Genomic DNA, 57,671 nt, shown 5'->3' with positions numbered 1-57,671 from the left:
CATCCGCTCCGCCACCTCCACCCGCGTGCCGAACTTCATCCCCTCCATTCTCCGCCTCCTTCCGCCTCTTCTCCGTAGCAGGCCAGGCCCAGCCCGCCGGGCCCGGCATGAGTGGCCACCGCCGGGCCGGCCTCGGCGACGAAGATCTCCGCCGGCCGCAGCTCCTCCTGCAGCGCGCGGGCGACCGCCTCCGCCACCTCCGGGAGACGGGTGTGCATCACCCCGATGCGCAGGTCCTTCCGCCCCCGCGCGTATTCCCGGATCAGTTCCTGGAGCCGGGCCCGGGCCCGCTGGGTGGTGCGCACCCGCTCGTGGGCCTCGATCCGACCCTCGTGCAGCTTGAGGATGGGCTTGAGCTGCAGCACGTTCCCCATGAGCGCCTGGATATGGCTCACCCGCCCGCCCTTGGCCAGATACTCCAGGGTGTCCAGCACGAAGTAGAACACCGTGCGGGCCCGCATGAACTCCATCCGCCGCAGGATCTCCTGCGCCGTCGCTCCCGCTCGGGCCATGCGGGCAGCCTCCAGCACCAGGATCCCCTGGGGCACCGAGATCAGCCGGGTGTCCACCACGTGGATGTCGGCCTCGGGCAGCATCTCCCGCGCCGCGACGGCCGCCGCATAGGTCCCGCTCAGGGCCGAGGAGAGGTGCAGCGAGATGATCGTGGCGCCCTCCTCGCTCAACCGCCGGTAGACCTCGTAGAACCGGCCCACCGGCGGCTGGGACGTGGTGGGCAAGGTGGGGGAGGACCGCAGATAGTCATAGAACGTCTCCAGGTCCAGATCCTCCCCCTCGTAATACGTCCGTCCCCCCATGTTCACGACCAGAGGGACGACGGTGATCCCCAGCTCCTGGAAGAGGGCCGGGGGAAGGTGCGCGCCGCTGTCCGTGACCACGCGGATCATCCGGGCTCCTCCCTGTTCGTTCTATAGGGAAGACCGTCCGCGAATCCCGGTCGGAGCCCATGGTCCCCGAAGCCTCCGCGCCCGCCCATTCGCGGATGGTCCCCGTCCCTTCCCGACACACTCGACCGGAGATCGTTCGGCCTTCTACGCCCATCCCGGGAAAGCGGAGCGGCCGGCGTATCGGGCGGCCTCCCCCAGCTCCTCCTCGATGCGCAGCAGCCGGTTGTATTTGGCCACGCGATCGCTGCGGCACGGCGCCCCGGTCTTGATCTGCCCGGCGTTCAGCGCCACGGCCAGGTCCGCGATGAAGGTGTCCTCGGTCTCCCCGCTGCGGTGGGAGATGATCAGCCCCCAGCCGGCCCGCTGGGCCAGCCGGGCCGCCTCGATGGCCTCGGTGAGGGTGCCGATCTGGTTCACCTTGCACAGCAGCGCGTTGCAGGCCCGCTCGGCGATGGCCCGCCGGATGCGGCTCACGTTGGTCACCAGGAGATCGTCCCCCACCAGCTGGATCCGGCTCCCCAGCCGCTCCATCAGCAACCGCCAGCCCTCCCAGTCGTCCTCCGCCATCCCATCCTCAATGGAGAGGATGGGATACTCCTCGACCCAGCGGGCGTAGAGCTCAACCAGCTCCGGGGCCCGCAGGGTGCGCCCCTCCTTCCGCAGCACGTAGACGCCGTCCTGAAAGAGCTCGCTGGCCGCGGCGTCCAGGCCCAGGGCGATCTGCTCCCCCGGCGTATAGCCGGCGGCCTGGATGGCCTCCAGGATCAGCTCGATGGCCTCCTGGTTGGACTTCAGGGAGGGGGCGAAGCCCCCCTCGTCGCCCACGTTGGTGCTGTAGCCCCGCTTCTTCAGGACCTTCTTGAGGTGATGGTAGACCTCCGCTCCCCAGCGGAGGGCCTCGGCGAAGGAGGGGGCGCCCAGCGGCAGGATCAGGAACTCCTGGAGATCGGCGGAGTCGTCGGCGTGCTTGCCGCCGTTGAGGATGTTCATCATCGGCACCGGGAGCACCCGCGCCTCCACGCCGCCCAGATAGCGGTAGAGGGGGAGGCCCAGGGAGCGGGCGGCGGCGACCGCCACGGCCAGGCTGACGCCGAGGATGGCGTTGGCCCCCAGCTCCCGCTTGTTCTCCGTCCCATCCAGGCTGATCAGCGCCTCATCGATGCCGGCCTGGTCCAGAGCGTCCCATCCCACCAGCTCCTCCGCGATGCGGGAGTTGACGTTCTCCACCGCGCGCAGCACCCCCTTCCCCAGATAGCGGGCGGGGTCCTCATCGCGCAGCTCCCAGGCCTCGTGGGCGCCGGTGCTGGCCCCGGAGGGCACGGCGGCCCACCCCACCGTGCCGTCGGCCAGCCGCACCTCCACCTCCACCGTCGGGTTGCCCCGGGAGTCCAGGATCTCCCGCGCCCGCACCACCTCGATCCGTGTGGGGAAATCCAGCGTGTGCGCCATGTCGCTGCTCCTCGCCATAAAAGGTTTCGGAACTCACCGCTTTGCGCATTATCCCCCGTAAAACCATCCGGTGTCCCACATCACCAGCGGCCGGGCCTCCGGATCCCGCAGGCCGGCCTCGATGACCTCCGCGACGAACACCGTGTGGTCCCCTCGGCGCACCGCATCGGTCACCTGGGCCTCGAACCAGGCCGGCAGGTCCACCAGAAGGGGCGCGCCGGTCCGCGGGCCCCGTTCGAAGGAGTAGCCGTTCAGCTTCCCCTCGGCGACCTGGGTGGGACGGAAGAAGGCCGAGGCGATCTCCTTCTGCCCGGCCCCCAGGATGTTGACCGCGAACTTCCCCGTCCGCTCGATCAGGGCGTGCAGATGGCTGTCTTTCTTGATCCCCACCATCACGAGGGGCGGCTGGAAGGAAGCCTGGGAGAGCCAGTTGATGGTCCCCGCCGCGATCTCCTCTCCGTCCGCGGCGGTGAGCACATACAGGCCGTAGGTGATCAACCGCAGGGTGCGCTTGCGGACCTCCGGATCCATCTCCTCCCTCCTCAAAGATCGCAGAGGATTAAGGTTCGTTATCTATCATACCCAAGCAGCTGCCGGAGCACCGCATCCCCTGCTTCCAGGCTTTCCGGTTCCCGAGATGGGAGGGGCGCCTTCGATGAAGGGAGCCGGTGGATCGACGGATGGGGGCACCGAAGCGCCCTACACCCGCGCCGGAAGCCGTGGAACCATTCCGATCTCCGCGTCCAGAGCCGTTAGCGCTGGACGTCCAGGATCGCGATCGGCCACTCCTCCCCCATCGGCTGCCCCCGGAGGAAGGCCGGAAGGCGGCGGCCGTCCGGGCCGTAGAAGCCCAGGACCAGAGCGTAGCGCCCGGGAGGGAGATCCGGCGGCAGCCACACGCCGTAGCGGTCCGAGATCACCTCCCCCGGGCGCCAGGTGGGGGTCGGACGCCGCCAGCCCACCGGCTCCCGATCGGTTTGCGCCACCGGTCGGCCGTCGGGGCCGCGCACGTGCACGAACACCTTGTAGGGAACCGGGATGGGCCTGAGGGCCCGCCACTGCACCGCCAGGCCGATGACATCGCCCGGATGCGCCCGGCGGGCTGTCAGCCCATACCGCGCCACCTCAATGGCCTCCCCGAACCGAACCTCAGGGGCGGGCGATTCCTCCGGCGTCCCCAGCCCATAGACGGCGAAGCGGATCCGTCCCACCCACCGTTCCTCCGCCCGGAAGGCGTGGGCGTCCAGCCAGGCCTCCACCTGCCCGGTCGGATCCGCCTCCCGCTCCCCATACCAGAGCACGAACAGCCGGCCTCGCCCTCGCAGCGCGGGACCCAGCGTCCTCTCGATCTCCTCCGGCGCAGGCGGCCGCCCCCGGGGCGCCGACACCAGCGGGGCGTCCGGCCAGTAATAGGTGAAGACATCCACCTGGCCGGGCGCGTAGAGGAGGATCCCATCCCCGGGCCGGACCCATGCCGCCAGGGCCTGGGCCAGGCCCCGGTAATCGTCCCGGGCGAAACGGGGATCGAAATACAGGGCCCGCAGGCTGAGGCCCATCGGGAGCGCCACAAGCCCCAGGGCGAAGACGAAGGCGGCCTTCCCGGCCGGCCCCCGCAGCCTCCCCATCGCCGCCAGGCCGGCGGCCCAGAGGGCCACGAAGGCCGGGAGGGCGGCCATGAAAAACTTGAGATTGGCCTCCCGATAGGCCCCCCGCCCCAGCACCAGCGCCACCGGGGCCAGCGTCAGGGCCAGCCCGATGCCCCCGCCCCGACGTTCGGATCCGGCGAGGGCGAAGGCGATCCCCCCCAGGGGGATGACGAGGACCAGCGGAGGGACCTCCGGCGGCAGGGTGATCCCCCAGCCCAAGGCCCGCAGGATGGCCTGGAAGGCCTCGGGGAGGGGAACCGGGGCCGGTGCCGGCCACTGTCGGAGCTGAGCGAAGGCGGCGGGAGCCCAGGGCAGGAAGGCCAGCCCGATCCATGCCTGCAACCCCAGCCAGCGGATGAGACGATGCCACCGGCCCCGCGCCATCGCCTCCCCGAGCATGATCAGGCCGTGGGCGGCCGGGATGGCCGGGAACACGTAGTGGGTGTAGAGGCCGGCGGCCCCGGTGAGGAGAAGGCCCAGGGCCCGCCCGGGCCGGGGCCGTGCCCGCCAGGCCAGAAAGAAAAGGGAGTGCAGCGCCGCCCACAGGCCCAGGAGGGCATACATCCGGACCTCCTGGGCGTAGTAGACGGCCAGGGGATGCGCGGCCATCAGCAGCATGGCGAGGCCGGCGGCGCGGCGGCCGAACAGCCGCGCGGCCATGGCCCCCGTCGCCGCGATCAGCAGCACCCCGCCGAGGGCGGAGAAGGCCCGCAGGGCGAAGACCGAACGTCCGGCGACCGCGCCCCAGGCGTGAAGGAGCAGATAATAAAGCGGCGGATGGATATCCTGGGCCGCCGCCTCCACGATCCGCCGGACGGGGCTGGCGCTGAGACCGGCCGACGTTCCCTCGTCATACCACAGGCTCTGGGCGTCCAGCCGGTAGAACCGGAGCCCCATCCCCAGCAGCAACGTCATGAGCCCGACCCATCCCAGGGCCCTGCTCCGGCAGGCCCCTCCGGCCGGCCCCATCCCCGTCCCTCCTCACTCGTTGAACAGCTGGCCGACCGAGCGGCCCTCGTGGATCCGACGGATCACCTCGGCCAGCATGGGCCCCACGGAGAGGACGGTCATGTTCGGGAGTCGCTTATGGGGTGGGATGGGGATGGTGTTCGTGCAGATGATCTCCCGGATGGGCAAGGCCCGCAGGCGGTCCACGGCGGGGCCGGAGAGGACGGCGTGGGTGAAGCAGAGGTAGATCTCCGCCGCCCCCTGCTCCTTCAAGACCCGCACCGCGCCGCTGACCGAGCCCGCCGTGTCCACCTCGTCGTCCACCAGGATCACCTTCCGGCCGGCCACCTCGCCGATCACCGTCAGGGCCTCCGTCTGGGTGCCGGTGCGGCGTTTCTCCACAAAGGCGATGGGCAGATTGAGCTTGGCCGCGTAGTTGCGGGCCTTCTTGGCGAACCCCAGGTCGGCGGCCACCACCACCGCCTCGTCGGGGGAGAAGTTCTTCTCCAGCAGGTAATCGCTCAGCAGGTGGAAGGCCGTGAGCTCGTCGCCGGGGATGCTGAAGAAGCCCTGGATCTGGCTGGCGTGCAGGTCGATGGTCACCCAGCGATCCGCCCCGGCCACGGCGATGAAATCCGCCACCAGGCGCGCGGTGATGGGCACCCGGGGCTGATCTTTCTTGTCGCTGCGGGCGTAAGCCAGGTAAGGGATCACCGCTGTGATGCGGCCCGCGTTGGCCCGCTTGATGGTGTCCAGCAGGATGAACAGCTCCATCAGGTTATAGTTCACCGGCGAGGCCGTGCTCTGGATCACGAACACGTCCTGCCCGCGGACGCTGGCCAGCAGGCGGACGAAGATGTTCTCGTTCGGGAAGACGATGATCTCGCGGGGGAGAAGGGGGATCCCCAGACAGTCTGCGATCTCCTCGGCCAGTTGCGGATGGCCGGAGCCCGCCACCAGGATCAGGTCCCCATAGCGCCATGACGGCCCGGGCATTCGCGAACGACCTCCCTGTCAGGATGACGCAGCTTATTCATCATAGCCGGGATCCCCGGAATCCGAAAGAAGGGGCGTGAAAGGAGAGGCATCCGCAACGATTCCGAAAGAAGAACCGGTGGACGCGTGACGAGGCCACGTCGGAAGGGGCGACTGCGAATTCCAGCCCGAACGCACCAGCTGGGCTTCCGAAGCCCCCGGCGCACCCATGTTCGTGGACGGCCCTCCGCCACGGGACACAGAGGGGCCGTGCGCCTACAGATCGGTCAGATGGCACGTATCGTTCAGCGTCACCACGATCCAGCGGCCGTCGTGGAGGGCCAGCTCCGTGAGCGAGGCGTTGTCGAACCGGAAGGGGGAGGGCCGATCCAGGGGGAGGCCCAGCCACTGGCGGAAGAACATGCTGAAGGTCCCTCCATGGGCCACCACGGCCAGCGTCCGTTCCGGCCGCGCCATCGCCCCCTGCATCGCCGCCCACACCCGTTCGGCGAACGCCGCCCGGGGCTCCACCCCCGCGATCTCCGCCGTCGGATCCCGCTCCATCTCCCGCCAGGCCTGTTGCAGCGCGGCGACCTCCACCCCGGTGCGTCCCTCGAAGGGCCCCTGGCCCCGCTCCTTCAAGCGCTCATCGACCTCGATGGGGACCTCCCAGACGGCGGCGAGGATGCGGGCGGTTTCATAGGCCCGCCACAGCGGGCTGCAGAGGATGAGGTCCGGCGGGCGCGCCCGGAGGCGCTCCGCCAGACGCCGGGCCTGCTCCCGGCCCACGTCATCCAGCGGCACATCCGCCCATCCCTGGATCCGCCCCTCGGCGTTCCACGCCGTGCGTCCGTGCCGGATCAGGTAAAGCCGCTCCGCCATCCGTGCCCATCCGTTCCTCGGGATCTCGGCATATATGTTTCAGCTTGCACGCTCTTTAACTCGGATCCGAACGTCCCCGATCGAGGCCTGGGATCCGTCGCATGAGCCGTCTTTCCTCCGCAGAACCTCCCCCGCGGAGATCCGTCGGGCTTAGGGGAGCTCCAGCTTTCCCACCTCCACGCCATCTCCGACGGCGCCGTTGAGGCGGACGGGCCAGCGAGCTCCGGAGGCCGGGTCATACAGCCCGACCCGGAGGGTGTAGGCCCCGTGGAGCCCCCGGGGCAGGATCACCCGGGTGAAGACCGGGAAGGCGTGATCCGGCGGCCAGGTAGAGATGGGAACCAGATCGTTGGGCAGCGGCCCATCCCGCTGGGCGGCCAGGCGGCCGGAAGCATCCAGAACATGGAGGAAGACCCGGGGGGCCTGGGGCACCGGTCCCACCCGGGCCCACATCAGGGTCACCCCCAGCACATCCCCCGGCCACCGCGGCGGGCGCAGGTGAACGCCCCGCAGCTCGATCTTCCCCGCGAAATCCGCCCGCAAGGGCGTGAAGGCGAACCCGTGGAAGGGCGGCCACGTCTCATAATAGGCCACCCACAGGGATCCGAAGGGCTGCCCCCCCACCTCGAAGCCGTTCTCCAGCAGCAGCCCGTCGAACAGCCCCAGGGGGTCCACCACCTCCTGCTGCCAGCCGAAGAGCCACAGACGCCAGGGGCCATCCGCAGGGCCATAGCGGCGGCGGGCATCCTCCAGCATGGCGCGGATGGCCTCCTCGTCCCATACCGGAGACTCCGGACCCATCCACAGGGGGGCAGGGACCTTCATGCGCTCCCAGTAGTAGAGAACGGCCCAGTTGGCCCGCAGGGCGAGGGCGGCCTCCCCAGGCCGGATCTGCCGGGCCACGTGGGCTACCGCCTCCCGATACGGATCGCGGCCGCGGCCCGGATCCGCCCACCCCGTCCGCCCGGGAGCGGCCATCATCCCCCACAGGGGAAGGAGGGCCAGCGCGCCGAGCCATCCCCGGGCGGAAGGAGGGATCCCCCGGATGCGGGCGGCGAGGAGCTCGCCCAGCCGGGCGGCCCCGCCGCCGACCCCGGGGATCCACAGCGCCCAGAGGAAGATCGCGTAGCGCGGGTGGAAGACGGCGAAGCGGGCGAACAGGGTCAGCAGCACCGCCAGCATCAGCCCGAAGGTCCCCAGCGTCCCGATCGCCCATCGGCGGACGAAGGAATCCGGGCGGAGCAGGGCGGCCGCGGCGAGGAGCCCGGCGAGCCAGGCGATGCCCTCCCCACCCCAGAAGCCTCGGGCCAGCTCCTGCAGCAGGCCCTCCGCCGTCATCGGCGGCCGGATGAAGGCCTCAGGCTGGAGGAACCGCTGGTGGGCGAAGGCCAGCCAGGGCCCCACCAGGGCCAGAAGGGCCAGCATGCTCCCTCCCCATCGCCGGAGGGCCTCCGGGCGCCGCCGGCTTCCCAGGCCCAGGGCCGCGGCCATCGTCGCCACGGGGAACAACCCGTAGTAATGCGTGAGGGCTGTCCCGGCCGCGACGAGGGTCCAGACGGCGAAGCGGCGGGAGGAGGGTCGACGGCGCGCCGCCTCCGTCGCCGCCCAGAGGGCCAGGACGCCGGTGGCCAGCATCGTATACATCCGGGCTTCCTGGACGTAATAGAGCCAGAAAGGGGAAAGGGCCATTGTAAGGATCGCGAAGGCCGCGGCCGGGCGTCCCCAGCCTCGAGCCGTCAGGCGCGCGACCAGGGCGGCCGCGAGGAGGCCGAAGGCCACGGACGGCCCGCGCAGGGCGAACTCGCTCTCCCCCGCCGCCCGGATCCAGAAGTGGAGAAGCAAGTAATAGAGAAAGGGGCTACGGTCGGCCGCCGTGGCCTGTAACATCGCGGGGATCGGCATCCGGGCCAGATGCCAGGACCACCCCTCGTCGAACCAGAGGGAAGGACCGCCCAGGTGGTCCGTGTAAAGGACGGCGGCCAGGAGCAGCAGCCCCACCGAAGCCCCCAGAGTCCCCAGGCCGCGTTCCCTCCCCATTGCCTCTCCATATGGATGGACTCGGATCAAGGGGAGTGTAGCGGGAACAGCGGGAGCTCGCCACCGGTCCTTGGCGGGAGCCGATGGGGAGACTATCATCCTTTAGAAGGAAATCGAGGAGGGTGGGAATGCATCTCGTCGTTCAGATTCCGGCGTATAACGAAGCGGAGACCATCGGCGAGGTGATCCGGGAGATCCCGCGTCGGATCCCGGGGATCGATCGGGTGACGGTCCTTGTGGTGGACGATGGCTCTCGGGATGGCACAGGGGAGGTCGCCCGGGCGGCGGGAGCAGACGTGGTGATCCGGCATCGGCGCAACCGGGGGCTGGCGGCGGCCTTCCAGACCGGGATGGACGCTGCGTTACGCCTGGGGGCCGATCTCATCGTCAACCTGGATGCGGACGGCCAGTATGATCCGGCGGACATCCCCGCTCTGATCGCCCCGATCCTGCGGGGGGAGGCGGATCTCGTGGTAGGCGATCGGCAGGTGATGCGTCTCACGCACTTCCCATGGCCCAAGCGAGCCCTTTCCGCGCTGGGTTCGGCCGTCGTGCGCTGGGCTTCCGGGGTGGAGGTTCCGGATGCGCCGAGCGGCTTCCGGGCTTACACCCGGGAGGCGGCGCTGCGTCTCATCGTGCTCACGGACTTCTCATACACGGTGGAGCACCTCATCCAGGCGGGCAAGCGGCGGCTGGCCGTCGCCCACGTTCCGGTGCGCGCCCGACCCACCCCGCGGCCCTCGCGGTTGCATCACGGGGTTTGGGATTTCATCAAGCGCCAGGGGGCCACATTGGTGCGGGTCTACGCGGGCTACGAGCCGTTGAAGGCCTTTTTCTATCTTTCGCTCCCCTTCTGGCTGATCGGCCTGATCCTCTTCGCCCGGCTGGCCTGGTTCTTCGTCACCGAGGGCTTCGCCCTGCGAGGCCATTTGCAATCCCTGATCGTCGCCACCCTTTCACTCATTCTCGCCTTCCTGATCTTCCTGTTTGGCCTCCTGGCCGACCGCATCGGCGACAACCGGAGACTGCTGGAAGAAGTCATGTATCGTATGCGGAAACTGGAGGAACGTTTTTATTGATCTTCGCCTTGCCATAGTAACATCTTTTAGAATATATCCCGCCCATCACAGATAGGGAAGATGGTAGAATGCGGCCCAAATGGAGTGCAGAAGCTCTGGAAATGCGCCGGATGATCGCCGTTCGGATGCTCCAGGCCGGCCAAGGAGTCCGGGAAGGGAGTCGTCTGGTCGGCGTCTCCCCGGCCTCGGTTTCTCGCTGGAAAAAAGCGCTCCAGGAACAAGGGGTGGAAGCGCGGCGCGCCAAACCCCATCCCGGCCGTCCCCCTCGCCTGACGGCGGACCAGAAACAGCGTCTGGCGGAGATTCTCCGGCGAGGGGCCCGAGCGGCCGGATTCCCCACGGATTTGTGGACCCTTCGCCGGGTCGCCCAGGGGATCCAGCGGGAGTTTGGGGTGTCATACCATCCGGGTCGGGTCTGGTATCTGCTCCGGGAGATGGGATGGAGCCCCCAGAAGCCCCAGCGACGGGCCCGGGAGCGGGACGAAGCGGCCATCCGAACCTGGCGCGCCCAGAAGGGGGAAGAGGTGAAAATGAAATAGGACTTACGCAGTTGGCAGGAAGGGAGCCCCACATATGGCGAGTGATCGCCCAAAACGCCCCATATATGGCGGTGGGAATGACTCAGTTGGGCCCCAACTGCGTAACTCCTATGAAAAAAAGTCCCGGGAGAACGGCGGGCCGATCCTGTTTAGAGACGAGAGGGGCTATCGGCTGCAGCCATTGGTTCGCCGGACATGGGCGCCGAAAGGGCAGACCCCCGTGCCGCCCAGTGGGGATCGGCGCGACCGGCTCTCCGGGATGGCCGGGATCTGTTTTTCCCCTGTGCGGCATCGGCCTCGTCTGTTCTTTCAGATTCATCAACAGAACATACGTTTTGATGCTGTGATCGCCTTCCTGGGCCTGGTGCATCGGCATGTGAGGAAGAAATTCATCCTGGTCCTGGATCGGCACAGCGCCCATCGGAAAGCGATTCGGCTTCTCCAGGAGCAACATCCCGACGGGATGGAAGTCGTCTGGTTGCCTGCTTATGCGCCGGAGCTGAACCTGGTAGAAATGGTCTGGAATCATAGCAAATATGGCGACCTGGCCAATTTCTTGCCGGAAGGGATCGACCATCTCCGGGAAGCGGTCAGCGCTTCGCTGGAACGAATGGGAACAGAGACTGCCTTATTGCTTTCTTGCTTCCGATATGCCGGATTGGAGTGATGATTGTTGCTTTGAAAAAACGAAGGTCAATAGATCAGATTAGGAGGGTTGGGTAGTCCTCCCTTGGGGTAGTGATAATGTCTGTAGGTTAGGAATTCCTCCCAACTCCAGACGTGGTCGGTCAAACCTATCGCCATCGCCGGGCTCCTACCTCGATAACAGCGTCCGCCGGATGCGAGCGCAGCCAATTGCCCTCGAATAAGCACAAGACCACCGCGGCATCCCACGTCTGCTCCCGCTTGGCAAAGGCATGGGTCTTGCGTGTCAAACAATTCAGCCGGTCACGCAACACCCCGTTCAAGCGTTCTTCGTGAACCGCATAGGGACACGCTATCGGCTCGCCCCACACTTGGCACACCTCAATACGCACCACCCTCCCTTGACAACGATGCTTGATGGCCTGGGTCCATCCTACCCCAGGGGTAGACACCAAGCGAGGTCGGCCCCGTTTCCTCGGGCGTTGCGGGTCCCGATTCACCCGGTTGGACCTTCTGGCGATACACCTTTCGCCCGTCGCTGACCCATGGCACGCCCTGCTGAACCACTGTCCGCTGCCACGTCTGGACCACCACGCGGGAAGCCGCTTCCTCCTCCGAAGCGGCAAAGGCTCAAGCCATCACGAAGCGCGTGGGCCGATCCATCCTTTACAACATCTACATCCCCAACTACATCCCCAACGTGGGCCCATCCTTGCCGGCATGTTGCCCGAGTCTCCAGCTGGAGCATGTTTTTTTGACAAAGGACCAGAAGGCATCTACCTCCACCACCGTCAAGTGGAGATCATGGACCAAGGCATTGGTGATCTGTTCCGCCTGCGTCGCTGCGGCACGCAACCACCGCCCTATGGTCTCATACTTATGGCCCGTGACCTCTTCAGCGGCGCTCAGATTCCCCCGGCGCATCACCACCAGCAGCGTGCATGCCACCTCCATAGGGGTGTTGCGCAAGCGGTACATCGCCGTGCCTAGGGTGGGCCCAAACGAGCGCTTGCAGTTACGGCAGACCCAACAGGGCTGCCCGCCCTTGCTGCCATTCTTTACCACGTGGGTGGCCCCACAGTGAGGACAGGGGAAATTATCTGGACAAGCTTTTCGTGCCATCTTCTTCACCTATACCATTACCATATCACTATTCGATGGAGTGACCACAGGAGGTCGTGGGTAGTGGCAAATTTTGACTAATGATAGTATACTTTACCCTAAATCTGGAAGGTATATCAATCATCGCAGAAATCATTCTAAATCTAGCATGAAACAGCCGATTTTTATTCATTCATCGGCATAATTAGCAATTTTTACAATCCATTACTAGGTATTCAAAGTCATCTAATGCGTATCACTCACTTACCAAACAAGTATCAAAGAAAAACCCCACCAGCGGAACATTCATAGGCTCTCCACCATAGAACTTGCTGTCAAACTTTATAGATTCCCAAGGAGTGCCTGACAAGTTGCCTAATCCCAGCCCTATGCGATGGTTAGCTTCGAGCGGTTGATTTAACTCAAAGACAAAGCGGCCGCTCTGGTCTATATTGCCCGTGGCTAAAACAAGCCCTCCAAAAGTGATATCCACGATTATGATAGGTACTCCAGGAGGACCGCCCCCGGTGACACGCATGGTCCCTGAGCGAATTGGTTTATCCAATCGGAAAGCATATACCTGGCCAGCCGATAGTGTAGGGACTAACGGGCTATGGAGAGCACTGACTGAAGGGCTGATAGAAGGAATCTGTCTTGGACGGCAACAAGTTAAAGATACTACGATCACCAGCAAAATCAAGCCCACTTTGGAACACATTGCGTTTGCCTCCAAAAACAGGGCCACCCCCGCATGGGTGGCCCTGTTTTGATTGATATGCTAGAATTTTATGGTGTTAGATTGAAACCCTCATAGTTATTATCATCCATTGATATTCCCCAGCCCATTTCGTTAACAATTGCTACAATAGGTTGATCGCTAGTGACCGTCACAGCACAATTTGCCTGATCGCTTACAAATGGATTACTGGTTGTAAACACGTCGGGCCTAGTAGAAGGCCTAAAGAACAAATATGCAGCACCAGGCTCAATTGTTTGTGGTTTTGAAACAGCTACAAAGGATGAACCGCCTCGAGTAGTGCAATTAAAGGTGGCTACAACATTTGTGGCCCGGACTGTACCCACATTCTGGATCTGTAGACCACTCGTATTCTTATAGTAATTATCCTTAAAGAGTGGAGCACTCACTTTGGTAGTGGCGACTTTATTAGGAATTGCCGAATAGGTAATACCAGCAGGTGGATATCCAGATAGCGCCCCCTCATTGACAAGTGCTACGAAATTCCCTGTTCCCTCAATGGTCGCCGAGGCCAAGCAGGGGGAGGGTAAAGGTGTATAACCAGCAAACTGCACAAAAGTGTATGCTCCACCAGCAGGAACAGCATGACTCTCCGTATAGGTGCTTCCCCTACAAGCGCCATCCGTTCCTTTATAAGTTACGGTAACAGTTATATCAATTGTGTTAGGATTTTGCACCTGAATACCAGTAAAACGGCCATACCATTGATGTTTGATCACCGGGGCATATGCTTTGCTATCATAATCTGCGGGAGTAAAGCCCCGAGTACCTTGTAAAAGTGTCGCTGGATTCTCAACAGTTTTATGCTCCAGTGAAACACCAGCCAGGGGTTGAGCAGATGTAACAATCAGACTACCGACCCGTCCGTCTTGATTAGTGGGAGGGGTATATCCTGCATCGTAGATGCTAAAGACAACCATTTGGCCAGGTCCGATGGAGGGAGTTGTATAAGTATAAACAGCACCCGTGCGCATCTTAAAGACAGCTTGAGCTGTTGCTGCTGCATTACCAGCATTTTGGACATAGAAACTGGTAGTATGACCGTAGTAATCTCCCTTGACCAACGGGAAAAGGAGCGTGTTAGCTGTAGCGGAAGCATCAAACCCCTGATACTGAGCCGCCGCTTTACCTCCATCCTGTCCAAGCGAGCCAGCTTTTATATTTGTTACGTTCACAATAGCCCTAATTGGCTGATCAGCACTCACGATAGCCGATCCTTGAGTAGCCGAGCTACTCAACTCTGGGTCGAAGGGGGTGAATGTATAAGAAGCACCAGGAGCAATCTCCCTGTCTGCCCGCCAAGTGTTTGATGTGTTCTTATCATAGATTGTAATCGCTACTCGAGCTGTTGCAGTACCCACATTTTGCACCTGCTCGCCCGTCCACCAGCCACTGCCAGGCAAAGTGCCTTGAGCCGACGCCACATTGATTGCTAGTGCTGCAATCAGGATAGGGATCCATATCGTCAACCTTTTCATTTTTAACCTCCTGTTTTTGAGTTTAAGTAAAGATGTTTATGATTAAGTTGATGACTTTTCCGCCTGTTTACCTATAACCACCTCCTTTCTTAAATATGCTAAATAGTCGCTTAAATTATAGCCTTAAATGCTCGTCTAATCAATAATCTATAGGGGTTACATGCTCCCAAAATACTTGTCTAACCAATAATCCAAAAGGGTTACGCAGTTGGGTGGAGGACATACTGGTCCTCTCCAGGTCATTTGTCGCCTCATATGCCGCGTCCCTGTCTCAGCAGATCGTCTGAAACATCCAGATGAACCCCCTTGGAGCTAAGGGTTCGGTAGTTGCTCCCCTGAGTCGTGCTCGGTGGTATCATCGGGGCCAGATTCCGACGGAGGTGGGCCCGATGAATCGAAAGCCCCATCCCCAGAACCCTCCCTGCCCTCGCCGTGGGGCCACCTACGGGATCCAGAACGGCAGCCAGGGCGGACAGCCCCGTTGGGTGTGCCGAAACGGCGGACACTCCTTCGGCCCCACCCTGGGCACGCCGATGGATCGCTGGCGCGCCGCCCCGACGGAAGTGGCACGCACCCTGCTGGTGGGGATGCGCCGGGGGAGCCTGAGCGCCGCTGAAGCGATCACCGGCCACCCGGTGGGGACCATCCGGTGGTGGCGGCGGGCGGCGGCCCGACACGCCGAGGCCCTCACCGAGGTCCGGGTCCACGACCGGCATCGGAGCGAGGTCGAGGTGGATGCCTTCCGGTCGTTTGTCAAAGAACTCATCTCAAAATTCTCCAGGCGATGAGGAAGCCGGCGAGGAGGACGAAGGCCAGGAAGGTGGCAAGCCGCCTTTCGTGCCGAACCGTCAGCCTTCGGAACCCCCCTTTCCGCCATCCGAAGAACCGCTCCACGCTGCTTCGAGCCTTCCGATCGGCCTTCCGACGCCGGAACGCCCGCTTTCCCCCTCGGGTTCCCTTCCCCCGCCGCCGCAACCCCTCCCGAATCGCCTTCGCATCATAGGCCGCATCCGCATATATCACCTTCGGCCGCGTCCGCGCCCGCCCCCTCCCGCTCTTCTTCACCCGCAAGCCCCCCAGCACCTCCTCCAACCGACGACGATCGTGCTCATTCCCAGGCCCCACCACCACACTCAAGGGAAGCCCATCTTCATTCACCAAAACGTGCACTTTCGTCCCTTTTCGCTTCTTATGCCCATCTACTCCTACACCTTCCCCCCTTTTTTCGCCTCCACCAGCGTGGAATCAACCGCCACCGCCTCCACCTTCACCTTCCCCAGCGTATACCCCCAGTCCAGAAGGGCTTGCAGGATCTGGTGCCAGACCCCCTTTTCCTGAAGTTCCCGAAACCGCCGCCAGGCAGTCTGATAGGCGCCATATGGGCGGGGCATATCGCACCACCGGCAGCCTGTAACCAGCACATACAGGATCCCGTTGAGGACCTTGCGGTCATCCGCCCGAGGTCTTCCGGTTTTGGCCCTGGGCGGCAGGAAGGGCGCAATGAAAGCCCACTGCTCATCGGTTAGCTCCTGAAACCCCATCGGCCTTCCCCTCCCAGGCAGGTTGTCCAGAGACAGAGTATACTCCAACCGGACACCGGAGTTTTGAGATGAGTTCAAAAAAGTGTCCAGAGGCTGGAGATCCGGCCGCCTCGGCGGGCGTGGTGGCGCAGACCCGCCAGCGCACACAGGGCCAGAGAGGAGTGGTTGGGATCCACGATGGTCGGCCCGTCGATCGTCGGGCGGTTGGCCGCATCGACCGGGACGCGCAACCGACGGGAAAGCGGGGGCGTCCGCCCCGGGCGCCCACGCCCGGGGTGGGGTGGATTCAGGCCGTCCAGCGCCGTCATCGGGGCCGGATGGTGCGCGTGGAAGTGCGTCCGGTTCTGGAAGAGGCGGTGGATGGTCCCGATCCGGTGCATGAGGAACGATGGAACGGCGTGCTGCGCGATCGGTTGAACGCGCTGAGGCGTAAGACCCACGCCTTTGCGAAGACGGTAGAGACCTGGGATGCGCGGGTGATCCTCTGTGGGTTTGAGCCTAACGGGCTGCGGCCGCATCGGGCCTTGCGGGAAGCGGGGGAGGGCCTGCCGGAGGGGCGGGGTCGGCCGCGGACGCCGGCTATGGCCATCGGGTGGACCGACCCCATCTGGACCTGGGAGGAATGCTTGACCTTCCCACATCACCAATACCTTAGGGGGTGACTACCGAGGCAATGAGTTTCAGATTCTTCAAAGACGCATACCAACTATCCATCAGCACATACTCGGGTGTAAAACCCCGCTCCCGGGCTTTCCGCCGCATCGCTTGAAAGGGCTCGTTTGGGGTCTTCCTGCCCTGGGGTTGGTCCTCCACCCGAAAGTCCCAGGGAAGGAGGGCCTTCCCCTCCGTCCAGAGCAAGGTCCAAAGCGCCATCCCCTGGACCACCCGCGGATGCTGGCCGCTCCAAGGATCCGTCATCCGATCCATCTTCCGGGCATCGGGCTGGTCCAGCGGGGGTGGATTCATCGGCCTGGCCTCCCCGGGCCGGAGTGGGGTTCGACCGGCTATCATGATGGCACGGAAAGGAAGACACGGCCAACTGCGTAACTCCTACTCCATCAACCCCACCTGGACAAGGAGGTTTCTGGACGATGAGCTCAATGCCTATGAGGGCTTGTTCGCAACACAAAGATATCCTATAGTTTCATCTCTAATTTGATCTAATTTGTCTAAATAGTATAAAATAATTGGAAATATGATCTGAAAAAGCAACACTAGAAGAGCTCTGATGGGCCAATTAAGTGGTCGTTTTTTGTTATTCCTTGAGAAAATCCAATAATCAATGTTTTGCAGTTGAAAAGAAAGAAGCCAGAAATATCCCCCGATTGGCCTTATAGAACAAACGTTAAAACCCGCTTTTTCTAATAAATAGTGCAATCCGAACGATGTATAACGATAAAAATCAAAAGGCTTTTGATGTTTTGGCCAACTCTGAGGTACTGAAAGAAACAATAACCCATTTGGCTGAAGAACACGCTTAAATTCCCTCAGAACTTCCAAAGGATCCTGGATGTGCTCTAACACTTGGATACACAATATAGCATTAAACACCTCTGAAGGAAATGGTAAGTTCCTTAAGTCACAAATAGCATCAAGATTACTATAGTCCCAAGAAGGGTCACCAACAGCAAGATCAACGCCCACATAACGTGTATGCACAAAGTCTGGCTTAAACCGCCCTTGACCAGCCCCAGCATCCAACACCCAAGAACCCGGGGCAATTGACCGGGAAGCTTCTTTAACAAAGTCGTAAATTGCAAAAGTGTCTGGTTCAATCCGCCTTCTAAACCATTCAGGGATGATCAGAGGTGATCTTTCGCCACTTTTTCTTGTCAAGCGGAACCTAAAGTTCATTTCTTCCTCGCAAATACAAAAATGGTAGAACCTTTCTTCAGCCAGTTGAGCAACATGAACATGGGTTCAAACGGTAAACGCATGCCTGGTATGTTAACTAACTCTCTCAAAATATGCGCGAGATGCCGATTTTTAGACCCTATCATTCTTTCTAGACTAAGGACAAAAGAAAAGTATCCAGACACTTCACATCTCCAGTCCACAATGTGAAAGCCTGTGTGGTCAAGCAAATCGATAAGCGTCTTGCGTGTAAAGACAAAGAAGTGCCTTGGAGGATCTAGACCTTGCCAATAAGGGCCGAAGAGTCTTCGCTCCAAGCTATCCCAGTTAGGTATACTTATAGCCAACAAACCGTTACTGCGCAAAAGAACAGACGCCCTTGTCAAAGTACTTTTAGGCGAGAATGTATGTTCTAAAACATCCCAAAAAGTTATCACATCAAATGATTCTGGGATAAATGGGGCTTCTTCCAAGAAGCCATTAAAGACATTGAGGCCAAAGTGTTGACGAGCGAAATCAGCTACAAACTTAACAGGCTCTACTCCCCTTACTTCCCAGCCCGCTCTTGACATCTCATTTAAGAAAAGACCCGTTGAACAACCCACATCCAACAAGACGCCTCTTTTAAGACCGCTATAATGTTCTATAAGACGACGCCGTTTAGCTATCTTGCGCTGGCGCATCCAACGCATAATAGGGATATCCTCTCGATTGATTGGCAAAAGAAATGAATTATAGTAAGCAGGAGGATATAAAAATTCTATAGATTTTGAAGAAGGACGAGGATTAAGATAAATCAAGCCACAACCTTCACAGAGATGGAAGGTAAATTTACCAGGTATATGATATAATGTATCTTCTAAAGTATAAAAGATTATTGAATTATTGGAGCCACATAAATCGCAATTAACTACTTCTAATTGAATATTCACGGACATATTTCAGGCTCTATTATTGGAATTTACTGACTTAGTCGGGTAGTGGTCAAGAATTCAGTGATAAAGCAAACAAAACTCCCCATCTCATCCGACCCCAATCCATCATCCGGATATGCCGCCGCCGGAGTCTCGCTCAACGCAGGCAAACTCTGAACTTTTTTAATCCAAGCCATCAGAGTAGAGCAGGAGACGCTGAAAAGGTGTTGAATCGACCTTACGCAAGCTCTTTCCAGGTAAATTCGTAAGATAAGCTATTTTTGTTCTCCCGTGTAGCGCCCTTTGGTTTCAAGATCCAACGGGCGCCGCAGTCCTGGCAGCGATATTTGGGACTTTTGAAGTCATTGTATCCGTTGCAGACGATGTTCGGGCGCTGGCATCGGGCGCGGCAGTAGAGGGTTGCTTCTTCAATCAGAGCACTCACGTCCGATGATGTGTTGTGCTTCACCATCTATTTTACCACTACTTCTTAGTCTTAAAGTCTGCCTCTTGCTATATTTTTTGAAATACTATTAATAAAGAATTGCCTGAAGATGGCTTACTGAGAATCTCTAAATACCCAATCGTCACAGTAATAGGATAAGTAAGGAGCGCCCAGAGATAGCGCAAGATCGGATACTTCCAAAACAGCTGATTCAATTCAAAAGAGATTTCTCCCCAGACCCCTATTGTTTCTTCAATGTCTACAATACTTGCCTCTGCTATATCTGCTAATTCACATAAATCCTTATATCTATATCCTTCGCGCACATGACCGGATATTCTTACTTGTCGATGAGCGCCTTTGCTACGGACTATATCCAGCACATCATGGAACCGAAATGCAGGTAGGAACCGCCATTGCTCCTGACGCGGTTTAGGAACATGAAGCACTAAATACCCTCCCGATTTGAGGGCGCATATCAGGCGCTTTACTAATTTTACATCGTCTTTTATGTGTTCCAAGACATCTACAAGAATTATCAAATCATAAGAATTATTGGCCTCCAAGTTCTCTATCGAATCTTCTACAATTACAACATTAGTTATCTTCTTATCTCGTTCAATTATCCTGCGGGCACTTTCGGCCATAATGGGATCCAACTCGAACCCTACCAAATGCCAATCTGGATGACGTTTTGCCAACCCCAAGAGCACAATTCCCCGTCCAAACCCTCCTTCTAATACTTTAGCCCCAAATGGTATATCTAAGCTTTCGATTTTATTCAACACGTAAGCAGATCTTAAACGAGTATGAACGTCAGGTGTTCCAAAAAGTAGGAAAAAGGCCATCTTTGCAAGTGATCTCTGTCCGCGCCATTGGAAACTTCCCATGCGTATGAATTCACAAAAGCTGATCACGTTCAGAGCCTTGCGACTATTAACTATGAATTTTTTATTACTTTTCATCCCTTTTATTACCTCCTTTTCTTAATGACAAATACCAATCGATCGTTCTCTGTAGACCTTCCTTGAAATCTGTCTTGGCACGGAAGCCAAACAACCTTTCCGCTTTTGAAGTATCTAGCCTACGCCTTGGCTGTCCATTAGGTTTACTAGTATCCCATCGAACTCGTCCTTTGAAGCCAGTTAACTCTTTGATTATCTCTACTAGCTCCTTAATACTAATCTCAAAACCAGAGCCCAGGTTTACCGGCTCCTCACCATCATATCGTTCAGCGGCCAGCACGATTCCCTCAGCGGCATCAGCAACATATAGAAACTCTCTTGTAGGAGACCCATCTCCCCACACAACGATTTCATCAGCTCCTGCTTCTTTAGCATCAACACACTTACGGATAAGAGCAGGGATGACATGGGATGTTTCTAAATCAAATTTATCTCCAGGACCATACAAGTTTGTCGGTATCAAGTAAATGGCATTAAAACCATATTGAGCTCTATATGCTTGACCTTGCACCAACAGCATTTTTTTTGCCAGACCATAAGGAGCGTTAGTTTCCTCGGGGTAGCCATTCCACAAATCCTCCTCCCGGAAAGGAATAGGAGTAAATTTGGGGTAAGAGCAAACAGTACCAACCGTTATAAACTTTTCTACTCCCCTCTTTCGCGCCTCCTCCATTAGCAGAATCCCCATTATTAAATTGTCATAGAAAAAGGTGCCAGGACGAGCACGATTAGCCCCAATGCCTCCAACAACAGCAGCTAAGTGGAAAACCACTTCTGCCTTTGAGTCATCGAAGGCACGTTTTACACCATCTGGTGTTCGGAGGTCATACTGGGCGCTGCGAGGGATAAAAATGTCCGAACATCCCCTCGCGCGCAATTCCTGAACTACATACTGTCCCAGAAAACCCGCGCCACCAGTGACCATAATTCGTTTACGTGTTAAATCCATAGCGCCTCCTGACTTTGTTGTAAAAGAGTAGAAGCTTAGCAGCAATAAAGTCCCATGCAAATTCAGATTCAGCCAAGTATCGAGCCCTTCTGCCCATCTCCTTGCACAAACTTGGATCTTTTAATAGCCGGAAAACTGCTTTAGCCAGGTCCTCTGGATTGTCATCGACAACCAGACCAAAGTTCCCCTTTGCTACCAATTTGGCCACATCACCCACATTAGTGATCACAACAGGACGTCCAGCTGCCATATAATCGTTGAGTTTAAGGGGTGAACGTCCCCAGTTTGCTCCACTATTTCTCATCGGCAACCAACACACATCACAAGCTCCTAAATAAAGGTTAAGATCTCGATAATCAACCCATCCGGTCCGCCAAACAACTCCAGAGGCTTTCACCATAGTTTCTACAGCAATATTACAATATCCGATTATTAATAAACGAGACCTTGGCTCCATACGATGCAATATTTCAAATGATTGTGCCATAAGTTCTGCATCAGCTCGGAAAATAGTGCCAATATATCCCAAAATATAAATATCTTCTGGCCATCCCAATGTTTTTCGCGCCTCCAATTGGGACACAGGGAAAATCTCATCAATGTTACAGCCGTTAGGCAAAAGAAGAATATAATTAGGGTCAATCCTCAAATTAACAGCTCTTTGATACAAAAAACTGTTAATTACTGTCGTTCCATCAGCCCAAGCTCGGAAATATTCTTCAAAGAAAGTTTCCACAGGCCTTAGAAAGGCACGTAGTAGTTGATTAGGACGCTCTTCCACTGCCCCCCCACGTCCGAACCAATCACTCCAATCCATAACCAAGGGCACCCTTTGCCAGCGCTGCCAGAAGAGTGCAGGCAGAATGACCACCGGTCTAGACTCAAAAGCATGTACTAGGTCAACCTTGAGTCTATAAGTTTGTATAATGCGTGATAATGAATTCCACAAATCCCATCCTGATCGTAAGGGGCCTTTAAATAAATCCGGAGACTCTATAATTCTTACACCGGTTTGACTATCAAAGGAAATCCTAGTTCTGAAATGATGGTCCCGAGAAGTAGCCACAATAGTGATTTCATGCTCTCTTTTGGCCAATGCTCTTGCCAAATGTAGAGCACGCCAGTAAGTGCCTTTACCAACCACGTTGTGGACTATCATCAAGAAGTGCATTGGGAAACCCTCCGCCATACATCGATCAACCCATCTCGCAATCCCCGGCAATAAGCGAGGGCAGCATCCCATCGTTTCCGCCAGAGTAGTCGAATTAACGTCTTGATAGCACTCCCAACCCGGTAAGGCACTATGACCAGCCAACGGAGTCCTTTCACATGTTTGTAAAAGAATAAAATACTGCTGCGAGCCATCCAGTATCGTTCGTTTGGGGTATCACTCCCTCCGCTACTTAGAGCCACTTTATGCCAAACATGAGCATTGGGAACGAATAGTAGCTTGAATCCTTGGCGCCTTGCTCGTAATGATAGATCTGAGTCCTCATAGTACATAAAGAAACTTTCGTCAAACAGACCAACAGTTTCTAACAACTTGCGGGAAATTAACACCGCACATCCGACTAAATAGTCACGTTCTAAAACTTGGTTCCACTGCCCTCTGTCTATCTGACCACGAGCATCACCTATTTTCTCAAGAGTCACAGGATGACACTTACCACCTATTGACCAGATAATAGGTTGTGAAGCATGTGCATAATAAATCTTCGGAGCAGCCATACCTATACCAGGTCCCATCGCTGCGATCAAATGATCAAGTGCATCAGAAGACACCTCAGTATCATTGTTCAGGAGAAAAACAAACTCAGCTCCATTTTCCAGCGCATACCGCAGTCCCACATTACAGCCTGCTGCGAAGCCAAGATTCTCATCGTTAACAATTATTTCAATATTAGGGAAGATTGCGGCGACGGTCTGAGGCGTCCCATCTTGAGAACCGTTGTCCACTAATAAAATGCGCTTATTAGGATAGCTTAATTTATTCACAGAATCCAAACAATTTATTGTCTCCGAACAGTTATTCCAAGAAAGTACTATCACATAAACCAAAGGCAAATTCGTAGAATTCATGAGCATGGAACTAGCATTCTCCTATTAAATGATCAAAATACACATATTGGTCAAAATTTATTATTTATAACCCAAATTGCTACTTTAAAAGACAGGACAAAAGATACGGTGCAAATTGTAACTGATCATCGCCATCCTGATCTTCAGCAAAAACCCTCTCGATGTCACCGCTTGAACCCTTTTGCCCAAGTAAAGCCTAAGCATTTCCAATACCTTCTTGGCTCTCCTCTTCCAAGCCTCCATTTCTTCCCCTGGATCCCTTCGACTTCCCCTCCGCCGGATAGGTTCCCACCCTATCCCTTCCCTTCTCATCTCTTCCTCCCATTCGTCGCATGGGTACGCCTGGTCTGCGATCACTTTGTCCCCCTCTGAAAGATTAAAAGGAAGTATTTGCCCGTCCTTCCAAATCATGAGACCTTCCATCTATGATGACGAACTCGTCTAGGAGTTACGCAGTTGGGGCCCAACTGAGTCATTCCCACCGCCATATATGGGGCGTTTTGGGCGATCACTCGCCATATGTGGGGCTCCCTTCCTGCCAACTGCGTAAGTCCTAGTTGTTTTAGGCAGATAATCGTCCCAGCCAGAAAAAGTCCAAAACCTGTCACTTACCAGATCTGCCTCAAGCTTAGCGTTAATATAAAAGATAACTCAAGCCAACCCAAACCAAGAGCAATCACTTTCCAAACCGAAACCCCACCTCATAAAAGCGGATGATTAAACCTTTGATGAGCTTCGAAGCATACATAACCAGGGACAAGAGCCACAAAAACAATAGCAAGACTCATCAGAAATCGAATACCAACCCCAAAATTACGCCCACATCGGAAATGGACGCTGGTAAGCGCAAAACAAATTCATTAAGACTTATCTTAGTGACAAGACGAATTATGAGATAATCTAAGAGCATCGCCATTGCATGTGAGCGAACTGCTTCTATAGTGCCCTGGATAGTTGAGGAAAGTGCAACCAGAACGATGCATGCCCCATCATTCCAAAGAATATCACGACCAAATTGTAAAAATTGGAGGCCAAATCTTAAAGAAAGTACAAGAGCTGTTAGGCAAACTCTCTTTTCTGTGATGACAACAAATCTTCTAAATAACACTTGAATTGAAAGCCAAGCACGCGTGGTGTGAACCTTTCAAGGTATAAATGATGTCCTTTTTGAGAGATGTATTGGCGCAACTTTTGGTCCCTTTTTAACGTACGTATGGCCTCTGCTAAGGCTAAAGGATTCTCCCTTTCGCACAGATAAACATGCTCACCATGAATCAACACCCGCCGCACAGCTGGAGAATCGCCCGTGATAACAGGTTTTCCCATTGCCAGCCCTTCATAGATTTTATTCTGTACTGTCATAAGAGATTGTGGTGTGGTGCCGAAACTACCGAGGATTACATCAGCTCTAGCAGCCCGACTTACCAGTTCCTCCTGATCCATCCAATCATCAAAGGTCACATTGGTGAGATTATATTGACGTGCCAGGGCTACTGCCGCTGCCTTTTCTGGACCATCACCAATTAATTCAAAGTAGATGTCAGTTTCGTTGCATAAGATTCTTGCCGCTTCAATAATATATTTTATTCCATGATTAGGAATGAAAGAACCATAATAGAGGACTCGAAATAGACCATCATCCCTCTCGATAGATGCCGGCTGGAACACCCTGTCGTCTGCTCCGAGAGGTATTAAACGGAACCGAGAGGAATCGACTTTATATTTTTTCTGAAACCATGCCACATAGTCCTCTGTATCCAGAATTAACAAATCTGGCAACAGACAGGATATCTTCTCCAAGCCATAAATCAGCCAGCTGGTGCATGGATTATGTGCAGTGAGTCCTCGTTCTTGAGCAATGAGGTAAATAGACATCAGCACATCCAATACAAGGGGCTTTCTATTTAACCAAGTCAGCACTCTGGCTAAAGGGACATCCAACTGCCCCGGATAACCGAGCACCATTACATCGTAAACGCCAACACTCCAATACTTACGCAGAAGACGGCAATAAACTTTCATAATTCGCAACCAAAAAGAGGGACGTATCCACCCCCCGCTGGCAGCTTGCACTCGATCATCAGTACCAAACCATAAGGGCTCGTGGCACTCAATGACCTCTACCCCGTTGCGCCGCAGCCCTTCTATCATCTTTCGATTGCGAGTATAGTTGGCCTGGTATGTCCCAAAATAACAAACTCGCAAGTCACCTCCAGGAAGTTCACCACGATGGTATGGACAAAAATGTGATTGAGTTATCAGTCTGTCTCAATTCCAACCCGCTACTGCCGTTCTTCACTTCCGCCCCCACCCAGGTAGTCGCTCCCTTGAGTAGTGCTCGGTGGTATCATCGGGACCAGATTCCGACGGAGGTGGGCCCGATGAATCGAAAGCCCCATCCCCAGAACCTTCCCTGCCCTCGCCGTGGGGCCACCCACGGGATCCAGAACAGCAGCCAGGGCGGACGGCCCCGTTGGGTGTGCCGGAACGGCGGACGCTCCTTCGGCCCCACCCTGGGCACGGCGATGGATCGCTGGCGCGCCACCCCGACGGAAGCGGCGCGCCCCCTGCGGGTGGGGATGCGCCGGGGGAGCCGGAGCGCCGCTGAAGCGATCACCGGCCACCAGGTGGGGACCATCCGGCGGTGGCGGCAGGTGGCAGCCCGACACGCCAAGGCCCTCACCGAGGTCCGGGTCCACGACCGGCATCGGAGCGAGGAATGCTTGACCTTCCTGCATCACCAATACCTTAGGAGGTGACTACCCCCACCCACGGCCCAGCCAGAAATACCACTGCTACATGCACAGATGCGCCACATTCAGACCGGACAAGTCAGTAGTGCATCCCAGAACCTTTACCTGACTATCACCACCTAAAGGGAGCAAGAGGACCTCTACCGAACCGCTGCTTTCACCCAGATGGAAGCGATGCACCCCTGCCTCTGCTCCACCGACCAAGTGCCAAGTGACCATTCCTCTAGCCCCAGCAGGCCCCCAAGCCTCATCCACAACCAGACCGTTCAGGTTCTCCCGCGGGATGCGCTTGTTCTGGAACAGACTCCGGCCCATCGGCAGCCAGAAGAACGGCCGGCTGTCCAGCACATCAGCGGCCAGGGCCTCACCCTAATAGACCAGCGTCACCGTGCCCGTCGCCTTGTAGCGGTGCCAGCCGGTGAAACGCAGGTTAACCAAAAGATACGCCACGTCCGGGCTCCAGCCGTCCCGGAAGACAATTTTGTCCGATGCCAGCGGACCCTTCTGGTTGGGCAAGCCCGAGTCGCTATACAGCAGGCACGAACCCTCAGTGGAAGAGCGGCCCCCCAGCGAGGCCGGTTCCTCCACTCCTGGCTGGGCAAAGAGATACCCATCCATTTGCTCCAGCGCCTCCACCGCCCGACCGGCCAGCCAGACGTACCGGAGGTCGCCAGATAGTTCACTCAGATAGGCGATCCCGGCCAGATTCCATCCAGGATAATTATACCGCAAAGGTCCCCATCTGGCAAGGCCTGAAGGACTGACCTTCGGAGAGAAGTTCGGACAGGGGGTGGTAGAATTGGGCGGAATCCTCTTCGGGGGAGGTAGGAGTCATGGCCGAGATCTTGGAGCGGGACGAGCACGCCCAGAAGGCCGCCCGGTTGGTCCAGGCGATCCTGGAAGCGGGTTCTTTGCGGATTTCGGACCTGGCTCAGGCCATGCGTGGGACAAGTCCCGATGCAAATTACAAGGCGATCCAGCGATTTTTGAAGGAGGCTGATCCGAAACAAGCCCTTTTGCGTCTTCTGGATGAAGAGGCGCCTTTCTACATTGGGGATGGGACCGAGGTGGAAAGGCCCTATGCCCGGCGGACCGGCGATGGGGGCCGGCTTTCCGACGGCCAGACCCTGGGCTTCTGGCTTTTGGTGCTGGGTCCGCCCGATGCGGGTCGGACGATTCCCTTTGCCTTTGTTTGCGACTCGGAAAAGACGATCCACCGGGATCTCCACTCCCGCAATCTGGAGCATCCGCGGCTGTTCCGACAGGTGAAAGATCTTCTGGGTGGCCAGCCGCTGGTTTTCGACCGGGAGTTCAGCGATCTGGGGCTTTTCGAAGCTTTGGCGGCCTCGGGGATCCAGGATGGGATCCGGCGGAATGGGGCCCATCGGCCGACGATCCCGGACGAAGAGGGGCGACGGGTAGCGTGATTCATCCGGCCGGGTCAAAAGGTGCTCCGGCGGAATGTCATCGATTTGGGCAAAGTAAAGGGCAACCTGGCGGGCGACTGGGCCCCGGGGCTGGAGGAGCCGGTGGGGGTTTTTTCCAACCTGGAGCCGGAGAAGGCCCTGGAGATTTACCGGAGTCGGATGAAGATGGAGCCAAGCTTTCGGGATCTTAAGGGTCTTCTGGGGCTGGAGAAGGGGATGTCTAAGAAATTAGGTACTTGTTTAGCGTCTGGGGGTTATGAGGTGTCCCACAGCGGGGGAGGGAACAGGGGAGGAAGCCGGGCCGGGGCCGTCCGGACCGATATCCGGTAGGCCAGCGTCTCTCGGCCCGGTTGCCTCAGGGTTTGCAGCAGGCTGGCCCACACCGCATGGATTCGGGCCCCTCGAGGGGTCTTGGGGCGGACCAGGACCGCCGGTCGGAGGGCCCGCTCCGCCCGGTGGCTCGACGCGGAGGAACCGCAGGAGATGCCGCCGTTGCTTACGCAGTCGCCGGGCCAAACGCGCATGGTCCCCATCCGTGAACCGTCGCTTCTCGGCCATCCGGGCAGACAGCTTCGCTTCCCACTCCTGGAGTCGGGCCTCAAACTCCGCAGGCTCCAGCCTCCCCTTCTCCGCCCTCCAGGCCAGGGCCTCCCGCAAAAGCCCCGCCCCCGCTTCTTCTCCCCCTGAAGCCGCCCCAACTCCCGCAGGACCTGCTCCCCCCGATGGTCCTAAGCCCGGAAACAGTCCGTTACCCCCACGCCCGAAAACCCCGGCCCCAGGACCCCCACCCCCACTTCATGGGACCGGCGCCCATCGATGGTGTAGACGGTCCCCCCCGGGCCGGTCAAAACCCACAACCCGGCCCCCTGCCCCCCGACCCGCCACCCCGTCTCATCGGCGTGCACCGCCACCGAGTCCCGGAGGGCCTCCACCAACTCCGGGTAGACCGGCTCCGCCTTCTCCGCCAGCCGTTCATCGGCCTGGCCCAGGCCCGAGGCCGTCACCTCCAGACCCCAGGCTACCCGGAACAGCTCCGCCACCTTCCGGTAGGGAATCCCCCGCCGATGCTTCAGGTCCGCCGCCAGCGCCCTCGCCCCCCGCCGCCCCCGTCGCCGACGACACCGGCCGGGGATGGCGCGACCGCACCCGCTTCCGACATCGACGACAGTAGCCCCTCTCCGTCCGAAACCGCGGGATGACCGGCCGCACCTCCGGGATGTCCACCTGCACCTGCTCATGGGTGGCCCGGTCCTCCAGGGGTCCCCCACACGCCGGACACGCCTCCAGCGGGACTTCCACCGTCTCCTGGATGGCCTCCTCGGGCGGCCGACTCCCGCCCCGGACGACGGCCCGGTGGCTTCGGATCGGGCTTGGGCTTATCCCGGGAAAAGGGCGCCGCCGAACGCCGACCCCGCCGCACCTCGGCTTCCAGGGCGGCGATCCGCTTCCGCGCCTCCTCCCACTGCGCCCGGAGCCGTTCCAATTCGGCCAGAAGCTGTTGGCAATTCGGACAGGTGGACTGGGTGGTCATGGCCCTCCTATGATACCCTATCCAGAGACGCTAAACAAATACGAAATTAGAAAACCTGGAGAAGTGGATTGCTTTTATGCTTTTGGCTTATGTGGTGGGCCTGCTCATCGGGGAGACCATCCGAGACGAGGTCTACCGGGGAAAAAAGCACCAGGCCTACTCGGGGCTTTTTATCCTCCTCAAGCACCGGCTCCGGCTGAGGCTCAGGCAATTTTTGAGGCTCATCCGGCTGGCCCTGGACCGGTTCAGGGCCATCGTCCAAGGCCCTGTCCTATCTCCTGCCTGAAGGTCAGCTGAAGGAGCAGCCACTCAAAAGAGAGTCGGGCGTTCGTGCCCAGGGATTCGCCGGTGTATAGAGACTGAAAATAGGCGTTGTCTATCCACTCTGGTTGATAGACCAGCGCATCGTCGGTCACCCGGAAGCGGGCGGTCCAGCCCCGCCGGTTGCGGGCCAGGTAGGCCCGGTTCGCCGCTGAGAAGGCCAGGTCGGTCAGCCCTTCCGCCTCCGGTAGGGCCGGCAGGCCCGCATCGTTCTCTTGGTTCTCGTGCAGTCCCTTTGGCGATTTGAACAGCATCGCCATAGAAAGTTTTAGGTCGGTCGCTACCATTATTGTGTTATCTCAAATATCCACACTCGATCTTGGTGGTAAATCAAGCGATAATGGCTACTCTTCAAAAGCACGTTGGGGTCCAATGTCTTTGGCCCTTTGTAGTTGACCGCGCCTCCCTGTTGACCTATGTATATGTGAGTGACAGCGCGATCTTTTAGCAGCTTCAAAACTTCGGAAGAATCTATACCGAACTGCTGAACCTGGGCTGTCAATTCATTTACCCATATCCGGTAATCCGGTCTCGGACCTTTTTCAACACCATAGTTCAAAGGTGGCACGGTGTTTGCTCGGCCGGCCAGCAGCGGGAGCCACCAACCTCCATCAGAACCTACTACTACGCTTCCTCCATAGGCAAAGAAAGAGTTTATCAGAAATTTGGCGCTTTTAGGCGTGTTTTCCCGAATCCAAGCCATTGCCCGGATGTCTGGGCGTGTTATTAGGGCATGAGCATTGATGTTCAAGTCGCCTAAACGCTTTAAAGCACCCCATAGGCCAAATGCAATTACCAGTATGGTCAATGATAACTTCCAGAAATGGCTACTCCGGTGTGCTATCCACTGTCCAATCATATCCCCAATCAGTGCTCCAGCCGGGATATAGACAGCTATAAATAAGGCAAAGTTACTGATAGACCCACTACCTGGTAAGTAGAGCCAATCTGGATTAGTGGCAACCAATAGCAAAAACCACCAGATGGACACAAGGAGAACCCCACGTCGCCGTTGCCATAGTCCAGAACCAATCGCTATGACTAAAAGCAGCCACCCCAAAGGGGCCATAAAGCGGGTGAGGTCTCCAATGGCATTGTATTGGCGGGCGAAGTCAGACAGGTGAGTGGGAAGAGTTGTGAGCTGTTTCACAAAATTTTGAGTAATAGTCCCGGCAAAGATGTGCAGAAACCACGGCAGAAACAGGAGTCCGGCTCCAATCCCCAATGTGCTCACTCTTGAAAGTACTTGTATCCAGGTTCCCTTCCGCAGATTGAGCACAAGACAAGCAGCAACAAAAATCACATAGAATATAAGCACGCGATAATGAGTCAAAGCGAGCCCCCCTATAGCCAGCCATCCCAATCCTGCCAATGCCCATGATTTATTAGAATTTTCAATAAACTCCCAGGTAATAAGCACCACAGTTGGTAAAATAACCTGCCCTGCGAGTTGAGTGTAGCGTCCCCAGTTCACATAGAACATCGGCATAGGCAAGAGCAGGCCAGCTATAAGCACACTCACCGAACCTGCCCAACGGTTGCCACTAATTTTCATGCTCAAAGGATAGAGAGCCAATACTGCCAGCCCGTTGAGAATCTGCCCAACCCATAACGTTGCCCGATATACGGGCATCCCAGTCAACCAGTGAAAGACTGCGACCGCACTGTGAAAACCAAAATGATAAGTAAAAGTCTGTAGTTCAGCATACGGCTCCCACGAATCAAACAAGCCGCCGTTGTCCACCAGCAACTGAGCGATGACCGCGTGCTGGTAGGAATCCCCCCACATCGGGGCGTCCAGCGTGCGCACCACCAGGAACCGCACGCCGAAGACCAAGGCCAGGATGATTACCATGGCCAGGTCGGGCCAGAGGGCATCGGAGCAAGCCCAGGCCCGCAGCGCCTCCCAGCCCTGGCGAGGTCGCCAGCGCCGGTAGCGCCAAGCCAACGCGGCCAGCCCCAGAACCACCGGCCCCCACGCATACAGGGGCCCCAAATGCAAGCCGACCAGATCTGTCCAGAGGAAGAGCAGAGGATAGAGGGCCAAACTGAGGCCAGCCGCCAGAGCCATCCAGACAGGCCAAGGAAGCGGGTCACCCCGCCAGAGCCATGTCAGCAACGCGCATCCCGGGATCAGATAGAGAACTGCCGCTACCGTCAGCAGCCCTATTCCTCCCAAAGCCGCACGTCCCAGTTCCAGTATCATCCCCCAAGGGTTGTAGACCAACCGGAAGGCCAACTGGACATCCAATGGTTCGTGGTCCCGATAGGCCGCGCCGTCTATGTAGGCATCGCCCGGGGCAGCCCCCACTCGCACCGCACCCGCACCGTCTAGCTCCAGGACAGCATAACGATAAACACCATGGGAGCGATGGTCCGATGGGAAGGAGAAGCGATAAAAGCCGGGGGTTGCGATCTGATCCAGTGAGAGCTCTGCTACAGCCAGGTCGATGGAAGACTGAGGGTCAGACCGGAGGTGGAGGCGGAGGACACCCGCGCTCCCCGGCTGCGCTTCCAGCCAGAACTCCATCCCACTCAGCCCTCCATGTCGAGCGACAAAGGTTTGGCCAACCCAATGTCCGGGTTCCAGAATGACCGATAGATCGGGGGAGACAATTGCTTGATCATGGTCCACAAAGTCGGAACATCCGGTTAAAAGGAGAACCGCTGTCCCCAATGCGATAAACACGGATCTCTTCCGGTTGAATCCAAAGCCTATCCACAGGTTTCTCAAAGGGTTTCCCTGAACCCTAAAGGCAAATAGCCCCATCGAATCACCTCGTCAACTCTTCAATTTCCCAACATTCCTCCTGGCCCGTGACGGGATCCAAGCGCCTCCAGGCAGAAACGAGAGCACCAGCTTGCCACACCGGAGATCGGAACGAAGTGGAAGACCTTCTATCTCCCCTGCTCTGCGGATAGCCTCATTGCCACCTTCCTGTTCCTCACTTGAAAAGGCGAAGCAGATGACCAGTCATTTCTGACTTTCATCGACCCGGATCACACGCGAAGTGTGTCCGGTCCGCGCTTTCAACGGCCCCGGACAGAATCCCCTCCCGGATCGATTCTACTCAAACCTGCAGATCCCGTCATCCCTCAGTAGAAAGTCCACTCACCGAGACAGCCACCAGGGATCAGCCATCCCGCGAGTCCAGAACGGCACTCCAGGATGTGAGCAACCCCCTCGATGATGGAGAAGAGCTCACCCCCCTCGCAGCCAAAAGAGATCCGCCACCCACGCCGCTCAGCGATTCTGCGGCAAATGCGCAATCCTTCGACAGGCCAGCAGCTGCCCCTCTGGACTTGACAATCCCTACAGACTCATTTTCTATAGTTGGGGAAAATCTGCAAAACGAGGGGGGGTGCCTTCATCCCCGGAAGCCTGGTATGATGCCTGGTATTTCCGCCACTGTTGCGGCCGGCCCTACGATCGAAGCCAGGAACGGACGGAGTCTTCGGGCGGATCGCCAATCGTATCACCGCTGACATCGGACCGCGAGCAGTTGTTGTGACCGATGATGGGTGGATGAGGCGGTTTTGCCGGCATCGGCGCATCGAAGGGCCAGAGAAGGGATTCGGTGGGGGATTTTTATCCAGAAAAGTGGATTAACTTGGTGTTTAGCTGATTCGAATATCATAAAATATTCAAAATAAGAGATAAAATGGGCAAGATCCGCGTGATAATTGTCTATATGAGCTTGGCGATTGCCTACGCCATCCTGGTGCCCCCATGGGAAACCCCAGATGAGCCTGCTCACTACCGCTATGTAGCGGACTTAGCGAGGCGAAAACGACCGCCGGAAAATCCAAAAATTATAAGAAAAGGCAAATTCTGCGAGGACTATAATTTTATTTCATCTAATTATGAGTGGTATCATCCGGCTATCGGCTATTTTCCTATATCAGGATTATATGCATTGATCGCTTGGCTGGCTCCTCATCGTCTTCCTGCCGAGATCCCACCATTGAATCCTCTGTTCTGCGTCTCTCCGTTTGAACATCTTAACATGTTCGTTCACCCCGCCCTAGGGCTCATTAACACTTGGAAAAACATGTGGGGGTTCCTTATTCTAAGATGGGGAGCCGCCCTGATGGGGATTCTGGTGATCTGGGCCGCCTTGGAGACCGCTTGCTTGTTAGATATGAAAGAGAGCTCATTTCTTCCAGGTTCTTTAATCTCCTTACTTCCACAATTCATCTTTATCAGCTCGTCTATTCGCAACGACACTACAACCAATGCGCTTGCCGCACTTCTCTTCCTCTTCAGCGCTCGCCTACAGTATATCGCTGAACCTCAAGCTGCCCGGCGACAAATCTTTATCTTAGGAATCACCGCAGGTCTTGGTTTGTTGTCCAAATTGGCTTTTCTATATGTATTCCCTGTCGCCATCCTTGCTGTCTGGATTCTCCCTGTCCCCTCATCCGAGGAGCGAATCCGGAACACAATTCGCTTAACGCTACCCAGCCTTATGTTTGTCGGCTTGTATTATGGGCTGTATCCCGAAGCCCGGGCGGCATTGCATCATACCGCCCTGGAGCTGCGCATCCACCCTCGGGCGCTCACTTGGGACTACTGGCGTCCCGTCCCCGCTATGCTCATCGAGCTCTTCTTTGCGCGCTTCGGATGGGCGAACGTAGCCCTTCCGCAGGGATGGATTCCCACCGCCTTGGGGCTATGGGCGATCGGAGCGGCGCTCACACTTGGACAAGCTCTTACGCTCCGGCGGAAGCCCGAATCCGCCCCTCTCCGTCGCGTCCTGATCCTGCTGGCCCTGGGCGAGGTGCTGGCCTGGATCGGCGTGCTTCGCTATAATCTCTCCCAATTCCAGCCTCAGGGACGCTTTCTATTTCCCGCTCTTGTCCCATGGGCGATTTTAGGCACCTGGGGGCTATCCCGGCTTCCTCGAACGCATCGACGGATTCTAAGCATAACTTGGATCGCCTACATGGGCCTGCTCAATGCCATCTCCCTTCTCACCTTAACCGCCGCCTATCACTAAACCGCGGCCTTGTGGATGCGATGCGAGCCGTGGGGATGCCACATTCACTCACGGGCCAAGCCACCAGCTCGGCCGCCCTCCTTCCGAAGAAAGACCTCGCACATATTCCCGCCAATATATCCCCAGTGGCGAGATTCCCTGGGGTTGTCCGCCCAAGCCGGAGTAAAGAAGGTTACCATTATAAAATTGATGATATTCTCCATCCTCAAACCGGCCACTATCATCATCCAAGCTATACCAGTTCCACCGCTGAATCAATCGACATTCGTCCGCTCCATAACCCAAATTACAGTCTTTATAATTTAAAAACTGATCAAAAGATGGGTACATGAAGGAAGTTTTAACCTCTTCATAAGAAAATCCGCTGTAATGAGGCGGCATATTGACACCATATTCTGTGATGATTAAAGGTTTATTTTGTTGACCTATTTCTTTCATCCATTGACGCATCGAAAGAAGTTGTTGCCATCCCAATTCGAATCTTTTATTATCTTCAATCGTGTATAATATTCCTTGTTCTGATTCTATTCCAGCTGGTATATCAGCACCCCACTCCCCTTTCTTCTCTTGTAGAATAAAAACATGGACATTCCAGACATCGACAGGCATGTCCCGACCATACTTTGCACGATAAGCGTCCCACACGCGTTGCAAATACTGTCGTCGAAGAGGGGTAAATTGGACTACACCGCCGATGGCGAAGCGAGCAGTGGGATCGATCGCTCGGATAGCCTCCCGGATCTCATGGTAAGCCTCGGCATATACTTCCGGGAGCATCTCATCCTGCCCCGCGCATCCCCCGTCGCTAGTCTCCCAGTCCACCCGCTCGATCTCGTTCCCGATCACCCAGAGCAAACCCGGCCGCTCCTGCGCCACCTGACGCAGGATCTCCAGAGAGGGAGACACCGTATAGGTATACTGTCCGTTTACCTTCAGATATTCACATCCCGGACCTGCGCAACAACGCATCGGGACCCCGTCCTTGACCTTCCACTGCTTAAGCCGAACGATAGGAATATACTCAATCCCGTAAGGCTGTGGAGCGTTGGGGGTGACAGTCCAATCCACATACCAGCCGAGCCGCAGACGATAGGCTTCACCCCACGGCGATCCGCCCTTCATGGGAAGGCCCAACGCCGGGGCACCTGCCAGGGCGGAACCAGGGGGGCAACCATGCGAGGGGATCCGGGGCGGCGCTCCGGGATGTGAGCAACCCTCCTCACTCCAAGCAGGAGTGCCGAAGAATGACCTGAGCGTAGAGCGTCTCCAGCCGATCCACGTGCTCCTCCATCGTCATCGGTGGCCGGACGCCGGCACGCAGGCGAGGGAGGAGATCCGGTTCATCTAGCAGGCGCTGCATCGCGGCGCGCCAAGCCATGATATCGCCCGGAGGCAGAAGCAGGCCATCCACACCATCGCGGACCCGATCGGCCAAGGCCCCCAGGCGGGAAGCCAGCACCGGCAGGCCGGCCGCGAAGGCCTCAGAGACGAGGAAAGAGTAGGCCTCATACCACAGGGAGGGAACGACCACCACATCCACCTGCATCAGGGCCTGCCAAACCCCTATCCGGTCCAGCCGGCCCAAAAAGCGAACGTTGGGAGTAGCCAGCGCCCGCAGACGGGAGACATAGGCAGGGTCAAAGGACTCGTCTCCAGCGATCCATAGCTCTGCCTTCCCGCATATCCCAGAGAAGGCCTCTACCAGCATATGCACGCCCTTCTGCCACGAAAGGCCGCCGATGTAGGCGAAACGAATTGTGCCGTCAGCAGGGCGTGATGGTGTAGCAGAAAGAACCGGTTTCTCCAATCCATGAGGCAATACGATGATCTTCTCCTCGGGCACGCCATGAGCCACATGCCAGCGGCGCACAAATTCGGTGGGGGCGATCAGGACAGAGGCTTCCTCCAGCACAGCGCGGAGCACGCGGTTGCGCCAAGCCGATAGACCAGCCAGAAAGGGGATGGCCGGCCACAGCTCGGGGACTCCGGCCCGGGCCAGCATACAGCGGGCGCAGTTCCAATCGCGGGGCCCTTCGCAGACCTCGCCGCTGTAGTTGGTCAATAGTTGAGCATTGGGGCAGAGCCACCAGTAATCGTGCAGAGTAACAATGAAAGGTATGGAGCGCTGCCGGATAGCATCCATCAACGAAACCGGGAGTCCCATCAGATGCTGGATATGGACCACGTCGGGGTGGAATTCATCCACCGCCTGGGTGAGCGCCCGGTGAATCCATGGATTGCGGAAAGTGTAGAGGAACCGCCGGGCCGGCCCGGCCTCTCCATCCCAGACCGCATAGATGCGCACCCCATCCTCCATGCGGTGCTGCAGGCCCCGACCAGGGGCATCCCGACGGTAGAAGACGGCCACAGCATGCCCGCGTCGGGCCAGGGCCCGGGATATCGCCTGGGTGTAGAGTTCGGCGCCCCCAATCCTGTCCGGAGGATATTGATGAACGACATGGAGAACACGCATTACTGCTTTCCCGCCAGGTGCAGGTAGAGGTCACGGATCATGGGATATTTGCGCTCCCAGGTGTGCCACGCGCGCGCCTTCTGCTCCCCCCGCCGGCCCATTACCTCTCGCATCTCGGGCTGGCTGGCAAGCATGGCGATGGCTTCGGCCAGCGCGCCCACATCCCCAAAAGGAACCAGCAGACCATCCTCCCCATGCTGAATCACATCGGTAACTCCCCAGGTCCGAGCCCCGATGACGGGCTTCCGGTAGAGCCAGGCTTCCAGGTATACGATGCCGAAGGAATCGGTGCGGGAAGGCATCGCGAAAATATCGCAGGCGGCCAGCAGATCTCGTTTTTCCTCCTCGCCGATTGGGCCCAGCACATAGATGCCCTGACGGGCCTCCAGGGGAAGCCGCTCCCAATATCGACGGAAAGGCTGAAGGCAAGCCCCTGCCAGGGCCAGGCTCACCTCACAGCCCTGCCGGCGAAGACGCCGGATGGCCTCTACCAGATGAAAGGTCCCTTTATCATACGATAAATTAGAGATAGAAACGACAAGGATCCCCTGAACGCCGTGCCGGGCACGGAAGCGCGTCCCATCCCCGCCCAGGACCTTCTCCGGGTTTACCCCTGGTCCTACTACGAGGATCCGCTCCGGTGGAACTCCCTGCCGGATGTAGAACGCTCGCTCCGTGGGGGTCTGGGCCACTACTGCATCGCTGGCCCGGACCAGCGCGACCTGATGGCGCATCGTGTAGAAGCGGCTGAGGGCATCGGCGCCGGGGCGAGGCCCGGCCCCCAGGTGGGTCAACGGATAGGCGACGAAGGGGATCCCTCGCCGACGGGCGAAGCGCAACCCTGCCTCCATCAGCGGTTCAAAGCAAATCGTCATCCCGGCCACCAGATCAAAGGGCTCGTCCGTCTGCTCCAGCCAGCGCCAGAGATCGGGGACCCAGGGGGTGTAGCGAGAAAGCCGCTGAAGCAGACCAACGGGAACGGGACGCAAGTGAGAGAAAGTCCAGAGCAAGCGTCGCCAGGCCGGATAGGCCAGTTGGGGGAACGGGAGATGACGAACCGGGAAGCGGAGAATCCGCACCCCATCGCGCCAGCCCTCCGGCTCCGGAATGCGGCGGCGAGAAGGATCCCAGAAGAGTTCAAAATCCAGCGCATCGGTGGTGGCCACCGTGACCGCATGGCCGTCGGCGACCAGGCGAGCGGAAATCTCGTGGAGATGGGTCTCTGCCCCTCCCCTGGCTGGCCAGTAACGCTGAACAATATGGAGAATCTTCATCGTGCCGAACGCAGGATGATGGGAAGATATAAACGATGCACCTGTCCCACGTATAAAGTCACAGGGATGCTGGCAGGGCTTCCTTGCACGGGACTCCCACCGCTCGTCCCTGTAATAATCACATTCCCCAGCGAATAAGTGCCGGTTTCATAGCCGGTGGTGGATACGGTCACGGTGAGGAGAGCGGTGGAGGTATAAAAGGCGGTTCCGGATGAGGGGACAACCGTCACGCCGGAAGGGATGGAAGAGACCGCCCAGTGGAAAGACCCGTCACCCGCGTTGCGGAGCCCAAGATAAGCCGTCTCAGCACTGCCGCTGCCATACTGATGCAAGAGATATAGCGACGAAGGCGACACATTCAGCCGCGGGGGCTGGGGATAGTATCCCATATGCCGGGGGTCCCGGTGGAACATGGGCCAGGGCTGAAGTGCTGGATTGTAGCTGTTCACGCCAAAGGTAAAGGCATAAACATAGCCGTGCGAAGAATCGTAATAGTTTGAGCCCCCAATGACTACATCGGTCTTGCCGTCGTGATCCAAGTCGCCGATGGCTGGGGAAGCAAAGAGAGAATAGGTAGTATGCAGGATGTTCTCTTGCTGGCCGTTCGAGCCGACCACGATGAGGTCCCAGTTCATGGAAAACAGGATTTCCGGCTGCCCATCGCCGTCCACGTCGGCTACAGTGGGAGAGGAGCGGATGAAAGCGTTCTTGCCCATATAGTCTTTGGGCCACATTGGGAAGCCGGACACCGGAGAACCATTGTGATGCCAGGCATAGAGCGCTCCATAGCAAGTGGGGGGGCATTGATTGGGCTCGCTGCTTCCAGCATAACCTGTGCCAATAATAATCTCCAGGTCCCCATCACCATCCAGGTCCGCCAGGGCCGGGGAACTCATGCCTGGATAGGCTACCGGCTGGGGCCAGCCGGGCAGGTCCTCCAGCACCCATTCGGAGCCGGAGGTATTCACCCGGAAGCCATACACATAGGGCTGGGTGTATCTGCCCTGCAGATACCAATACATTCCGGTTCCTACGAAAATCTCCAGGCGCCCATCGCCGTCCACGTCTCCCACCGCGGGAGAAGAGTAAATCGCCTCGTTCATCTGGCGGCGCGCCAGTTTCTGTCCATTCTTATCCAGAATCAGCACGAATCCACCATCGGTGGGACGGTAACCGTCGGGGAGGACGCCCCCTCCGGCGATATCGGTCCCGATGATGATCTCCAGATCACCATCCCGATCCAGGTCTGCCAGCGCTGCCGTAGACCAGACCGTATCCGCCACGTGGTAATGCCACTGATATTGGCCGAGATGGTTAAGCATGTAGATATTGCGATCCCATGAACCGAACACAATCTCCATATCCCCATCGCCGTCCAGGTCACCGATGGTCGGCGAGGACCAGTTGCCGCTGGGGGTTCCGGTCCCCTGGGCATCGTTAGTATCGTATTTCCATAACCGGTTGCCGTTCCGGTCAAAGGCGATGACCGAGCCCCTTTGCTGGTTAACGTCTCCCCCTGTGCTGACGATGATCTCCGGGATGCCGTCCGGAGGATACGAAATATCCGCCACCGCCGGGGAGGAGTTCACCGGGTCAGGCAGAGGAACGCTCCACTTGATCGCGCCGTCGTCCTCTAATACAGCCAGGACAGGCGAGGCGCCGTTCTTCGTTGTCCCGATGATGATTTCTAGCTTGCCGTCGCCGTCCAGGTCGTAGAGGGTCGGCGAGGAATCCTCAATCCGGCCGCCCAGGAGTGGACGGCTCCACCGCGGGGAGAGATATTGCGGGGCGACCTGCTGGGGAGCTGCTGTGCTCCAGAGGAAGCCCAGACACAACGCGGCCAAGAGCCATAGATACATCCTCATCGCGTCACCTCCAAACGGGTGAACCCTACCGACAGCATCCGCCGATCCCCGTTCTGTCCTCGGGGTGACCTCTGCTGGGCTGAGAGCATAAGCGTATTCAAAGGAGACCTCGTTCCAGCCGATCCTGACCATGGAGGCAGGAATGAGGATTTCGCTCTCCCACAATTCGCACTCCTGCCACCGGTAATGGGCCATTTCCTGGCCATTGACCTTCACGACCATTTCCTGGCGCCGATCCGGCACGCAGAGCGGGAAGGCTCCTATGCGCAGGCGGTAATCTTGCCGAGCGGGGCTCATCCACCCCGCTTGAGACCTCAGCCCTTCAGACCACACTCCCCAATCCTCAGCACCCGACCAGCCTTCCTGAAGCACTAGGTTGATAGGCCCCTGCATGTCAAGCACCTCTGCAACACAAATGGGCCAAGGCCAGGCAGTTGGCTGCTCCAGCGGCTCAAAGCAGGTCAAGGGACGAACGGAAGGATTTTTAGAAATCATACCCCACATTTCCCTTTCTTTATCACCCAATACATGGAGAAAAATATAACGAATGCCGTATTGCCGGAAAACCAACGCACTCTCTTTTTGAGAAAGAACATGCTGGTTGTTCAAGAGATAATACCACAAAGCAAATGTGTGTTCTGGCCAGAAAGATCCTGCACCAGAAGATGTGGGTTTATTGTGCAGTAAAGTTGCCCAGATAGTTCTTCCATCAATAAAAAGGGTGGGGTTTCTTAAATCTAAAACACCTTCGCTTGGTACTAGTTTCCGGTTAGCAAGCCAAGCATAAGCAGGATGAGGTTGTAAAGGCACAGGCACGCCATTCAAAGGAGGTGGAAGTGCTTCTACTATCCATATCGCCATCGCCAGATAGCGCAATAACTTAGGGAATCTTTCCAGAGCTATCGCTGCCAAACCGACAGCCCCCAGCATGCTTATAAACGCGAAGCGCGATACTGTTCTTGCTGATTCCCAGAACGGAATGATGGCGGTTAACACCAAGCCAGGCAACGGGATTCCATCTTCAAAAACCGGTGTGGGTAGCGAAGTAGTAAACAAGCTTGGTTTCAGAGTATGTCCTAATTTCCATATCAAAGCTGTCAATGGACGGAAAGCAGGACAAGAGATCACCTCACCATTCCACCGCAGCAGCAACCCCAGGCCCAAAATCACACCAGTCAGAGTTAGCCCCAACAAATCCATTGAACGCGATTTAGTTTTGATCACTATGGTAGATCCGAAGAGAGCCAGAAGGCCAGTTACCAAACCTAAGTTGATAGCTCCCGACTCATCATATGGACCGGAGTACAGAATTCGAGCAATCTTCCGAACGATAGCTAACGGATGAAAAACCGAAGGAATAAACAAACTATTTAAGCTTGCTCCCCACCAAAGATTATGTTCAACGCCGTGAATATGGAGATGATCTTGATGCACACCTAAAACATAGAGTAAAATTGTTGGAGAAGCGAAGGTCAGAGCAATAATAGTGACAAGCATTATTCGCAAAATTCGCTTGCTCGATAAAAGACGAGGTCCCCATACCCAGAAAACAAGAGCTCCCATGAAGATACCGTATAACGAGGAATTAATAGCGAACCCCCATATTAAACCCGCAGCAATGACAAGTCATCTTTAGCGTTGCAAGGTATTGGATTGCCCCAGCTTTTCAATGGCTAACGCCAGCCAAGGGAGCACCCCAAAGAGCCATGCTGTATGCAGATGACCCTCTAACCGAAACCAGTGGGGGTTCACAAATGTATAAACCAGAGCTGCAATAGTTGCTATTAAAGGCGAAGAAAATGATTTAATAAATAAGAAACAACCAGAGAATGAAACAATCATCGATGAAACAGAGAGCAAATTATATGCAAAAGCAAGTCCGCCGATTCCGTAAAAGGGGAGGGCAAGCAAAAAGAAAAAAGGCGTATGGGCCAATGTTGAAGTATGCCATCCCAAGGGACGAAAAAACAAAAGATGTAAAAAATGGCGTCTTGTGCTCGATAAAAATAGAATCATAATACCATTGAATGCCCCACAACACCTCTAATACATCACCATAGCCAGGAATATATATGAAAATATTTTGTACCCGCCACCTCAAGGCAAAGAGAACCCAGAAAGGGACCCAAAGAACGAGCTTTGAGAGAGTAGGATGATCCTGGATTTTCCTCATCTTGCACTTACCTCAGATTTGTTTGAACTCGTTGGATTCCGGCACCGAGCGCAAGATATCTACCTTGCTCATGCTTCCCCGGCGAAGCGCCGCCAGATAGAAGGCATCACCATCCGCATCCGGTTCGCGTTTCAGACAGGCCCTGTAAACCGCGCTTAATTCAAACAAGAGACGCATCATTGCTCGGATATGGGTCATATTTTCTCCATAGCGAAATGTAGATACTGCTCCCACTTCTGTCGTACCGAAGGCTCAAGGAACTCTTTCACCCGTTCCCGCTCTCGGGCGATAATTCGATTCCTAAGGGTCTCATCTTTTACAATTATATCTACTAGTTCAGCTAATGCCTCGTAGTCTTTCTCCCGAAACAGCACACCCGCTCCTCCCATCGTTTCCGGAACCCCTGCTGCTGCATAGGCCAACACTGGGATGCCAAAATACATGCTCTCTATCAACGGTTTTCCGAATCCCTCATGCTCGCTCATGGAAACATAAATGTCCGCCAGGCGGTAATAGGTAACCAAATCCTGCTGAGAGACATGGCCGGTAAACACCACAGCATCCGCAAGGCCCAGCATCTCCGCTAATTCCTGCAACCATTCTGCGTAGGAAGGCACCCAGGGTGGACCCACCAGGAACAGCCGGGCTTCTGGGTCAATGCGCCGGTAATACCAGAGCAGCTTGATCAAATCCTCCTGTCGCTTGTTGGGAACCAGGCGCCCTACGAATAAAAGTTTCACACCACCGCCCTGATACCGGGACAGTAAATCCGAATTAGGTTCTAGATCATATTGGGCGGGATCCAGAACAATGGGCAAAACGCCGGTATGGGCATACCCGGCGTGGCGCAATTCAGTCTCGTTGAAAGAAGAAACTCCTAAGGCCAATACTGTGCGCTTCCTCAAAGACTGAAGTTGTTCTCTTCCTCTGCTTACCTGTCTGGTCAACGATGGATCAAAAAGCCGAAAAAACCAAGGGGGTGTTACGTTGTGATAAATGATCAGGAAACGCACGTTCTGAGCAAGCAAGTGGTCAACCAGGTCTGAGCCGATGCTGTGATGGAGGATTACCAGTTCGCTGGGCTGGGAAGGGCGATAACTCCGATAGGGCTTTACTTTTCCAAATAGGGAGGGATGGATGCTTTCAGCGTAGATTTCCGATTGAAAACCGGCCTCCCGAAGCCAGCGCTGGATCACAAAAGCCTGGTCTGTAATGGCATCCCCGGGGGTCGCACCAATGATAAACTGGTGGAGCGTCCGTTGATCTCTCATGTCCCTTTCCAGTCCTGCAGGATTTTCTCAAAGCGGTCCAGGATCACATCCCAGGTGTAATTGCTCAACACATAGCGCCTTCCGTTCTCGCCCATCCGAGCAGCCAGTTCTGGATGGGCCTGAAGCCAATCCAGCGCCCCCGCAAAATCCTCGTAGGTCCGAAACCACAATCCTCCCTTGCTACGTTGGACATGCCCTTTCGTAACCGGGCAGTCTTCATGGACCAGCACCGGTCGACCTGCCAGCCAGGCTTCCATAATTGTTATGGAGAAGCTCTCTCGCAATGAGGGCTGACAGAGGGCCAGGGCTCCTCTGTAAAGGGCGGCCTTCTCCTTTTCAGATACAAACCCCAGGTATACAAAAGCTGGATGCCTCGGCGGCTTGATCGGCCCTTCGCCAATCACTACCAGACGAATTCTGCCCTTTTCTTCAGAGTAGCGTCCCACATATTCGTAGAGCAAAGGGACATTTTTTCCTTCTTCTAATCGGCCTGCATACAGGATGTAATCATTGAGTCGTTCACCTTGTGGGTCTATATTCGCCTCAAAGATCGGGCGGATCCCTGCGCCGAGAATCGTGAATCTGTGAAGGTGAACCCGGAGACGATGGATAGCCAACCTGGCTTCTTCGGGGGAAAAGAACATCACTCCCCATACGCTTTCCAGCAGCAATCGAACAGGCTCCAAATACGCATAGGGCTCATCATGAAGACAAGGCCACAGGATGACATGGCTTTCAGCAGACCAAGCCGCGTAGTGAACGAGAGGCACAGGATAAGGTAGTGCTATGATCGCATCATAATTTGCGCTATCGCGCCTAATATGAGCGTATAATGCAGGACTATGAGGACCACTGTCTAACCAATCATAGGCTTCTGCATGAGACAAACATCCCTTTTGTGCCAGTCGAATTTCCAGTTCCACCCAGCGTTCTCGTTTCCACGACTCTACAGGAAACCGGCGGATGATGACTCCGTTTTCATGTTCCACTCCGGCTGGGTAAATGTTCTCCCAGGTATAATGACTATGCGCACAGGTCGTCCAGACCTCGACTTCCCATCCCCGCTGGACTGCTGCCTCGGCGAAACCCCGAGCCTGAGATTCCGCGCCGCCCAGAACTTGAGCGCCATACCGAGGAACAACAATAGCAATTCGCATCAGCTACCCTCTCGAAGCTTGCACAATTCTTCTTCCATAGCCTGGATGCGACGCTGCTGTTCCTGAATTTGGAGCACCATTCGGTTCAGTGTACTGACCAGATGCCGGTTGACCGTTGCTTGTCGTTGGGCCAATTTATTCACGTAAAAAAGAACAAGGTTGTGAGCCTCGCGCCGGATGCGATCCCAAAGAGGCCCCAGAATTGGGATAGAAGACCAAAGGGAAGGAACGATCAGCGACTCCACACCAATTTGATGGTAAGTTTCATTAGCGCGACGCAAGTGGAAATATAGCTCGATGTCATAATCTTCACCCTCAGGCTCACCTGGATAAGCTGCAGCGCCAAAAGTGAGGAAAATCTGCCGAGGGTATCCTAATTCCTCTCGGCGGCGTTGAATCCGCCCCCGGATTTCTTCCATAATACGAGCCGGATCGATCTCTGGATCATGAATTTCCATCAAACCATCATAAGAATCCATGGCCGGCTCCCTCACATTAAACAACTTCGCGAAGCGGTATTCCAAGAATTCATTTACTTTAACCACCAATATTGTTGTTTTACTTTGATTCCAAGAGCAGCCGAGCAATCTCCTGACTCAAAGACAGCGTGTTCTCCATCAAGGATCGTTCTAACCAAAAAATCTTCCGTTTTTGTTCTAGAATTATCTGTTCTTGCCGTTTATTAATTGCTGCCTGTTGCTGGATTAAGTGCCGGATTGCCCATCGGGCAGCCACATTATACCAGGTTTTGCGAAACCAAGCAATCAGAGGCCCAATTATAGGAATTGCCGAGCGGAACTCAAATTCTTGTAAACCAGAGAAAACCATTTGTTCGTCTTGATTCAAATCGTCATTTAAATATATTTCGGTAAGATGATACAATGATCTCAGTGCTAAAAGAACTTTATTGACAGTTTCCTCATCTGCAATCTGCCTCTTCATAAGAACCCGAGCAGCTATCGGCATGGCACTTAGATAAGCTAATCGTAATGGATAAACTCCGATGGTTTTAACAAAATCCAAAATCCTTGTTTTCTCTAGAGGAACAAATTCGGACAAAAATTTTTCTGGTATAAGATATTTCAACACAAAATATAGCCTATTTTTCTCACTAAAATAAAAAAGTTCGCCGGTGTTTTTTAACGAGGAGTTTTCAAAATGCAGTAACAATGATTCATGAATATACCAAATTTCATATCCGATTTGTCGAGCACGAAAACAGAAATCCACATCCTCATAATAAGCGGGCCAGAATCCTTCATCCATATAACCCACATTTTCTAGAACATCCCGCCGAAAAGCCATAGCGGCCCCGGTCACATAGTCTACTGGCCTGGATTCATCCCATTGGCCCTTATCCTGCTCTCCCTGACCATAATGGTGGGCCAGGCCGAGCGGCCATTCAATCCATCCCCCAGCATGCTGAATCGTCCTGCCATCCGGATAGAGCATCTTGCATCCCACAACCCCTATCTTGGTTTTTTGAAGTGCTTTCACGAGGGCCTGAAGCCAACCAGGTTGGACAATAGTGTCTTGATTCAGCAATACCAGAATATCTCCATGAGCCGCTTTGAGACCAGCATTACACCCTCCAGCAAACCCGAGATTCACGGCATTGCGAATCAGCCGCACCTGTGGGTAGCGCCGGGCAATCAACTCAGCCGAACCATCCACTGAGGCATTATCGACTGCAATAATCTCAAAAATCGGATAATCATGAGCTATTAAACTATCTAAACATGCATTTAAATATTCAGATCCGTTCCATATTGGTATAATCACAGAAACCTTTGGCGCAACCATTTTTGGACCTCAACCCTGGTTTGATGGAGCCAGCGCATCAAACGGATAAACCGTCCTTGCTCATATCCTTTTATGAGCGTTCGCAAATAGGTAATCTCGCTTATGTAATATGGGTTGCCTATATGTTCTCCCAACGTCGCTTTATCCGGCGCTCGGCGAGGGGAATGACAGAATTCCATCAAAGGCCGCGCTGCACGCTCCCAGGTCAAATCTTTCCAAGCCTTCTCAAATCGTGTCCGCCAGATCTCTTTCGGGATCTCCAGGAGCTGAAGAATCGCGCTGGCTACGCCCAAATCATCCTCATAATCCACCACGATTCCCAATTGATATCGTTCTATTAGATCGCTAATCGCATCTCCCCGAGTGGCGATAACCGGCAAGCCCGCCCAAATGTAGTCCAGCACCCGGCTACGAAAAGCCAAACGAGCTTCCAGCGTATCCAGATGGAGGGTTATAGCCAAATCGCTCTCCAGCAATACACCTGGCCAGTCGATATATGGGACCCATTCTCCAAAGAAAATAGCCTTATTTAATAATCCAAGTTCCTCCGCTAAGATCTTAGCTCTTTCGTTATGGGTTGGAATATTGACCATCTGAGGATTGGGATGACGGGTTCCGGGGAAAATCAGTCGCACATCCCGGCGTTGCTGCCAGACCCGAGCCACGGCACGGATAGCAGTCAACGGGTCCAGCCAGGGCCAGAGCCCACCTCCCCAGAGAACCACTTTGTCCTGCCTACTGATGCCAGGCCAGACACCCCTTATAACTGGCTTGGTCGCTTGTGGGGGAGTCTCCGGAAGACCGAAAGGGACAACATCCACCAGTTTTCGCAAGGATGGATCCTCGCTAAAAGTGAACGGATTAATCCGCCCATGAGCCTCTAATAATCCTAACAACCAGTCCCGCTGGCGCTCACTGGCGCAAATAAAGAAATCTCCCACCAAATAGGCTTTAGTCAGAGCACGTTGCAAGGCGAGAACATCTCCGCCCAGGAATAAAGATTCGGCCACAAATGGATCATATCCGTCCACTACAATGAAGGAATCAGTATTCCAGATAGCTGGGATCTGGGCAACATACACTGCCGGAATAATCACCACCCGTGCATTCGCTATAGCTTGCTCCAGAAGTGCATCCCTTTCAGAACGGTAAATGATTATGGGAAAGATCCCAGAAACCATGGATCCTTCAGGGACAGCAAGGATTACTCGAAACTCCTGGGCTAAAACCCGTGCTAGATGAAAATAACGAATACCTGGGCCTGCCATCCGATCACCAACAACATCATGGCTAATGATCAAGATATACTTTCGACTTCCAAACATGTTGTATGATATCCTCACAAAACTCACAAAGAGAACCTTAATCGTATAGACTCGATTCGCGAAAAGATCCGAATGAACATCAGCGCCGATGCTCGATTTTCAATAGGATTTACGCTGCTTTCTGCGTATTCCGGTCGTGGTCGGGGGCTTTTCACCCAAGGCCGGAGGACCGGCGAAGGGGATCACCCACCGAGCCCTCCCTCGGCGGCTAATGCCACCGAGGAGCATTTCGCTCCGTGGCATGCCTCTTAGCTATCTGCCGTCGATCGGCATGGCCTCACTCTGCAATCCCATACTAAACCTAACATGAAGAGCGAGAGCTTGCCAAGAGGTAGGGAGGGAGAGGGGGCCCAGGCGGTCATCCTCCGGGAGGCCATCCGGCATTACCGGGCTCATTCCCCTATCCCCTCCATCCAACCGCATAACTCCTATCCGAATTCGTTCGCTATCTATCAACGAGCGCGGAGCCCTCGGAGGGGGCGGGCGAGGGCGGCGCGCAGGACTTCCTCCATGGTCTCCACGAAGATCAGGGTCATCCCCCGGATCTCCCGCCGGGGCAGCTCGACCAGGTCCCGCTGGTTCTTCTTCGGCAGGATCACCCGCTGGATCCCCGCCCGATGGGCGGCCAGGATCTTCTCCTTCAACCCCCCGATGGGCAGCACCCGCCCCCGCAAGGTGATCTCCCCCGTCATCGCCGTGTCCCGCCGCACCGGAATCCCCGTGAAGGCCGACACCAGGGCCGTGGCGATGGTGATCCCCGCTGAAGGCCCATCCTTCGGGATCGCCCCCTCGGGCACGTGAACGTGCACATCCGTCTTCTCGAACCGCTTCGGCCGGATCCCGAAATCGCGCGCCCGGGAGCGCACGTAGCTCAACGCCGCCTGGGCCGACTCCTGCATCACCTCCCCCAGCTGGCCCGTGAGCAGCAAAACCCCCTTCCCCTCCATCAACGTCACCTCCACCGGCATCACCTCGCCCCCCGCCTCCGTCCAGGCCAGGGCCATGGCCACCCCCACCTGATCCGCCTCCTCCGCCCGCCCGTAGTCATACCGGGGCGGCCCCAGATACCGCTCGAGAACGGCCGGGGTGATCACCCGCCGATACGGCTTCCCCTCCGCCACCAGGCGCGCCGTCTTGCGGCAGATGGCCGCGATCTCCCGCTCCAGGTTCCGCACCCCCGCCTCCGAGGTGTATTCCCGAATGATCCGCCGCAGAGCCCCATCGGTGATCTTCAGCGGGATCCCTGCCAGCCCGTTCTCCTCCATCTGGCGGGGGATCAGGAACCGCCGGGCGATCTGCACCTTCTCCCCCTCGGTGTAGCCCGGGAACTCGATGACCTCCAGCCGGTCCCGCAGGGCCGGCGGGATCGTGTCCAGGATGTTGGCCGTGGTGATGAAGAGGACCTTGGAAAGGTTATACGGGATCTCCAGGTAGTGGTCCGAGAAGGCATGGTTCTGCTCGGGATCCAGCACCTCCAGGAGGGCCGCCGCCGGATCCCCCCGGAAGTCCGCCCCGATCTTATCGATCTCATCCAGCATGAAAACCGGATTGATGGTCCCCGCCCGGGCCATCCCCTGCAGGATCCGCCCCGGCAGGGCGCCGATGTAGGTCCGACGATGCCCCCGGATCTCCGCCTCGTCGTGGATCCCTCCCAGGGATATCCGCACGAACCGCCGGCCCAGGGCCTCGGCGATGGCCTTCCCCAGGGAGGTCTTGCCGGTCCCCGGCGGCCCCACGAAGCAGAGGATGGGGCTGCGGCTGCGATCCCCCGCCAGCTTGCGCACCGCCAGGAACTCCAGGATGCGCTCCTTGGCCTTCCTCAGCCCGTAGTGATGCCGCTCCAGCACCTCCGCCGCATGGGCGATGTCCAGGTTGTCCTCGGTCTCCTCGGTCCAGGGCAGCTCCAGGATCCAGTCGATGTAGGTGCGGACGATGCTGACCTCCGGGGAGAGGGGCGGCATCTGGGCCAGCCGGTTGAGCTCCTTCTCCGCCCGGGCCCGCACTTCCTCGGGGAGGTTCTTGGCCTCGATCCGCTCCCGCAGCTCCTGGATCTCCTGGGTGTAGACGTCGACCTCCCCCAGCTCGTGCTGGATGGCCTTCATCTGCTCCCGCAGGTAGAACTCCCGCTGGGTCCGGTCCACCTCCTGCTGCACCTGGGCCTGGATCTTGCTCTCCAGCTCCAGGACGTCCAGGAGCCGCGCCAGCAGGATGGAGAGGCGCAGCAGCCGCGCCGAGGGCTCGAAGATCTCCAGGAGCTCCTGCCGCTCCGCCGTCTTCAGGTTCAGGGTGCTGGCGATGAGATCCGCCAGCCAGCCCGGCTCCTCAATGTTCATGGCGAAGACATAGGCGTCCTCCGGCACCGACCGGTCCAGCTGCACCACCCGCTCGAACTGGGAGAGGACGGCCCGCATCAGGGCCTCGGTGGCCGGCGGCCGATCCGTCCGCTCGAAGATCAGGCGGACGCGGGCCCGCAGGTAGGGCTCCTGCTGCAGGAACTCCACCACCTGGGCTCGCTGCTGGCCCTGGACCAGGACGCTGGTGGTGCCGTCGGGCATGCGCAGCACCCGCGCCACCGAGACCAGCGTCCCCACGGTGTAGAGGTCCTCCGGGGTGGGATCCTCGACCTCCTCCGCCCGCTGGGTGAGGACCACCAGGGGCTCCTCCCGCTGGACGGCCGCCTCCACCGCCCGCAGGGATTTGTCGCGGCCCACCCGCAACGGGGTCACCATGCGGGGGAAAACCACCACGTCCCGCAGGGGGAGGACCGCCGCTTCCACTTGCTCCTCCCCCTCCGCCCGCTGGTCCAGCGCTTCCTCTCCCAGGACCGGCTCCAGCGCCATCCTGCTCTCCCTCGCCCGGGACGTTTCACCTCCCGTCCGCTGTTTCCGGGCATCGGGATTCTATCACAGGGGCCGGGAGAAGGGGGAGTCCGGAGCGCCACCCGGGTGCCGATTGAAATCGGCCTTCAAAGGCGCTCCGCGCCAGGCGTCGGCCTTGAAAGCCGATTGAAATCGGCCTCTTAAGGCGCTGCGCGCCGGGCGTCGGCCTCCGCCGACGCAAAAGAATCTTCTCCCGGTCGGCGTAGGCGACCCACCGGCCGAAGGCCTTTGACGCCGATTGAAATCGGCCTCCTCAGGCGCTCCGCGCCAAGCGTCGGCCTCCGCCGACGCAAAAGGTGCTTTTCCAGGTCGGCGCAGGCGACTCACCGGCCGAAGGCCTTGGTGCCGATTGAAATCGGCCTCTCAAGGCGCTGCGCGCCAGGCGTCGGCCTGCGCCGACGCAAAGAACGCTTTCCCGGTCGGCGCAGGCCGACCGTCGGCCGAAGGCCTTGGCGCCGATTGAAATCGGCCTCCCAAGACGCGCCAGGCGTCGGCCTCCGCCGACGCAAAAGGTGCTTTTCCAGGTCGGCGTAGGCCGACCACCGGCCAAAGGCCCCTGGAGGCCGAATTCATTCGGCGTGCAGGCCGACCGTCGGCCGAAGGCCTTTGACGCCGATTGAAATCGGCCTCCCAAGACGCTCCGCGCCAAGCGTCGGCCTCCGCCGACGCAAAAGGTGCTTTTCCAGGTCGGCGTAGGCCGACTCACCGGCCAGAGGCCCCTGGAGGCCGAATTCATTCGGCGTGCAGGCCGACCGTCGGCCGAAGGCCTTTGACGCCGATTGAAATCGGCCTCCCAAGACGCTCCGCGCCAAGCGTCGGCCTCCGCCGACGCAAAAGGTCGAATTCATTCGACGGAGGAAAGCCCTTCGATGCCTTCCATCGCTTCGAAGGGGGATCCCGGTCGCGCGCCTCGGCGCGCCGGAGCCCCCTTCACCGACCCCCGACCCGGAGGGGAAGGGGATCGACCTCCGGCATGGGCATCCCGCCCCGCGCCGCCCACGCCTCCCGGGCCTCGGCGACCACGAAGAGGGAGCCGGTGACCAGCACCGGCCCGCCGGAGGCCAGGGCCTCCTCAACGGCCGTCGCCACCGTCGCCCGCACCCGAGCGGGGAGGCCGAAGGCCGCCGCAGCGGCCACGAGCGCCGCGGGATCGGCCGCCCGGGGATGACGGGATCGGGTCAGCCAGACCTCCCCGACCAGGGGGCGCAGCGGCCGCAGGATGGCCGCCACGTCCTTGTCCGCCGAGACCCCGAAGACCAGCCCCCAGCGGCGCCCCGGGAAGACCTCCATCAGGGTCTCCGCCAGGCGAGCGGCGGAGGCATCGTTGTGGGCCCCGTCCAGCACCACCGGGGGCTCCTCCCGCAACACCTCGAATCGGCCGGGCCAGCGCACCCGCGCCAGCCCCTCCGGGATCGCCGCATCGGGGAGCGACCAGCCCTGCGCCCGCAGCTGGAGGGCGGCCAGGACCGCCAGGGCGGCGTTCTCCCACTGATGGCGGCCCAGAAGGGGAAGGCGCACCGACCAGCCCGATCCCTCCGGCGGGTGGATCTCCCCCCACTGCCCCGCCGGCGAGATCTCCCGCGGACCATACCGCCATCCATCCAGGGTCAGGAGAGGGGCGCCGCGCTCCGCCGCCACCCGCCGCAACACCGCCATCGCCTCCTCGGCTTGAGGGGCAGTCCCCACCGGGATCCCCGGCTTGATGATGCCGGCCTTCTCAAAGGCGATGTGGGTGAGCGTAGGGCCCAGGATCTCCATGTGATCCATGCTGAGGGCGGTGATCAGGCAGACCGCCGGGGAGACCACGTTGGTGGAGTCCAGCCGCCCCCCCAGGCCCACCTCCACCACGGCGATCTCGACCCCGGCCTCCGCGAACGCGAGGAAACCCATGGCGGTCAGGATGTCGAAAACCGTGAGGGCCGGATCCGCCGCGATCTCGGGCCGGAGGCGCTCAAAGAGATGAACCACGGTCGCAGGGGGGATGGGCTCCCCGTCGATGCGGATGCGCTCCCGCATGGTGTGGAGATGGGGGGAGGTGTAGAGGCCGGTGCGGTAGCCGGCGGCCCGCAGGATGGCCTCCACCATCGCGGCCGTGGAGCCCTTGCCCTTGGTGCCCGCGATGTGGACCACGGCGTAGCGCCGGTGGGGGTCGCCCAGCCGCTCCAGCAAGCTTCGGATCGGCTCCAGGCGGAAAGCCTCCGGGAGCCGGGGCCGGCGGGCCTCGAAATCCGCCCGGCCGAAGAGCTCGGCCAGGACCTCCGCGTAGGCGGTCTCGATGTCGCTCACGACCTGCTCCTCCCGCTCCGGGAGAGCGAACCCGGGGGTGGACAACTGTTGGCAATTTTATTATCATTTATTTCAGCCATGAAACTCTCAGATTGGGCTCGTCAGCAGGGGATAAGCGATATCACCGCCTGGCGGTGGTTTCGGGCAGGAAAGCTTCCTGTCCCTGCCCGCCCATTGCCTGCTGGGACCATCTGGGTAGAAGCGCCTCACCCAGAAGGTATCCCTGTGCGCTATGCCCGAGTGTCCTCCGCTGACCAGAAAGAGGATCTGGAACGGCAAGTTCAACGCCTTCAGGCCTTTGCCCAAGAACAAGGTTGGACAGAGGTTAAAGCGGTGACCGAAATCGGCTTCGGGCTGAACGGAAAACGAAAGAAACTTCTACGGATCCTGCGGGATCCCCAGGTGGTTCGGATTTGACTTGCTGGAAGCGGCTATGGCCGCTTCGGGGCGACATGGGCGTCGGTCGGCCAGGAGACGAGCCCGGCCAGCATGGGAGGCAATGGGATGCAAGTCAAGCAGGCGTTCCGCTTCGAGCTGGACCCCAACCGGGAGGCCCGGATCGCCCTGGCGAAGCACGTGGGCGCCGCCCGCTTCGCCTACAACTGGGGCCTGGCCCGCTGTTTGGAAGCCCAAGCGCGCGGTGAGCAGATCCCCTCGGCGGTGGACCTCCACAAGGACTGGAACGAGTGGAAGCGGAAGCACGCCCCCTGGTGGGTGGAGGTGTCCAAATGCGCCCCCCAGGAGGCCTTCCGGGATCTGGAGCGGGCTGTCCGCAACTGGCGGGAGGGCCGGGCCGGCTTCCCCCGCTTCAAACGCAAGAAGGCTCTGGCGGACAACAAGGCCCGGCTGACCGGCTCCATCCGGGTCACTCCCCGGCACGTGCAGCTTCCTCGCATCGGCAAGGTCCGCACCAGGGAGCGGACGGACCAGCTCCTGGAGCTCCTTCAGTCCGGGAAGGCCCGCATCCTCTCGGCGACTATCTCCCGAGAGGCGGATCGCTGGTTCGTGAGCCTGACCTGCGAGGTGGAGCGCCCGGATCCCGAGCCCCGGGAGATCCGGGGCCCGGAGGATGTGGTGGGCATCGACGTGGGGCTGGAGTCGTTCGCCGTGCTGTCGGATGGAACGCGGATGGAGGCCCCGAAGCCTCTGGCGAAGGCTTTGCGGCTTTTGAAGCAGCGTTCGAAGCAGCTCTCGCGGAAGCAGAAGAAGACGGTGGTGGAACAAGACCCGGAGACGGGTAAGGAGCGGAAGCGGACGGTTTTCTCTCGCAACTACGAGAAGGCCGTGTTGCGTCTGGCCCGGCTGCACCGCCGGGTTCGGAACATCCGCCGGGACTTCCTGCACAAGGTCACCACGGAGCTGGCGAAAGCCAAGCCGGTTCTGGTGGTGGAAGACCTGAACGTGCAGGGCTTGGCGCGGAACGGGAGCCTTTCCCGGACCATTCAGGATGTGGGGTGGGGGGCCTTCCGGCGGATGCTGGAGTATAAGTGCGCCTGGTATGGGGCCGTGCTCCTCATTGCGCCGCGGGACTTCCCGTCCACGAAGCGGTGCTCGCGCTGCGGCTGGGTCGGTCCTGCGCTCCCCCTTTCCCAGCGGGTGTTTCACTGTGGGGCGTGCGGGCTGGAGGTGGATCGGGATCTCAACGCGGCCCTCAATCTGAGAAACTACGGGTTGGCCGCCCTGAAAGGCCCTACCGGGAGTTCCCCGGGAAGTGACGCCTGTGGAGATCCCTCTGGCGGCGGAACGGCCCGTGAGGGTCGGTCTACGAGCCATGGGTCGATGAAGCAGGAAGCAGCCCGTCATGAGTTTCACCCCAGGCGGGTGAAATAAATGACGATGCGCTGCAGAACGGTTGATGGAGAAACCACAAAGCGCGCAGCGACTCCGGCGGAGGATCTGTCGTTTCAATCCCGGGGCATGAAGGATGTATATTTCAGGACCTGATCGACGTCCTCCTCCTCCAGCTCCGGGTAGGCCTCGAGGATCTCGGAGATGGAGCGACCGGCGGCCAGCATCTTTACGATGACACTGGCCGTGATCCGCATCCCTCGAATGGTCGGCTGGCCCATGCAGATCCCCGGGTCCACCGTGATGCGGTCCAGCGGCTCCATCCCGCCTCCTCCCATCGATCCCAGGTCCCGGAAGAGCCTTGCGCGGGCTGATCTTTGGGGGTGTGTCCCGATTTTGTCGGGCCTGGCCGCCTTGTAGGACAACTGCGAGCAGTTGTCCTACGATGTGGGAAGCGAGGACGTGGGTCAGGGCTTCACCGTCCGGGATCCGCTCGATCGTCCGAAGGTCGGCCTCCGCCGATCTCCACCATTCCCGGGCGATCTCCCGACTCATACCACACGATCCCCCTTTCCTGAATCTCCCGGGCCATGGAGCCCCCGTTCCGGAAGAATCGCTCGCTCATCGGCCGCGTATGCACGATCAGATCCATCGGGACGCGCAGCCGGAGGTCCCAGAGCGCCCGGGACACCCGCCGCACCAGCTCCCGCCTCTCCTCGTAGCTTTGGGGCAGAAAATCATCTTTGGTGACGATGTAGAGATCGATATCGCTGTCCTCCGTCGGGTGTCCCCAGGCGTAGCTACCGAAGAGGATCACCCGCTCGGGATCCAGCGGCCGGAGCCGCTCCAGGATCTCTCGCTTCAGGACCTCGATCGCCACCTTCATTCCGCCCCTCTCCCGAATCGGTGGAGAGCCTTCTCGCTCCGCAGATCCACACGCGCCGCCAGCGCCGAAGCCGCCTCCGCCCTCCCGACGTGTCTTCGATCACAGGTCCCGGAAGAGATCCGCGACGTCCACCTCCAAGCCGGGGATCAGACGGCTGCGCACCCGTCCCGTCCCACGCGCTCCCTCTAAAAGCACCAGCCGCTCCCCCTCCAATCCATACACCTCCACCATCCGCGTCTCCGGATCCACCACCCAGTATTCTCGCACCCCTGCTCGCCCGTAGTCATAGCGCTTCTCCAGGAGATCCAGATACGCCGTCGACGGCGAAACCACCTCCACCACCAAATCCGGCGCCCCCTCGATGTGCGTCTCCCGCAGCCGGTCCGCATGCTCCCGCAACACCACCAGCAGATCCGGCTGATACACTGTGTCCTCCCCCAGCTTCACATCCAGGGGCGCGGCATATACCTCCCCCAGCCCGGGCCGGAGAACCGCTTCCACGAGATGCAGGAGCAGACGCAACGAGATCTTTTGATGTTTACGCGAAGGGGATGGGCTCGGCATGGGGACCCCCCGCACGAGGATCCAGTAGCCCGGCTGGCCCTCCGCCCACTTCCGGAAGGCCTCATAGCGCTCAAACCGAACGCCCTCCACCGTCACCGCCCGTGCCATCTTCCCACCTCCCCTCTTCCATTCTACGCTCAGAACCTCCTCCCCTCGAACCCTTTTCCCCGGCGCCAGCGCCAGAGAGCCCGGCGGGTGCTGGCGAAGACCAGGGGGGAAGGCAACCCGTCCGGCGGAAAGAAGCCCGCCTCCAGGGCGTCATCCCCCGGCCGCAGATCCCCCGCAACCGGAACCCCCCGATATACAATGAACACCGCAGGACCCCGGGGATCCGTCGGGACGGCGAAGACGTCCAGCAGGCCGCAGATGCGGATGAGCAGCCCGGTCTCCTCCCGGCATTCCCGAATGGCCGCCGCCACCGGCCCCTCGTCGATCTCCACGAACCCGGCCGGGAGGGCCCAGCCCCCCTTGCCCGGATCGTAACGCCGGCGCACCAGCAACACCTTCCCTTCGTGCTCCACCAGCGCCCCCACCGCCACCTTGGGATCGTAGAACACGATGTAGCCGCAGGCCGGGCAGACCGGTCGCTCCCGACCGAAGAGGAACTGCTGGGCCAGGCGGGCGCCACAACGAGGGCAGAAGACAAAAGGACCGATCATCGGGAAGATCCCGCAACCAGGCCGGCTCCGGGTTTACGCAAAGCCCGTCCCCTCCTCCGGGGGACCTCCATCGGGGGCGAAGCGGAGCACCGGGCCTTCGAGGCACAGCACCCGGCCTTCCCGCTCGCAGGATCCACACAGGCCGATGCCGCACCGCATGTAGGCCTCGTAGCTGAGCTGGGCGGGGAGGCCTCGCTCGGCCGCCAGGGCCCGCAAGGCCTCCAGCATCCCCTCCGGGCCGCATCCGTAGAGGGCATCGTAGGGCTCCTGTTCCAGGAGGCGGCGGGCGACCTCCGGGGCGCGCCCCCTCTCCCCGGCGGAGCCGTCCTCCGTGGCGACGACCACCCGAGCGCCCAGGGCGCGAAAACGCTCCCGATACAGCACGTCCGCGGCGGTGCGGGCGGCGGTGAGGGCGGTGACCTCCATGCCCCGGGCGAGGGCCTCCCGAGCCAGGAAGGCCAGCGGCGCCACCCCATATCCCCCGCCGACCAGCAGGATCCGCCGTCCCTCCAGGGTGAACCCGCGCCCCAGAGGCCCCCGGATCCATACCGGATCCCCCAGCTCCAGATGATGAAGGGCGGCGGAGAAAGGGCCCACCCGCGCCACCGTCAGCCCCACCGGGTCCGCCTCGGCCAGGCTGAAGGGTTTCTCTTCATAGCCGGGCAGCCAGACCATGACGAACTGGCCGGGCTGAGCCGGGAGCCGCAGGTCGAGGATCAGGGTCTTCACCCGCTCGCTTTCCGGGATCACCCGGACCACGCGGGCGGCCCGGGGCGGCCCCCCGGCACCGCCCATGGGGAACCGAATGGGGTTCCCCTCCCATGCCCGCTCCGAGGTCGATTCGCCTACGGGAAGGTTCATCTCCTTACGCCTCTTCGCGACGCAAGCAAGGTTCGCGGTGAAAGCCGCTCCTACAGGGTTGATCTTTGTGTAGGAGGGACTTTCGCCCCGAACCTCCGTCTTCGATAACACGAAGGTCGCGGCGAAAGCCGCTCCTACAACACGGATGCCGAAATGAATTTCGGCTTACGGGAGGGGCTTCAGCCCC

48 protein-coding genes and 2 pseudogenes (1 of these 50 cut by a window edge) are annotated in these 57,671 nt (G+C 58.3%); 10 read left to right on the top strand and 40 right to left on the bottom strand.

All coding sequences use genetic code 11. The annotated features are described in order from the left end of the window. The 8 genes from KNN16_RS01125 to KNN16_RS01090 all read right to left on the bottom strand — a co-directional run. A protein-coding gene (locus tag KNN16_RS01125; RefSeq protein ID WP_303898158.1) for a Uma2 family endonuclease crosses the window boundary here: on the bottom strand, positions 1-48 show its beginning. It extends 594 nt beyond the left edge of the window; the window shows 48 of its 642 coding nt (coding positions 1-48); it begins with the start codon at positions 46-48; its stop codon lies beyond the left edge, outside the window. Beyond that, entirely contained in the window at positions 36-905 is an 870-nt protein-coding gene (locus tag KNN16_RS01120) for a DegV family protein (RefSeq protein WP_303898156.1), read from the bottom strand. The genes KNN16_RS01125 and KNN16_RS01120 overlap by 13 nt, the downstream gene beginning before the upstream one ends. A gap of 144 nt (positions 906-1,049) precedes the next feature. Then, positions 1,050-2,354: a phosphopyruvate hydratase gene (gene eno / locus KNN16_RS01115; RefSeq protein WP_303898155.1), complete on the bottom strand. Its 1,305-nt coding sequence runs from the start codon at positions 2,352-2,354 to the stop codon at positions 1,050-1,052. A 48-nt stretch (positions 2,355-2,402) separates the two neighbouring features. Continuing rightward, the gene (locus KNN16_RS01110; RefSeq protein WP_273095653.1) at positions 2,403-2,885 is read right to left on the bottom strand and encodes a flavin reductase family protein; all 483 of its coding nucleotides are present in this window, start codon (positions 2,883-2,885) and stop codon (positions 2,403-2,405) included. A gap of 221 nt (positions 2,886-3,106) precedes the next feature. Further along, entirely contained in the window at positions 3,107-4,969 is a 1,863-nt protein-coding gene (locus KNN16_RS01105) for a glycosyltransferase family 39 protein (protein WP_303898154.1), read from the bottom strand. Positions 4,970-4,981: 12 nt separating this feature from the next. Continuing rightward, positions 4,982-5,944, bottom strand: a complete 963-nt coding sequence (locus KNN16_RS01100) for a ribose-phosphate pyrophosphokinase (protein WP_303898153.1) — start codon at positions 5,942-5,944, stop codon at positions 4,982-4,984. 255 nt (positions 5,945-6,199) lie between these two features. Next, positions 6,200-6,805: a histidine phosphatase family protein gene (locus KNN16_RS01095; RefSeq protein WP_303898151.1), complete on the bottom strand. Its 606-nt coding sequence runs from the start codon at positions 6,803-6,805 to the stop codon at positions 6,200-6,202. 150 nt (positions 6,806-6,955) lie between these two features. Continuing rightward, entirely contained in the window at positions 6,956-8,842 is a 1,887-nt protein-coding gene (locus KNN16_RS01090; protein ID WP_303898149.1) for a glycosyltransferase family 39 protein, read from the bottom strand. A 128-nt stretch (positions 8,843-8,970) separates the two neighbouring features. Between KNN16_RS01090 and KNN16_RS01085 the strand changes: the two genes are divergently transcribed. From KNN16_RS01085 to KNN16_RS01075, 3 genes are all read left to right on the top strand, one after another. Further along, positions 8,971-9,921: a glycosyltransferase gene (locus tag KNN16_RS01085; RefSeq protein WP_303898148.1), complete on the top strand. Its 951-nt coding sequence runs from the start codon at positions 8,971-8,973 to the stop codon at positions 9,919-9,921. Positions 9,922-9,989: 68 nt separating this feature from the next. After that, the gene (locus tag KNN16_RS01080; protein WP_303898147.1) at positions 9,990-10,460 is read left to right on the top strand and encodes an IS630 family transposase; all 471 of its coding nucleotides are present in this window, start codon (positions 9,990-9,992) and stop codon (positions 10,458-10,460) included. Between the two features lie 34 nt (positions 10,461-10,494). Then, on the top strand, positions 10,495-11,127 hold the full coding sequence (locus tag KNN16_RS01075) for a transposase (RefSeq protein WP_303898146.1): 633 nt from the start codon (positions 10,495-10,497) through the stop codon (positions 11,125-11,127). 1,865 nt (positions 11,128-12,992) lie between these two features. On the opposite strand, the gene KNN16_RS01070 is transcribed toward KNN16_RS01075, so the two are convergent. Next, positions 12,993-14,441, bottom strand: a complete 1,449-nt coding sequence (locus KNN16_RS01070; protein ID WP_303898145.1) for a hypothetical protein — start codon at positions 14,439-14,441, stop codon at positions 12,993-12,995. A 389-nt stretch (positions 14,442-14,830) separates the two neighbouring features. Here KNN16_RS01070 and KNN16_RS01065 point away from each other — a divergent pair, with 389 nt between their 5' ends. Next, the gene (locus tag KNN16_RS01065; RefSeq protein WP_303898143.1) at positions 14,831-15,229 is read left to right on the top strand and encodes a hypothetical protein; all 399 of its coding nucleotides are present in this window, start codon (positions 14,831-14,833) and stop codon (positions 15,227-15,229) included. On the opposite strand, the pseudogene KNN16_RS15065 reads toward KNN16_RS01065, so the two are convergent. After that, a pseudogene (locus KNN16_RS15065) lies at positions 15,204-15,635 on the bottom strand (transposase); the annotation flags it as partial. The gene KNN16_RS01065 and the pseudogene KNN16_RS15065 overlap by 26 nt on opposite strands. A gap of 11 nt (positions 15,636-15,646) precedes the next feature. Next, positions 15,647-15,982 (bottom strand): IS5 family transposase, encoded by a 336-nt coding sequence (locus KNN16_RS01060; RefSeq protein WP_303898142.1) that lies wholly within the window; start codon positions 15,980-15,982, stop codon positions 15,647-15,649. A gap of 68 nt (positions 15,983-16,050) precedes the next feature. Here KNN16_RS01060 and KNN16_RS01055 point away from each other — a divergent pair, with 68 nt between their 5' ends. Beyond that, entirely contained in the window at positions 16,051-16,644 is a 594-nt protein-coding gene (locus KNN16_RS01055) for a hypothetical protein (RefSeq protein ID WP_303898140.1), read from the top strand. Between the two features lie 4 nt (positions 16,645-16,648). Here KNN16_RS01055 and KNN16_RS01050 read toward each other — a convergent pair. From KNN16_RS01050 to KNN16_RS01015, 8 genes and pseudogenes are all read right to left on the bottom strand, one after another. Beyond that, positions 16,649-16,933 (bottom strand): annotated as a pseudogene (locus tag KNN16_RS01050) (IS701 family transposase); the annotation flags it as partial. A 153-nt stretch (positions 16,934-17,086) separates the two neighbouring features. Continuing rightward, on the bottom strand, positions 17,087-17,836 hold the full coding sequence (locus tag KNN16_RS01045) for a class I SAM-dependent methyltransferase (protein ID WP_303898139.1): 750 nt from the start codon (positions 17,834-17,836) through the stop codon (positions 17,087-17,089). Next, positions 17,833-18,774 (bottom strand): bifunctional 2-polyprenyl-6-hydroxyphenol methylase/3-demethylubiquinol 3-O-methyltransferase UbiG, encoded by a 942-nt coding sequence (locus tag KNN16_RS01040; protein ID WP_303898137.1) that lies wholly within the window; start codon positions 18,772-18,774, stop codon positions 17,833-17,835. Before KNN16_RS01040 ends, KNN16_RS01045 begins: the two co-directional genes overlap by 4 nt. 489 nt (positions 18,775-19,263) lie before the next feature. Next, positions 19,264-20,160, bottom strand: coding sequence for a bifunctional 2-polyprenyl-6-hydroxyphenol methylase/3-demethylubiquinol 3-O-methyltransferase UbiG (locus KNN16_RS01035; RefSeq protein WP_303898136.1), 897 nt, complete (start codon positions 20,158-20,160; stop codon positions 19,264-19,266). After that, entirely contained in the window at positions 20,150-21,109 is a 960-nt protein-coding gene (locus tag KNN16_RS01030) for a GDP-L-fucose synthase (protein WP_303898135.1), read from the bottom strand. The genes KNN16_RS01035 and KNN16_RS01030 overlap by 11 nt, the downstream gene beginning before the upstream one ends. Continuing rightward, complete coding sequence (locus KNN16_RS01025; RefSeq protein ID WP_303898134.1) at positions 21,093-22,280, bottom strand: glycosyltransferase family 4 protein; 1,188 nt, start codon at positions 22,278-22,280, stop codon at positions 21,093-21,095. The genes KNN16_RS01030 and KNN16_RS01025 overlap by 17 nt, the downstream gene beginning before the upstream one ends. Beyond that, on the bottom strand, positions 22,268-23,188 hold the full coding sequence (locus KNN16_RS01020) for a glycosyltransferase family 2 protein (protein ID WP_303900579.1): 921 nt from the start codon (positions 23,186-23,188) through the stop codon (positions 22,268-22,270). The genes KNN16_RS01025 and KNN16_RS01020 overlap by 13 nt, the downstream gene beginning before the upstream one ends. 1,059 nt (positions 23,189-24,247) lie before the next feature. Beyond that, complete coding sequence (locus tag KNN16_RS01015; protein ID WP_303898133.1) at positions 24,248-25,339, bottom strand: glycosyltransferase; 1,092 nt, start codon at positions 25,337-25,339, stop codon at positions 24,248-24,250. 230 nt (positions 25,340-25,569) lie between these two features. On the opposite strand from KNN16_RS01015, the gene KNN16_RS01010 reads away from it, so the two are divergent. Beyond that, positions 25,570-25,947 carry a hypothetical protein gene (locus KNN16_RS01010; RefSeq protein ID WP_303898131.1) on the top strand — a complete coding sequence of 126 codons (378 nt, stop codon included), beginning with the start codon at positions 25,570-25,572 and terminating at the stop codon, positions 25,945-25,947. A gap of 363 nt (positions 25,948-26,310) precedes the next feature. Here the strand turns inward: KNN16_RS01010 and KNN16_RS01005 are convergent, their stop codons facing one another. Further along, positions 26,311-26,559 (bottom strand): hypothetical protein, encoded by a 249-nt coding sequence (locus tag KNN16_RS01005; RefSeq protein ID WP_303898129.1) that lies wholly within the window; start codon positions 26,557-26,559, stop codon positions 26,311-26,313. Positions 26,560-26,774: 215 nt separating this feature from the next. Between KNN16_RS01005 and KNN16_RS01000 the strand changes: the two genes are divergently transcribed. Next, positions 26,775-27,368 carry a hypothetical protein gene (locus tag KNN16_RS01000; protein ID WP_303898128.1) on the top strand — a complete coding sequence of 198 codons (594 nt, stop codon included), beginning with the start codon at positions 26,775-26,777 and terminating at the stop codon, positions 27,366-27,368. 728 nt (positions 27,369-28,096) lie between these two features. Here the strand turns inward: KNN16_RS01000 and KNN16_RS15060 are convergent. The 3 genes from KNN16_RS15060 to KNN16_RS00985 all read right to left on the bottom strand — a co-directional run bounded on the left by KNN16_RS15060 (position 28,097) and on the right by KNN16_RS00985 (position 31,750). After that, complete coding sequence (locus KNN16_RS15060; RefSeq protein WP_369685866.1) at positions 28,097-28,408, bottom strand: transposase; 312 nt, start codon at positions 28,406-28,408, stop codon at positions 28,097-28,099. Between the two features lie 736 nt (positions 28,409-29,144). Continuing rightward, a complete protein-coding gene (locus KNN16_RS00990; protein ID WP_303898124.1) occupies positions 29,145-29,507 on the bottom strand; it encodes a hypothetical protein in 363 nt (120 codons plus the stop codon). After that, on the bottom strand, positions 29,507-31,750 hold the full coding sequence (locus KNN16_RS00985; protein ID WP_303898123.1) for a DUF6541 family protein: 2,244 nt from the start codon (positions 31,748-31,750) through the stop codon (positions 29,507-29,509). Before KNN16_RS00985 ends, KNN16_RS00990 begins: the two co-directional genes overlap by 1 nt. Positions 31,751-32,882: 1,132 nt before the next feature. Between KNN16_RS00985 and KNN16_RS00980 the strand changes: the two genes are divergently transcribed. Beyond that, positions 32,883-34,220: a hypothetical protein gene (locus KNN16_RS00980; RefSeq protein WP_303898122.1), complete on the top strand. Its 1,338-nt coding sequence runs from the start codon at positions 32,883-32,885 to the stop codon at positions 34,218-34,220. Positions 34,221-34,268: 48 nt separating this feature from the next. Here KNN16_RS00980 and KNN16_RS00975 read toward each other — a convergent pair whose 3' ends face one another. The 12 genes from KNN16_RS00975 to KNN16_RS00920 form a co-directional block, all read right to left on the bottom strand. Continuing rightward, a complete protein-coding gene (locus tag KNN16_RS00975; protein WP_303898121.1) occupies positions 34,269-35,354 on the bottom strand; it encodes a hypothetical protein in 1,086 nt (361 codons plus the stop codon). An 85-nt stretch (positions 35,355-35,439) separates the two neighbouring features. Beyond that, complete coding sequence (locus tag KNN16_RS00970; protein ID WP_303898120.1) at positions 35,440-36,693, bottom strand: glycosyltransferase family 4 protein; 1,254 nt, start codon at positions 36,691-36,693, stop codon at positions 35,440-35,442. Then, positions 36,693-37,967, bottom strand: a complete 1,275-nt coding sequence (locus tag KNN16_RS00965) for a glycosyltransferase family 4 protein (RefSeq protein ID WP_303898119.1) — start codon at positions 37,965-37,967, stop codon at positions 36,693-36,695. The genes KNN16_RS00970 and KNN16_RS00965 overlap by 1 nt, the downstream gene beginning before the upstream one ends. Next, positions 37,964-41,329: an FG-GAP-like repeat-containing protein gene (locus tag KNN16_RS00960; RefSeq protein WP_303898117.1), complete on the bottom strand. Its 3,366-nt coding sequence runs from the start codon at positions 41,327-41,329 to the stop codon at positions 37,964-37,966. The genes KNN16_RS00965 and KNN16_RS00960 overlap by 4 nt, the downstream gene beginning before the upstream one ends. Before the next feature lie 688 nt (positions 41,330-42,017). After that, a complete protein-coding gene (locus tag KNN16_RS00955) occupies positions 42,018-42,203 on the bottom strand; it encodes a DUF4214 domain-containing protein (protein WP_303898116.1) in 186 nt (61 codons plus the stop codon). Further along, on the bottom strand, positions 42,200-43,276 hold the full coding sequence (locus tag KNN16_RS00950; RefSeq protein ID WP_303898114.1) for a glycosyltransferase: 1,077 nt from the start codon (positions 43,274-43,276) through the stop codon (positions 42,200-42,202). Before KNN16_RS00950 ends, KNN16_RS00955 begins: the two co-directional genes overlap by 4 nt. Then, entirely contained in the window at positions 43,273-44,433 is a 1,161-nt protein-coding gene (locus KNN16_RS00945) for a glycosyltransferase family 4 protein (RefSeq protein WP_303898112.1), read from the bottom strand. The genes KNN16_RS00950 and KNN16_RS00945 overlap by 4 nt, the downstream gene beginning before the upstream one ends. Beyond that, positions 44,433-44,912 (bottom strand): hypothetical protein, encoded by a 480-nt coding sequence (locus KNN16_RS00940; RefSeq protein ID WP_303898110.1) that lies wholly within the window; start codon positions 44,910-44,912, stop codon positions 44,433-44,435. Before KNN16_RS00940 ends, KNN16_RS00945 begins: the two co-directional genes overlap by 1 nt. 79 nt (positions 44,913-44,991) lie before the next feature. Next, positions 44,992-46,236, bottom strand: a complete 1,245-nt coding sequence (locus KNN16_RS00935; protein ID WP_303898108.1) for a glycosyltransferase family 2 protein — start codon at positions 46,234-46,236, stop codon at positions 44,992-44,994. Further along, a complete protein-coding gene (locus tag KNN16_RS00930; RefSeq protein WP_303898106.1) occupies positions 46,212-47,561 on the bottom strand; it encodes a glycosyltransferase family 4 protein in 1,350 nt (449 codons plus the stop codon). The genes KNN16_RS00935 and KNN16_RS00930 overlap by 25 nt, the downstream gene beginning before the upstream one ends. A 452-nt stretch (positions 47,562-48,013) precedes the next feature. Then, the gene (gene lon / locus KNN16_RS00925; protein WP_303898105.1) at positions 48,014-50,401 is read right to left on the bottom strand and encodes an endopeptidase La; all 2,388 of its coding nucleotides are present in this window, start codon (positions 50,399-50,401) and stop codon (positions 48,014-48,016) included. A gap of 969 nt (positions 50,402-51,370) precedes the next feature. Beyond that, positions 51,371-52,726 carry a folylpolyglutamate synthase/dihydrofolate synthase family protein gene (locus tag KNN16_RS00920; RefSeq protein ID WP_303898104.1) on the bottom strand — a complete coding sequence of 452 codons (1,356 nt, stop codon included), beginning with the start codon at positions 52,724-52,726 and terminating at the stop codon, positions 51,371-51,373. Between the two features lie 48 nt (positions 52,727-52,774). Between KNN16_RS00920 and KNN16_RS00915 the strand changes: the two genes are divergently transcribed. Both KNN16_RS00915 and KNN16_RS00910 read left to right on the top strand, forming a co-directional pair. Then, positions 52,775-53,143 (top strand): recombinase family protein, encoded by a 369-nt coding sequence (locus KNN16_RS00915; protein WP_303898103.1) that lies wholly within the window; start codon positions 52,775-52,777, stop codon positions 53,141-53,143. 87 nt (positions 53,144-53,230) lie between these two features. Beyond that, the gene (locus tag KNN16_RS00910) at positions 53,231-54,556 is read left to right on the top strand and encodes an RNA-guided endonuclease TnpB family protein (RefSeq protein ID WP_303898102.1); all 1,326 of its coding nucleotides are present in this window, start codon (positions 53,231-53,233) and stop codon (positions 54,554-54,556) included. Positions 54,557-54,630: 74 nt separating this feature from the next. On the opposite strand, the gene KNN16_RS00905 is transcribed toward KNN16_RS00910, so the two are convergent. From KNN16_RS00905 to KNN16_RS00885, 5 genes are all read right to left on the bottom strand, one after another. After that, positions 54,631-54,837, bottom strand: a complete 207-nt coding sequence (locus KNN16_RS00905; RefSeq protein ID WP_303898100.1) for a DUF433 domain-containing protein — start codon at positions 54,835-54,837, stop codon at positions 54,631-54,633. Between the two features lie 152 nt (positions 54,838-54,989). Then, positions 54,990-55,400, bottom strand: coding sequence for a nucleotidyltransferase domain-containing protein (locus KNN16_RS00900; RefSeq protein ID WP_303898098.1), 411 nt, complete (start codon positions 55,398-55,400; stop codon positions 54,990-54,992). A 99-nt stretch (positions 55,401-55,499) separates the two neighbouring features. After that, positions 55,500-56,072, bottom strand: coding sequence for a Uma2 family endonuclease (locus tag KNN16_RS00895; RefSeq protein ID WP_303898097.1), 573 nt, complete (start codon positions 56,070-56,072; stop codon positions 55,500-55,502). A gap of 29 nt (positions 56,073-56,101) precedes the next feature. Next, positions 56,102-56,623: an NUDIX hydrolase gene (locus tag KNN16_RS00890; protein WP_303898096.1), complete on the bottom strand. Its 522-nt coding sequence runs from the start codon at positions 56,621-56,623 to the stop codon at positions 56,102-56,104. 33 nt (positions 56,624-56,656) lie between these two features. Next, a complete protein-coding gene (locus tag KNN16_RS00885) occupies positions 56,657-57,484 on the bottom strand; it encodes a dihydroorotate dehydrogenase electron transfer subunit (RefSeq protein WP_303898095.1) in 828 nt (275 codons plus the stop codon). Positions 57,485-57,671 lie beyond the last annotated feature (187 nt).

It is taken from the genome of Thermoflexus hugenholtzii, from assembly GCF_018771565.1.
Lineage (GTDB): Bacteria > Chloroflexota > Anaerolineae > Thermoflexales > Thermoflexaceae > Thermoflexus > Thermoflexus hugenholtzii_A.
The sequence above is the reverse complement of the archived record's forward strand: the minus strand, read 5'-3'. Positions and strand labels throughout refer to the sequence as shown.

Bases quoted from the DNA above. Each gene is read 5' to 3' on its own strand.
- KNN16_RS01120 (WP_303898156.1), bottom strand. From the start codon at position 905: ATGATCCGCGTGGTCACGGACAGCGGCGCGCACCTTCCCCCGGCCCTC.
- eno (WP_303898155.1), bottom strand. From the start codon at position 2,354: ATGGCGCACACGCTGGATTTCCCCACACGGATCGAGGTGGTGCGGGCG.
- KNN16_RS01110 (WP_273095653.1), bottom strand. From the start codon at position 2,885: ATGGATCCGGAGGTCCGCAAGCGCACCCTGCGGTTGATCACCTACGGC.
- KNN16_RS01105 (WP_303898154.1), bottom strand. From the start codon at position 4,969: ATGGGGCCGGCCGGAGGGGCCTGCCGGAGCAGGGCCCTGGGATGGGTC.
- KNN16_RS01100 (WP_303898153.1), bottom strand. From the start codon at position 5,944: ATGCCCGGGCCGTCATGGCGCTATGGGGACCTGATCCTGGTGGCGGGC.
- KNN16_RS01095 (WP_303898151.1), bottom strand. From the start codon at position 6,805: ATGGCGGAGCGGCTTTACCTGATCCGGCACGGACGCACGGCGTGGAAC.
- KNN16_RS01090 (WP_303898149.1), bottom strand. From the start codon at position 8,842: ATGGGGAGGGAACGCGGCCTGGGGACTCTGGGGGCTTCGGTGGGGCTG.
- KNN16_RS01085 (WP_303898148.1), top strand. From the start codon at position 8,971: ATGCATCTCGTCGTTCAGATTCCGGCGTATAACGAAGCGGAGACCATC.
- KNN16_RS01080 (WP_303898147.1), top strand. From the start codon at position 9,990: ATGCGGCCCAAATGGAGTGCAGAAGCTCTGGAAATGCGCCGGATGATC.
- KNN16_RS01075 (WP_303898146.1), top strand. From the start codon at position 10,495: ATGGCGAGTGATCGCCCAAAACGCCCCATATATGGCGGTGGGAATGAC.
- KNN16_RS01070 (WP_303898145.1), bottom strand. From the start codon at position 14,441: ATGAAAAGGTTGACGATATGGATCCCTATCCTGATTGCAGCACTAGCA.
- KNN16_RS01065 (WP_303898143.1), top strand. From the start codon at position 14,831: ATGAATCGAAAGCCCCATCCCCAGAACCCTCCCTGCCCTCGCCGTGGG.
- KNN16_RS01060 (WP_303898142.1), bottom strand. From the start codon at position 15,982: ATGGGGTTTCAGGAGCTAACCGATGAGCAGTGGGCTTTCATTGCGCCC.
- KNN16_RS01055 (WP_303898140.1), top strand. From the start codon at position 16,051: ATGAGTTCAAAAAAGTGTCCAGAGGCTGGAGATCCGGCCGCCTCGGCG.
- KNN16_RS01045 (WP_303898139.1), bottom strand. From the start codon at position 17,836: ATGAACTTTAGGTTCCGCTTGACAAGAAAAAGTGGCGAAAGATCACCT.
- KNN16_RS01040 (WP_303898137.1), bottom strand. From the start codon at position 18,774: ATGTCCGTGAATATTCAATTAGAAGTAGTTAATTGCGATTTATGTGGC.
- KNN16_RS01035 (WP_303898136.1), bottom strand. From the start codon at position 20,160: ATGAAAAGTAATAAAAAATTCATAGTTAATAGTCGCAAGGCTCTGAAC.
- KNN16_RS01030 (WP_303898135.1), bottom strand. From the start codon at position 21,109: ATGGATTTAACACGTAAACGAATTATGGTCACTGGTGGCGCGGGTTTT.
- KNN16_RS01025 (WP_303898134.1), bottom strand. From the start codon at position 22,280: ATGCACTTCTTGATGATAGTCCACAACGTGGTTGGTAAAGGCACTTAC.
- KNN16_RS01020 (WP_303900579.1), bottom strand. From the start codon at position 23,188: ATGAATTCTACGAATTTGCCTTTGGTTTATGTGATAGTACTTTCTTGG.
- KNN16_RS01015 (WP_303898133.1), bottom strand. From the start codon at position 25,339: ATGATAGAAGGGCTGCGGCGCAACGGGGTAGAGGTCATTGAGTGCCAC.
- KNN16_RS01010 (WP_303898131.1), top strand. From the start codon at position 25,570: ATGAATCGAAAGCCCCATCCCCAGAACCTTCCCTGCCCTCGCCGTGGG.
- KNN16_RS01005 (WP_303898129.1), bottom strand. From the start codon at position 26,559: ATGGATGGGTATCTCTTTGCCCAGCCAGGAGTGGAGGAACCGGCCTCG.
- KNN16_RS01000 (WP_303898128.1), top strand. From the start codon at position 26,775: ATGGCCGAGATCTTGGAGCGGGACGAGCACGCCCAGAAGGCCGCCCGG.
- KNN16_RS00990 (WP_303898124.1), bottom strand. From the start codon at position 29,507: ATGGTAGCGACCGACCTAAAACTTTCTATGGCGATGCTGTTCAAATCG.
- KNN16_RS00985 (WP_303898123.1), bottom strand. From the start codon at position 31,750: ATGGAGTTCTGGCTGGAAGCGCAGCCGGGGAGCGCGGGTGTCCTCCGC.
- KNN16_RS00980 (WP_303898122.1), top strand. From the start codon at position 32,883: ATGGGCAAGATCCGCGTGATAATTGTCTATATGAGCTTGGCGATTGCC.
- KNN16_RS00970 (WP_303898120.1), bottom strand. From the start codon at position 36,693: ATGCGTGTTCTCCATGTCGTTCATCAATATCCTCCGGACAGGATTGGG.
- KNN16_RS00965 (WP_303898119.1), bottom strand. From the start codon at position 37,967: ATGAAGATTCTCCATATTGTTCAGCGTTACTGGCCAGCCAGGGGAGGG.
- KNN16_RS00960 (WP_303898117.1), bottom strand. From the start codon at position 41,329: ATGCTTGTCACTATTATTGCTCTGACCTTCGCTTCTCCAACAATTTTA.
- KNN16_RS00955 (WP_303898116.1), bottom strand. From the start codon at position 42,203: ATGACCCATATCCGAGCAATGATGCGTCTCTTGTTTGAATTAAGCGCG.
- KNN16_RS00950 (WP_303898114.1), bottom strand. From the start codon at position 43,276: ATGAGAGATCAACGGACGCTCCACCAGTTTATCATTGGTGCGACCCCC.
- KNN16_RS00945 (WP_303898112.1), bottom strand. From the start codon at position 44,433: ATGCGAATTGCTATTGTTGTTCCTCGGTATGGCGCTCAAGTTCTGGGC.
- KNN16_RS00940 (WP_303898110.1), bottom strand. From the start codon at position 44,912: ATGGATTCTTATGATGGTTTGATGGAAATTCATGATCCAGAGATCGAT.
- KNN16_RS00935 (WP_303898108.1), bottom strand. From the start codon at position 46,236: ATGGTTGCGCCAAAGGTTTCTGTGATTATACCAATATGGAACGGATCT.
- KNN16_RS00930 (WP_303898106.1), bottom strand. From the start codon at position 47,561: ATGTTTGGAAGTCGAAAGTATATCTTGATCATTAGCCATGATGTTGTT.
- lon (WP_303898105.1), bottom strand. From the start codon at position 50,401: ATGGCGCTGGAGCCGGTCCTGGGAGAGGAAGCGCTGGACCAGCGGGCG.
- KNN16_RS00910 (WP_303898102.1), top strand. From the start codon at position 53,231: ATGCAAGTCAAGCAGGCGTTCCGCTTCGAGCTGGACCCCAACCGGGAG.
- KNN16_RS00905 (WP_303898100.1), bottom strand. From the start codon at position 54,837: ATGGAGCCGCTGGACCGCATCACGGTGGACCCGGGGATCTGCATGGGC.
- KNN16_RS00900 (WP_303898098.1), bottom strand. From the start codon at position 55,400: ATGAAGGTGGCGATCGAGGTCCTGAAGCGAGAGATCCTGGAGCGGCTC.
- KNN16_RS00895 (WP_303898097.1), bottom strand. From the start codon at position 56,072: ATGGCACGGGCGGTGACGGTGGAGGGCGTTCGGTTTGAGCGCTATGAG.
- KNN16_RS00890 (WP_303898096.1), bottom strand. From the start codon at position 56,623: ATGATCGGTCCTTTTGTCTTCTGCCCTCGTTGTGGCGCCCGCCTGGCC.
- KNN16_RS00885 (WP_303898095.1), bottom strand. From the start codon at position 57,484: ATGAACCTTCCCGTAGGCGAATCGACCTCGGAGCGGGCATGGGAGGGG.